The sequence below is a fragment of the Novosphingobium sp. genome (genome assembly GCF_030696665.1).
In the GTDB taxonomy this organism is placed as follows: Bacteria; Pseudomonadota; Alphaproteobacteria; order Sphingomonadales; family Sphingomonadaceae; genus Novosphingobium.
In genome coordinates, this window is sequence record NZ_JAUYRV010000032.1 from 1 (window position 1) to 55851 (window position 55851).

General features: G+C 62.8%; 54 protein-coding genes and 1 tRNA gene (1 of these 55 only partly in view). 20 read left to right on the plus strand and 35 right to left on the minus strand.

Annotated elements, in window-relative coordinates; translation table 11 throughout:
- A partial coding sequence (locus Q8R81_RS08300) for an EAL domain-containing protein (protein ID WP_305616960.1) occupies window positions 1-2141 on the minus strand: 2141 nt, incomplete at its 3' end.
- A 2-nt stretch (window positions 2142-2143) separates the two neighbouring features.
- Window positions 2144-2719 (minus strand): methylamine utilization protein, encoded by a 576-nt coding sequence (locus Q8R81_RS08305; RefSeq protein WP_305616961.1) that lies wholly within the window; start codon window positions 2717-2719, stop codon window positions 2144-2146.
- 204 nt (window positions 2720-2923) lie between these two features.
- On the opposite strand from Q8R81_RS08305, the gene Q8R81_RS08310 reads away from it, so the two are divergent.
- Window positions 2924-3808: a DUF3034 family protein gene (locus tag Q8R81_RS08310; RefSeq protein ID WP_305616962.1), complete on the plus strand. Its 885-nt coding sequence runs from the start codon at window positions 2924-2926 to the stop codon at window positions 3806-3808.
- Between the two features lie 12 nt (window positions 3809-3820).
- Window positions 3821-4384: a group 1 truncated hemoglobin gene (locus Q8R81_RS08315; RefSeq protein ID WP_305616963.1), complete on the plus strand. Its 564-nt coding sequence runs from the start codon at window positions 3821-3823 to the stop codon at window positions 4382-4384.
- A gap of 4 nt (window positions 4385-4388) precedes the next feature.
- On the opposite strand, the gene mutM is transcribed toward Q8R81_RS08315, so the two are convergent.
- Window positions 4389-5201 carry a bifunctional DNA-formamidopyrimidine glycosylase/DNA-(apurinic or apyrimidinic site) lyase gene (mutM, locus tag Q8R81_RS08320; protein ID WP_305616964.1) on the minus strand — a complete coding sequence of 271 codons (813 nt, stop codon included), beginning with the start codon at window positions 5199-5201 and terminating at the stop codon, window positions 4389-4391.
- Window positions 5202-5261: 60 nt separating this feature from the next.
- Here mutM and Q8R81_RS08325 point away from each other — a divergent pair, with 60 nt between their 5' ends.
- The 3 genes from Q8R81_RS08325 to Q8R81_RS08335 all read left to right on the plus strand — a co-directional run bounded on the left by Q8R81_RS08325 (window position 5262) and on the right by Q8R81_RS08335 (window position 9001).
- The gene (locus Q8R81_RS08325; RefSeq protein ID WP_305616965.1) at window positions 5262-5999 is read left to right on the plus strand and encodes a class I SAM-dependent methyltransferase; all 738 of its coding nucleotides are present in this window, start codon (window positions 5262-5264) and stop codon (window positions 5997-5999) included.
- 166 nt (window positions 6000-6165) lie between these two features.
- Window positions 6166-7731, plus strand: coding sequence for a 2-polyprenylphenol 6-hydroxylase (gene ubiB / locus Q8R81_RS08330; protein WP_305616966.1), 1566 nt, complete (start codon window positions 6166-6168; stop codon window positions 7729-7731).
- Between the two features lie 169 nt (window positions 7732-7900).
- Window positions 7901-9001, plus strand: a complete 1101-nt coding sequence (locus tag Q8R81_RS08335) for an acyltransferase (protein WP_305616967.1) — start codon at window positions 7901-7903, stop codon at window positions 8999-9001.
- 2 nt (window positions 9002-9003) lie between these two features.
- Here the strand turns inward: Q8R81_RS08335 and Q8R81_RS08340 are convergent, their stop codons facing one another.
- A complete protein-coding gene (locus Q8R81_RS08340) occupies window positions 9004-9714 on the minus strand; it encodes a 2OG-Fe(II) oxygenase family protein (protein ID WP_305616968.1) in 711 nt (236 codons plus the stop codon).
- 18 nt (window positions 9715-9732) lie between these two features.
- Window positions 9733-10257 (minus strand): hypothetical protein, encoded by a 525-nt coding sequence (locus Q8R81_RS08345; RefSeq protein WP_305616969.1) that lies wholly within the window; start codon window positions 10255-10257, stop codon window positions 9733-9735.
- Between Q8R81_RS08345 and coaBC the strand changes: the two genes are divergently transcribed.
- Window positions 10232-11422 carry a bifunctional phosphopantothenoylcysteine decarboxylase/phosphopantothenate--cysteine ligase CoaBC gene (coaBC, locus tag Q8R81_RS08350; protein WP_305616970.1) on the plus strand — a complete coding sequence of 397 codons (1191 nt, stop codon included), beginning with the start codon at window positions 10232-10234 and terminating at the stop codon, window positions 11420-11422. The genes Q8R81_RS08345 and coaBC overlap by 26 nt on opposite strands.
- Window positions 11409-11876, plus strand: coding sequence for a dUTP diphosphatase (dut, locus tag Q8R81_RS08355; protein WP_305616971.1), 468 nt, complete (start codon window positions 11409-11411; stop codon window positions 11874-11876). The genes coaBC and dut overlap by 14 nt, the downstream gene beginning before the upstream one ends.
- A 119-nt stretch (window positions 11877-11995) precedes the next feature.
- On the opposite strand, the gene Q8R81_RS08360 is transcribed toward dut, so the two are convergent.
- The 6 genes from Q8R81_RS08360 to Q8R81_RS08385 form a co-directional block, all read right to left on the minus strand.
- Window positions 11996-13201 (minus strand): ABC transporter permease, encoded by a 1206-nt coding sequence (locus tag Q8R81_RS08360; RefSeq protein WP_305616972.1) that lies wholly within the window; start codon window positions 13199-13201, stop codon window positions 11996-11998.
- Window positions 13198-13854 (minus strand): ABC transporter ATP-binding protein, encoded by a 657-nt coding sequence (locus Q8R81_RS08365; protein WP_305616973.1) that lies wholly within the window; start codon window positions 13852-13854, stop codon window positions 13198-13200. Before Q8R81_RS08365 ends, Q8R81_RS08360 begins: the two co-directional genes overlap by 4 nt.
- A 34-nt stretch (window positions 13855-13888) precedes the next feature.
- Window positions 13889-14197: a hypothetical protein gene (locus Q8R81_RS08370; RefSeq protein ID WP_305616974.1), complete on the minus strand. Its 309-nt coding sequence runs from the start codon at window positions 14195-14197 to the stop codon at window positions 13889-13891.
- Between the two features lie 22 nt (window positions 14198-14219).
- Complete coding sequence (locus Q8R81_RS08375; RefSeq protein WP_305616975.1) at window positions 14220-14732, minus strand: DUF3299 domain-containing protein; 513 nt, start codon at window positions 14730-14732, stop codon at window positions 14220-14222.
- A gap of 111 nt (window positions 14733-14843) precedes the next feature.
- Window positions 14844-16427, minus strand: coding sequence for an amidohydrolase (locus tag Q8R81_RS08380; RefSeq protein ID WP_305617033.1), 1584 nt, complete (start codon window positions 16425-16427; stop codon window positions 14844-14846).
- Window positions 16428-16508: 81 nt separating this feature from the next.
- A complete protein-coding gene (locus Q8R81_RS08385) occupies window positions 16509-19412 on the minus strand; it encodes a TonB-dependent siderophore receptor (protein WP_305616976.1) in 2904 nt (967 codons plus the stop codon).
- Between the two features lie 394 nt (window positions 19413-19806).
- Between Q8R81_RS08385 and Q8R81_RS08390 the strand changes: the two genes are divergently transcribed.
- Window positions 19807-20322, plus strand: coding sequence for an Lrp/AsnC family transcriptional regulator (locus Q8R81_RS08390; RefSeq protein ID WP_305616977.1), 516 nt, complete (start codon window positions 19807-19809; stop codon window positions 20320-20322).
- 15 nt (window positions 20323-20337) lie between these two features.
- Here the strand turns inward: Q8R81_RS08390 and Q8R81_RS08395 are convergent, their stop codons facing one another.
- The gene (locus tag Q8R81_RS08395) at window positions 20338-20487 is read right to left on the minus strand and encodes a hypothetical protein (RefSeq protein ID WP_305616978.1); all 150 of its coding nucleotides are present in this window, start codon (window positions 20485-20487) and stop codon (window positions 20338-20340) included.
- Between Q8R81_RS08395 and Q8R81_RS08400 the strand changes: the two genes are divergently transcribed.
- A complete protein-coding gene (locus tag Q8R81_RS08400) occupies window positions 20486-22834 on the plus strand; it encodes a zinc-dependent metalloprotease (RefSeq protein ID WP_305616979.1) in 2349 nt (782 codons plus the stop codon). The genes Q8R81_RS08395 and Q8R81_RS08400 overlap by 2 nt on opposite strands.
- Window positions 22835-22868: 34 nt before the next feature.
- Here Q8R81_RS08400 and Q8R81_RS08405 read toward each other — a convergent pair whose 3' ends face one another.
- From Q8R81_RS08405 to Q8R81_RS08420, 4 genes are all read right to left on the minus strand, one after another.
- Entirely contained in the window at window positions 22869-26105 is a 3237-nt protein-coding gene (locus Q8R81_RS08405) for an error-prone DNA polymerase (protein ID WP_305616980.1), read from the minus strand.
- Window positions 26102-27688, minus strand: coding sequence for a DNA polymerase Y family protein (locus Q8R81_RS08410; protein ID WP_305616981.1), 1587 nt, complete (start codon window positions 27686-27688; stop codon window positions 26102-26104). The genes Q8R81_RS08405 and Q8R81_RS08410 overlap by 4 nt, the downstream gene beginning before the upstream one ends.
- The gene (locus Q8R81_RS08415; RefSeq protein WP_305616982.1) at window positions 27570-28343 is read right to left on the minus strand and encodes an ImuA family protein; all 774 of its coding nucleotides are present in this window, start codon (window positions 28341-28343) and stop codon (window positions 27570-27572) included. Before Q8R81_RS08415 ends, Q8R81_RS08410 begins: the two co-directional genes overlap by 119 nt.
- A gap of 271 nt (window positions 28344-28614) precedes the next feature.
- A tRNA-Arg gene (locus Q8R81_RS08420) sits at window positions 28615-28691 on the minus strand.
- A 128-nt stretch (window positions 28692-28819) separates the two neighbouring features.
- On the opposite strand from Q8R81_RS08420, the gene Q8R81_RS08425 reads away from it, so the two are divergent.
- Window positions 28820-29248, plus strand: coding sequence for a hypothetical protein (locus tag Q8R81_RS08425; RefSeq protein ID WP_305616983.1), 429 nt, complete (start codon window positions 28820-28822; stop codon window positions 29246-29248).
- Between the two features lie 3 nt (window positions 29249-29251).
- On the opposite strand, the gene Q8R81_RS08430 is transcribed toward Q8R81_RS08425, so the two are convergent.
- Together Q8R81_RS08430 and Q8R81_RS08435 are read right to left on the minus strand one after the other, a co-directional pair.
- On the minus strand, window positions 29252-29740 hold the full coding sequence (locus Q8R81_RS08430) for an MmcB family DNA repair protein (RefSeq protein WP_305616984.1): 489 nt from the start codon (window positions 29738-29740) through the stop codon (window positions 29252-29254).
- A gap of 39 nt (window positions 29741-29779) precedes the next feature.
- Window positions 29780-30358, minus strand: coding sequence for a TMEM165/GDT1 family protein (locus Q8R81_RS08435; RefSeq protein WP_305616985.1), 579 nt, complete (start codon window positions 30356-30358; stop codon window positions 29780-29782).
- Window positions 30359-30642: 284 nt separating this feature from the next.
- Between Q8R81_RS08435 and Q8R81_RS08440 the strand changes: the two genes are divergently transcribed.
- Window positions 30643-31893, plus strand: coding sequence for an alginate export family protein (locus tag Q8R81_RS08440; protein WP_305616986.1), 1251 nt, complete (start codon window positions 30643-30645; stop codon window positions 31891-31893).
- 58 nt (window positions 31894-31951) lie between these two features.
- Here Q8R81_RS08440 and Q8R81_RS08445 read toward each other — a convergent pair whose 3' ends face one another.
- Together Q8R81_RS08445 and Q8R81_RS08450 are read right to left on the minus strand one after the other, a co-directional pair.
- Window positions 31952-32203 (minus strand): DUF1289 domain-containing protein, encoded by a 252-nt coding sequence (locus Q8R81_RS08445; RefSeq protein WP_371135338.1) that lies wholly within the window; start codon window positions 32201-32203, stop codon window positions 31952-31954.
- Window positions 32137-33447, minus strand: a complete 1311-nt coding sequence (locus Q8R81_RS08450; RefSeq protein WP_305616988.1) for a M20/M25/M40 family metallo-hydrolase — start codon at window positions 33445-33447, stop codon at window positions 32137-32139. Before Q8R81_RS08450 ends, Q8R81_RS08445 begins: the two co-directional genes overlap by 67 nt.
- 328 nt (window positions 33448-33775) lie before the next feature.
- Between Q8R81_RS08450 and Q8R81_RS08455 the strand changes: the two genes are divergently transcribed.
- Window positions 33776-35293 (plus strand): DEAD/DEAH box helicase, encoded by a 1518-nt coding sequence (locus tag Q8R81_RS08455; protein WP_305616989.1) that lies wholly within the window; start codon window positions 33776-33778, stop codon window positions 35291-35293.
- A gap of 66 nt (window positions 35294-35359) precedes the next feature.
- Here Q8R81_RS08455 and Q8R81_RS08460 read toward each other — a convergent pair whose 3' ends face one another.
- Genes Q8R81_RS08460 through dapB form a run of 3 tightly spaced genes read right to left on the minus strand, consistent with a single transcriptional unit; the run spans window position 35360 to window position 37192 of the window.
- A complete protein-coding gene (locus tag Q8R81_RS08460) occupies window positions 35360-35764 on the minus strand; it encodes a hypothetical protein (protein WP_305616990.1) in 405 nt (134 codons plus the stop codon).
- Window positions 35761-36462 carry an endonuclease III gene (gene nth / locus Q8R81_RS08465; protein WP_305616991.1) on the minus strand — a complete coding sequence of 234 codons (702 nt, stop codon included), beginning with the start codon at window positions 36460-36462 and terminating at the stop codon, window positions 35761-35763. Before nth ends, Q8R81_RS08460 begins: the two co-directional genes overlap by 4 nt.
- 1 nt (window position 36463) lies before the next feature.
- The gene (gene dapB, locus Q8R81_RS08470) at window positions 36464-37192 is read right to left on the minus strand and encodes a 4-hydroxy-tetrahydrodipicolinate reductase (RefSeq protein WP_305616992.1); all 729 of its coding nucleotides are present in this window, start codon (window positions 37190-37192) and stop codon (window positions 36464-36466) included.
- A gap of 35 nt (window positions 37193-37227) precedes the next feature.
- Here dapB and Q8R81_RS08475 point away from each other — a divergent pair, with 35 nt between their 5' ends.
- The 3 genes from Q8R81_RS08475 to Q8R81_RS08485 all read left to right on the plus strand — a co-directional run bounded on the left by Q8R81_RS08475 (window position 37228) and on the right by Q8R81_RS08485 (window position 38795).
- The gene (locus Q8R81_RS08475; protein WP_305616993.1) at window positions 37228-37941 is read left to right on the plus strand and encodes an NAD-dependent deacylase; all 714 of its coding nucleotides are present in this window, start codon (window positions 37228-37230) and stop codon (window positions 37939-37941) included.
- 71 nt (window positions 37942-38012) lie between these two features.
- Window positions 38013-38420 carry a thioesterase family protein gene (locus Q8R81_RS08480; RefSeq protein ID WP_305616994.1) on the plus strand — a complete coding sequence of 136 codons (408 nt, stop codon included), beginning with the start codon at window positions 38013-38015 and terminating at the stop codon, window positions 38418-38420.
- A 57-nt stretch (window positions 38421-38477) separates the two neighbouring features.
- Window positions 38478-38795 carry a DUF1294 domain-containing protein gene (locus Q8R81_RS08485; protein WP_305616995.1) on the plus strand — a complete coding sequence of 106 codons (318 nt, stop codon included), beginning with the start codon at window positions 38478-38480 and terminating at the stop codon, window positions 38793-38795.
- A 3-nt stretch (window positions 38796-38798) separates the two neighbouring features.
- Here the strand turns inward: Q8R81_RS08485 and Q8R81_RS08490 are convergent, their stop codons facing one another.
- Together Q8R81_RS08490 and ubiG are read right to left on the minus strand one after the other, a co-directional pair.
- The gene (locus Q8R81_RS08490) at window positions 38799-38981 is read right to left on the minus strand and encodes a hypothetical protein (protein ID WP_292624279.1); all 183 of its coding nucleotides are present in this window, start codon (window positions 38979-38981) and stop codon (window positions 38799-38801) included.
- 11 nt (window positions 38982-38992) lie between these two features.
- Complete coding sequence (gene ubiG / locus Q8R81_RS08495; RefSeq protein WP_305616996.1) at window positions 38993-39727, minus strand: bifunctional 2-polyprenyl-6-hydroxyphenol methylase/3-demethylubiquinol 3-O-methyltransferase UbiG; 735 nt, start codon at window positions 39725-39727, stop codon at window positions 38993-38995.
- Between the two features lie 99 nt (window positions 39728-39826).
- On the opposite strand from ubiG, the gene Q8R81_RS08500 reads away from it, so the two are divergent.
- A complete protein-coding gene (locus Q8R81_RS08500; protein WP_305617034.1) occupies window positions 39827-41068 on the plus strand; it encodes an aspartate kinase in 1242 nt (413 codons plus the stop codon).
- A gap of 68 nt (window positions 41069-41136) precedes the next feature.
- On the opposite strand, the gene Q8R81_RS08505 is transcribed toward Q8R81_RS08500, so the two are convergent.
- Both Q8R81_RS08505 and Q8R81_RS08510 read right to left on the minus strand, forming a co-directional pair.
- Window positions 41137-42729 (minus strand): hypothetical protein, encoded by a 1593-nt coding sequence (locus Q8R81_RS08505; protein WP_305616997.1) that lies wholly within the window; start codon window positions 42727-42729, stop codon window positions 41137-41139.
- A gap of 22 nt (window positions 42730-42751) precedes the next feature.
- Window positions 42752-43441: a pentapeptide repeat-containing protein gene (locus Q8R81_RS08510; protein WP_305616998.1), complete on the minus strand. Its 690-nt coding sequence runs from the start codon at window positions 43439-43441 to the stop codon at window positions 42752-42754.
- Window positions 43442-43747: 306 nt separating this feature from the next.
- On the opposite strand from Q8R81_RS08510, the gene Q8R81_RS08515 reads away from it, so the two are divergent.
- Both Q8R81_RS08515 and Q8R81_RS08520 read left to right on the plus strand, forming a co-directional pair.
- Window positions 43748-44758, plus strand: coding sequence for a nitronate monooxygenase family protein (locus Q8R81_RS08515; RefSeq protein WP_305616999.1), 1011 nt, complete (start codon window positions 43748-43750; stop codon window positions 44756-44758).
- Between the two features lie 22 nt (window positions 44759-44780).
- On the plus strand, window positions 44781-46013 hold the full coding sequence (locus tag Q8R81_RS08520; RefSeq protein WP_305617000.1) for an MFS transporter: 1233 nt from the start codon (window positions 44781-44783) through the stop codon (window positions 46011-46013).
- Window positions 46014-46017: 4 nt separating this feature from the next.
- Here the strand turns inward: Q8R81_RS08520 and Q8R81_RS08525 are convergent, their stop codons facing one another.
- The 3 genes from Q8R81_RS08525 to Q8R81_RS08535 all read right to left on the minus strand — a co-directional run bounded on the left by Q8R81_RS08525 (window position 46018) and on the right by Q8R81_RS08535 (window position 49776).
- Window positions 46018-46653 carry an HNH endonuclease gene (locus Q8R81_RS08525; RefSeq protein WP_371135340.1) on the minus strand — a complete coding sequence of 212 codons (636 nt, stop codon included), beginning with the start codon at window positions 46651-46653 and terminating at the stop codon, window positions 46018-46020.
- A 169-nt stretch (window positions 46654-46822) separates the two neighbouring features.
- Window positions 46823-48256: a M20/M25/M40 family metallo-hydrolase gene (locus Q8R81_RS08530; RefSeq protein WP_305617001.1), complete on the minus strand. Its 1434-nt coding sequence runs from the start codon at window positions 48254-48256 to the stop codon at window positions 46823-46825.
- Between the two features lie 89 nt (window positions 48257-48345).
- Window positions 48346-49776 carry a M20/M25/M40 family metallo-hydrolase gene (locus Q8R81_RS08535; RefSeq protein WP_305617002.1) on the minus strand — a complete coding sequence of 477 codons (1431 nt, stop codon included), beginning with the start codon at window positions 49774-49776 and terminating at the stop codon, window positions 48346-48348.
- Between the two features lie 196 nt (window positions 49777-49972).
- Between Q8R81_RS08535 and gyrB the strand changes: the two genes are divergently transcribed.
- Both gyrB and Q8R81_RS08545 read left to right on the plus strand, forming a co-directional pair.
- Entirely contained in the window at window positions 49973-52495 is a 2523-nt protein-coding gene (gyrB, locus tag Q8R81_RS08540; RefSeq protein ID WP_305617003.1) for a DNA topoisomerase (ATP-hydrolyzing) subunit B, read from the plus strand.
- Window positions 52496-52536: 41 nt separating this feature from the next.
- Window positions 52537-52788: a hypothetical protein gene (locus Q8R81_RS08545; RefSeq protein WP_305617004.1), complete on the plus strand. Its 252-nt coding sequence runs from the start codon at window positions 52537-52539 to the stop codon at window positions 52786-52788.
- A 12-nt stretch (window positions 52789-52800) separates the two neighbouring features.
- Here Q8R81_RS08545 and Q8R81_RS08550 read toward each other — a convergent pair whose 3' ends face one another.
- The 5 genes from Q8R81_RS08550 to Q8R81_RS08570 all read right to left on the minus strand — a co-directional run.
- Entirely contained in the window at window positions 52801-53553 is a 753-nt protein-coding gene (locus Q8R81_RS08550) for a ribonuclease T2 (RefSeq protein ID WP_305617005.1), read from the minus strand.
- Window positions 53505-53906, minus strand: a complete 402-nt coding sequence (locus Q8R81_RS08555; protein WP_305617006.1) for a hypothetical protein — start codon at window positions 53904-53906, stop codon at window positions 53505-53507. Before Q8R81_RS08555 ends, Q8R81_RS08550 begins: the two co-directional genes overlap by 49 nt.
- A gap of 12 nt (window positions 53907-53918) precedes the next feature.
- Window positions 53919-54785 carry a carboxylating nicotinate-nucleotide diphosphorylase gene (gene nadC, locus Q8R81_RS08560; RefSeq protein WP_305617007.1) on the minus strand — a complete coding sequence of 289 codons (867 nt, stop codon included), beginning with the start codon at window positions 54783-54785 and terminating at the stop codon, window positions 53919-53921.
- Window positions 54786-54828: 43 nt separating this feature from the next.
- Window positions 54829-55626, minus strand: coding sequence for a LytTR family DNA-binding domain-containing protein (locus Q8R81_RS08565; RefSeq protein ID WP_305617008.1), 798 nt, complete (start codon window positions 55624-55626; stop codon window positions 54829-54831).
- Window positions 55627-55735: 109 nt separating this feature from the next.
- A protein-coding gene (locus Q8R81_RS08570) for a sensor histidine kinase (protein WP_305617009.1) crosses the window boundary here: on the minus strand, window positions 55736-55851 show its 3' portion. Its footprint extends 1030 nt past the window's final position; the window shows 116 of its 1146 coding nt (coding positions 1031-1146); the start codon falls outside the window, past its right edge; its stop codon occupies window positions 55736-55738.

Genomic DNA, 55851 nt, shown 5'->3' on the forward strand with positions numbered 1-55851 from the left:
CGCACGATGGCATGGGCGCTGCCGCCGTCTTCCAGCGCGCGGACAAAGCTTTGATCAATCTTGATCTTGTCGAACGGGAATGACCGCAAATAGCTGAGCGAGGAATAGCCGGTGCCGAAATCGTCCAGCGCCACCCGCACGCCCAGCAGTTGCAGCGAATGCAGGATTTTCAGCGTCCGGTCGACATTGCCGATAAACACGCTCTCGGTGATTTCCAGTTCCAGCCGCGATGCCGGAAGGCCGGTCTGCGCCAGCGCTTGCGCGATGCAGGTGGCAAGCCCGTCCGCCACCAACTGGCGGGGCGAGATGTTGACAGCCACCGATATGTCACCGGGCCACTGTGCTGCCTGACGGCAAGCCTCGCGCACCGCCCATTCGCCAAGCTGCACGATCATGCCCGATTCCTCGGCAATCGGGATGAAGGTTGCCGGGCTGATCATCCCGTGCTCCTTGTGCGGCCAGCGCATCAGCGCTTCAAAGCCCTTGACCCGGTTTTCCGAGATCGAGAACAGCGGCTGGAAATAGAGTTCGAAATCGCCATCCCGGATCGCACGGCGCAAGTCGATTTCCATGCGGCGGCGGCGGCTCGCCTCAGCGTCCAGTTCTGGCTCGAAGAAGTGATAGGCGCCTTTGCCATCGCTTTTTGCACGATAGAGCGCAAGATCGGCGCTTTTCAGCAGGCTATCGGCGCTGTCACCGTCCTGCGGGCCAATGGCAATGCCCACGCTGGCAGACAGCAGAATGCCGCGCCCGTCGATAGTGGCCTCGCGGTTGAGCGTGGCTTCCAGCATGCGGGCAATCGCGGTGCAATCCTCCGCCGGATCAAGCCCGGTCAGCAGCAGCCCGAACTCATCCCCGCCAAACCGCGCAACCATCGCATCGGGAAAGCGGTCCTGCAGCGATTGCGCAACGGTGCGCAGCAATTCGTCACCCACGGGGTGCCCCATCGCATCGTTGATCGCCTTGAAATCGTCCACATCGATGAATGCCACAAAAGTGCGGTGAATTTCGGTTTGCCGAGACACCGCACGGTCGAGCTTTTCGATAAAGAATCGCCGGTTGGGCAGGTCGGTCAACGCATCATGCAGCGATGCATGCATGATCTGCTGCTCACGCTCATCCACTGCATCGACCATCGCGTTGAAACTGTCAGCCAGCGAACGGACCTCGATCGCGCCCTGCACTTTTACTTTGGCCACCGCGCCGCCGCCATAGGCACGCGCCGCTTCGGCCAGCAATTGCAAGGGTTTGGCAATCCCGCGCGAAAGACGGATCGCCGCCCAACCTCCTGCCAGCACGCCGATGACGCTGATCATCAGCAGAACGATCCTCAGGCCGTTGTATTGCGCCAGTGCTGCGTCGAGCGAATGCGCCAGAACTAGGCGCGGCTCGCGTCCATCCTGCAAGCTGGCTATTGCCGAAACACGCACCAGCCGTTCGCCGTCATCGCCCTCAACTTCGGCAATCTCGCCCAGCGATACCCCCGCCAGCCGAGGCGAAAGCTTGGCGCGATCCAGGACTTTAGCCTCCACGGGTACGGCCGAAAGCCGCACAAGCTGGCCCATGTCGTCAGGGCCAAGAGTGTTCACCAGCACCAGCCATCCGGCAAGATCGGGCATCTCGATCGGAACGGCAGCTGCCAGTGCATCTGCCTTGCCAAAAGTCACAACGCCGCGATCTTGCCCGCCCTCCAGTCGGCCGATCATGGCTGCACCATCAATCGTGTTACCGGGGCCTGATGCAATCACGCTGCCATCAAGCTGGACGATCGCCGCCTCGCTTACCCGCGCCCTGTCGCGCAGGCTTTGCAGCGCCGATGCCAAGGTGGCAGCATCGCCCGTGGCAAATGCTTCGCGAAATCCAAAATCGCGCGCAACCACTTCGCCCGCATCGGCCATTTGCCGCTGACGCGTGGCGATGATCTGATCAAAAACGCGCGCATTCGCGGCCAGATCCCGCTCTGCGTTATCGCGCGCGAACAGGCTGATGCCTGAACTGGCGACCATAATCGTCACCGCCATGACGGTTGCCAGCAGCACGACGTAAAGCAGCGCGATCCGGCTGCCGAGCGTCCGCGCCTTGCGGCCCACCAACGCCATCGAACGCCGCGCCAGCCAGCGCGGATGCAACGCTCTTGGCATTGTCATTTGCTGCTGCCCGCTCGCACAGCCACGGCAATGCGGCTGCGCTTGCCCGGCTCCATCACCAGCTTGCCGCGCCATTCGCCGCCCGCTCCGCGCAGGCGAGGATGCCAGACCACCACTTCATAGCTGCCCCGGCCCAATCCTTCGATATTGGCCAGCCCGTTCAGATCGCTGCGCGCGGCATAGGGCGTATCGGTGACCCGGATATAGCCCTGCATCTTGTCGTGGATGTTGCAGCCCAGCGAGATCGTGCCCGCGACCTTGAACTGCTGCGTGCGGGTCTGGTCCTTCCCGTAAAGGTCGATCTTGAACGGACCCGGTTTGGAAAAACTGTAAATTGAATGACGCACGGCGTCGAAGTTGGGAAAAGCCACCACTGCGCCTTTCGGGACGATCAGCGTGCCCGGCAGAAAGGCCAGATTCTTTTGCGCGATGGCATTGCGCCAGCCGAAAGCCGGGCGGCGCGTATCCCCTGCACGCGGCACAATCTCGATCACCGCGTCACGCAACGGCACGCCAGCCTGGTCCACCACTTGCACCGGCAAAAACGCCGGCGGCGCAGCAGACAGCAGCATGGGCGCGGTGGCCCCGACGGACATGGTCGCGGCCAGGCGAAGTGCAGAGAATCGGGACTGACGTTGAAAGAGGTCTCGCATGAAATCAGGATGCGGGAAATTTCCTAACAAATTCAGAAACAACCGGTATGGCCGTTTTAGAACTCCCTAACGCTTTTTGAATAGAGACCACCAAACTGTTTCGATAATGGCGCGAATCCCCCCATGCCCAAGCTATCCTTTAAGCTCAATATCTTGGCCGGCCTCGGCCTGTCCCTCCTCACCGCGCCCGCCGCTTACGCTGATCCGCTGCTTGATGGCGGGAAGCTGGTGTTGACCAACGGCATCAGCTCGATCGAAGGGGCCAGCGGCGGCGGTCTTGCCAGCTGGGCCACCATCGCAGGCATGGAAACCGACCGCGGCGTGGGCGTATCGGCGCACGTCACCGGCATCGAACTATCCGACTACGGCTGGCAAAGCCACGGCATATCCGTCGGTATCAAGGACCGGCTGGAACTCTCCTACGCCCGCCAGAACTTCGACACGCGCAAGGTGGGCGCGGCACTCGGCCTTGGCGAAGGCTACCGCTTCAATCAGGACATTTTCGCAGCCAAGGTCCGCCTCATGGGCGATACCGTCTACGGCTCGCCGCTGCTCCCGCAGATCAGCGTCGGCGTTCAGCACAAGCGCAGCCTCGATGCCGCCATCGTCAAGGCGGTGGGCGCAGCTGCTTCGGAAGGCACCGATTTCACCGCCAGCGCAACCAAGTTGTTCCTGTCCAAAAGCGTGCTGGTAAACGCCACCGCGCGCCTGACCAACGCCAACCAGTTCGGCCTGCTGGGCTTCGGCGGTGCCAATCAGACCGACCGCACGCTGCAGTTCGAAGGCTCGGTCGCCTACATGCTCACCCCCCGCCTCGTTGTCGGCGGAGAATACCGCACGCGCCCCAGCAACCTTGCCATCGCGCGCGAGGACGATGCGCATGACCTGTTCGTCGCATGGGCGGTAACCCGCAACGCCACCGTAACCGCCGCCTATGCCGATGTAGGCTCGGTTGCCACGTTCGATGGCCAGCGCGGTGGCCTCGTCTCGCTCCAGTTCGCTTTTTAAGGAGGCCCAAGCATGACCTTCGCCCTCGCATTCGCCCTGCTCGCCGCCCAGCCCGTCACCGCTGAACCCCAACACGCCGCCCCGCAGGAAGACCTGTCCAGCGTCGATTGGGAAAAGGAATTCGGCGTTGAAAAGAAAGTCGTCGATCCCGTCACCGGCGAACTGCCGGTCGATCCCTACACGCAAGACCCCGCCAACGCAGGCGCAACGCCCTTCGCTGGCGACGGCATGGCCAAGGCCTTCGGCGGGCAGGAAGGCATCCGCAAGATCGTGGGCCGCCTCGTAGACCTGAGCGAGAGCGACCCACGCATCGCCGAGATCTTCAAGAATCAGGATCTCGTCCGCCTGCGCCGCACCCTGTTTGAACAGGTCTGCTACATCCTCGACGCTGGCTGCACCTACACCGGGCGCGACATGAAGACCGCACACAAGGATCTGGGCACCACCCGCGCCGATCTCAACGCCTTGGTCGAAAACCTGCAGCAGGCCATGCGCGAAGCCAAAGTCCCCTTCGCCGCGCAAAACCGCCTGCTCGCCAAGCTGGCACCAATGGACAAGGACGTGGTCGAGCGCTGACGCCCTACTTCTGGCACTTCGCGCAGAAGAAGCTCGACCGCCCACCCTGCGCGATCCGCAGGACCGTGCCGCCACACATGCAAGCCTCACCCTCGCGCCCGTAGACACGCCAGTCCTTGGCGAAATAGCCCAGTTCGCCATCGGGCTGCACATAATCGCGCAAGGTTGATCCCCCCGCCGCAATCGCCTCGCCCAGCACCTCACGGATCAGCGGCACCAGCCGGTCGAGCGCTTTGCGGCTGACTTTCCCACCCGCTCTCTCAGGGTGAATCCCGGCGCGGTTCAGCGCCTCGCACACATAGATGTTGCCCAGCCCCGCCACGATCCGCTGATCCAGCAGCAGCAGCTTCACCGCCGCAATCCGGTCCTTGAACGCGGCAGCCAGATGCTTGGGCGTAAGCCCCTCACCCAAAGGCTCAGGCCCCAGCGCCGCAAACGGCCCCCAGGCATCAAGCGCATCGCTGTCCACCAGATCGACCGCCCCGAACCGCCGCGCATCATTCAGCGCCAGCACACGCCCTTGTGCCGTCTCCAGCACCAGATGGTCATGCTTGCCGATGTCTTCAGGATCGATTCGCCAGCGGCCTGACATGCCCAGATGAAACACCATCGTCCGCGCGCGATCGGTGTGGATCAGCCCATACTTCGCCCGCCGCCCCATGCCCGTCACCCGCGCACCGGTCAGCGCCTGCGCCAGATCGACCGGGAATGGCCGCCGCAGATCGGCCCGGTTCATCTGCACACGGGCAATGACCTGCCCGTCAAGCACGGTTGCAAGTCCACGGACGGTCGTTTCTACTTCGGGCAATTCGGGCATAACCCCATCACCCCTAACAGGCTTTGCCGTCCGGGCAATTCCCCACTAAAGGGCCTAGGCATGAGCACATCTGAAACCGCATCGTTCGGCTACGAAGACATCCCGGCAGACCAGAAGGAAGACCGCGTCGGCGCGATCTTCTCGGGCGTCGCGCGCAAGTACGACGTGATGAACGATGCCATGTCGGTCGGCATGCACCGGTTGTGGAAGGACAAGTTCGTCCGCCGCGTGCGTCCGCAAAGCGGCGAGACGATCCTCGACATGGCAGGCGGCACGGGCGACATCGCCTTCCGCATGGCCCCCTCGGGCGCGGCCATCACCGTGTCGGACATCAATCAGGACATGCTCGACGTCGGCATCGAACGCGCTGCCAAGCGCGGCATCGAACACCTCGAATGGTCCCGCCAGAACGCCGAGGAACTCGGCTTCCCAGACCGCGTGTTCGACGCCTACACCATCGCTTTCGGCATCCGCAACGTGACCCACATCGACCGCGCCCTTGCCGAAGCGCACCGCGTGCTGAAATTCGGCGGCCGCTTCTTCTGCCTCGAATTCTCGACCACCGAATGGCCCGGCTTCTCCGAAATCTACGACGCCTATTCGCACAAGCTGGTGCCAAAACTCGGCCAGATGATCGCAGGCGATGCCGAATCCTACCGTTACCTGATCGAATCGATCCGCCGCTTCCCGCCCATGCCCGAATTTGAAGCCATGATTCGCACCGCCGGGTTCAAACGCACGAAGGTCGAACCGATCCTCGGAGGCCTCGTCGCGATCCATTCGGGATGGAAAGTGTGACAATGCCTTCCGCGCAGCAGGAAGTCTCCTTTCCCCCCTCCCGCCTGCGGGAGGGGTCGGGGGAGGGCCTGTTCGCCAGCCTCGCTATAACATGCCCTCCCCCAGCCCCTCCCGCCTGCGGGAGGGGAGAAAATAGGGCCGCTTCACAGGTTTGCGGCAGCGTTTCATGACCCTTCCCGCCACGCATATCCGCCGCCTGCTCGGCTGGGGCATCACGCTTGCCCGCCACGGCGCGCTGGTCGGCATCGAGAATGACCGCAACACGCCCGCCCCGGTGCGGCGGCTGGTCAAACTCGCCCGCTGGATCGCGCTCACCGGCAAGGGCCGCAAACCAGACTATGCCGGCGCTTTCCGCGCCATCGGTCCTGCCGCGATCAAGCTGGGCCAGACGCTCGCCACCCGCCCCGATCTGGTGGGCGATGAAGCCGCGCACAACCTGCTCGAACTGCAGGACAAACTCCCCCCGGTCGATTTCGCGCTGATCCGGGCCGAGATCGAGGGTACGTTCGGCAAACCGCTCGAAAGCCTCTACGCCTCGTTCGATCCAGACCCCATCGGCGCAGCCTCGGTCGCGCAGGTCCACAGCGCCACCACCATCGAAGGCCGCAAGGTCGCGGTAAAGATCCTGCGTCCCGGCGTGCGCGAAAAGTTCGCCCGCGATATCGAGACCTACGAATGGGCCGCCGCCCATCTCGAAGCGTTCGGCGGGGAAGCCGCGCGCCTGCGCCCGCGCATGATCATCGCCAATTTCAAACGCTGGACCGTGCGCGAACTCGATCTGCGCCGCGAAGCCGCTTCGGCCTCGGAACTTGCCGATACGATGCGCGCCCACACCGGTTACCGCATTCCCGCCATCGACTGGGATCGCACGAACGGCCGCGTGATGACGCTCGACTGGATTGATGGCGTAAAGATCAGCGATGTCGCCGCGCTCGACCTCGCAGGCGTTGATCGGCGTGACCTTGCCCAGCGGCTCGTCCTCGCCTTCCTCACGCAGGCCATCAACGGCGGCTATTTCCACGCAGACATGCATCAGGGCAACCTGTTCGTCGAAGCGGACGGCACCATCGTCGCCATCGATTTCGGCATCATGGGCCGGATTGATCGGCGCGCCCGCCAGTGGCTGGCCGAAATCCTCTATGGCCTGACCACCGGCAATTACCGCCGCGTTGCCGAAATCCATTTCGAGGCACAATATGTGCCGAGCTATCACTCGGTCGATGAATTCGCCACGGCCCTGCGCGCCGTGGGTGAACCGATGCGCGGCAAGCCGGTGAGCGAACTCTCCGTCGGCCAGATGCTCGATGGCCTCTTCGCCATCACGCGCGATTTCGACATGCAGACCCAGCCGCACCTGCTGCTGCTGCAAAAAACGATGGTCATGGTCGAAGGCATCGCCACCCAGCTCGATCCCCAGATCAACATGTGGGAAACCGCCGCGCCCTTCGTCCGCAACTGGGTGCGCGATGAACTCGGCCCCGAAGCCGCCATATCGGACCGCATCCGCGAAGACACGCAAACGCTGCTACGCATCCCCGACCTGATCCGCCGCATCGAAGACCGCTTCCCGGCCAAGGGCGGCGCACCCGAAGCCGCACCCCTGCCCAAAGTAGACCTGATGTGGCAGCGCAAACGCAACAAGCGCAGCCCGGGCCTCGCCGGCCAGATCCTCACCTTCCTGGCAGGCGGCGCAGCTGTGATCGGCACCCACGCGCTCGGCTGGTGGGGCTGAAGTGCCGAAAGTCGTGTTCTTCTCAAAACCCCATCGTCACCCTGAACTCGTTTCAGGGTCCATCTCTCCCCACAGACTGAAGCTCTGTTCGGCGACATGGATGCTGAAACAAGTTCAGCATGACGGTTCTGTGTTTTGAACGTCTGATCTGAACAACCGACCGATCCCGGTGGCCCACAACCTCTCACACCTGCGCGTAACCAAGCGCCATTTCCACGCGCTCGATCTGTCGCGCCTGCTGGCGGCGATCATGGTGCTGTTCTGGCACTATCAGCACATCTTCGTGCCGCCCGTGCCCTACCATGTGAACGTGGATCGCGCGATCCAGCCGTGGTACGAAACGCTCTCATGGTTCTACAACCACGGCCACACCGCCGTGCAGTATTTCTGGGCGGTCTCGGGCTTCGTCTTCGCCCACGTCTATCTGGCGGACACGCACTACAAGGCCCGCTTCTGGCCCGCCCGCATCGCCCGCCTATGGCCGCTGCACCTGCTGACGCTGGGCCTCATGGCCATCCTGCAAAGTCTTTACTTCGCCCGCAGCGGCACCGAATTCATCTACCATACCAACGATATCAAGCACTTCCTGCTCTCGATTCCGCTGATGCACTATTGGGGATGGCAGGATAACCAGTCGTTCAACGGCCCCTCATGGTCGCTATCGACCGAAATCCTCGCCTATCTCGCGTTCTTCGTGATGCTCCCCGCCCTGCGCCGCGCCCCGCTGGTGCTGGCGGCAGCCTTGGGCGCACTGCTCCTGTGGATCATGCTCATCGATGGCCCGAACAAAGACGTCCTGTCCTGCCTCGGCTACTTCTTCCTCGGCTGCGCCGCCTATGGCGCGCTGCTCAAAGGCTGGCTCCGCCCCGCCAGCCTGCTGCCGCTGGGCCTCGCCCTGCTGGTCGGCGCGTTCTGGCTGAAGGCCACTTACCGAGCAGGCGATGCCGCCACCATCGCAGGCACCTTCGCCGTCCTTTTCCTGATGCTCGCCGCAGACCTGTCAGACGCCAAGGGCCGCCTCACATTCGGCCAGAAACTGGGCGATGCCTCTTATGGCATCTACCTCTGGCACATCCCCCTGCAACTCGCACTGGTCCTGCTGATAGATTCCACCGGCAACAGCCGCGACATCGCGCGCGAACCGTGGTTCCTCGTGTTCTACGTTTCGCTGGCCATAGCCGCAGGCTTCATCAGCCACGCCAAGTTCGAACGCCCCGCCCAACGCGCGGTTTTTACGTTCTGGACCAAATGGAAAGCCCGCAAAGGCTGACCCTACCGCGCGCCGCTTCGCAACCACCCGGTAATCGAATAGCGCCGAAACGCCGCCGCCCGCGTCACTTCGCTCACGCTGTGCATCTGCGGCACCCGGAACAGGTTCAGCGTGTTGAACGCGGGAACAAACCCGCCCAGTTCCGGCTCATGAATCAGCAGCAACCCGCCCCACTCGGTCCGCCAAACCGGCGTCAGGCCAAAGACATAGGCCGCATGGCGATTCTTGCCCGCCACCGCATCATCATGCCCCGTCAGGAAATCGCCGGGCGAATAGGCCGTGCCCTGCGCATCGGCAAAAGCGATTTCCGGCGCGCCAACAACCTTCCGCAACAGGTCACGCGCATCACCGCCCGACATCCACTCCGCAAATGCCGCCAGCGGATCGCTACTCGCCCCCCGCGCCGTCGCCGCATCGGGCACGCGGATCGATTCATAGCGGTATTGAAAGCCCTGCCGCGCCTGCGCATAGATCGCGTTGTCCAGATCCGCCCGCGCCGCATCGCTCATCTGCGCGCGCGTTTCGCGCGAGAGTTCATAGACCTTGTCGGCAACGTTAAGCACCTGCACCCAATCGTCCCGGTCGCGCAGCATCAGGTGCAGCGCCTCGGCGGACTCCAGCTCCAGAAAATCCTTCACCTGCACCCGCCCGCACCGCATGAACTGCTCGGCCAAGGCGGCTGCATCAAGATCGGGATTCAGCGCAAATTGCATCGCAGCAGCCTTCATGGATCAACCGGCGATATCTTCAAGCCGGTGATGCGGCAGCATCCGCCAAGCTGCCAGCATCAGCAGCACGTGCCCCGCTTCAACCGCCATCGGCACCGGCCAGCCGGGATAGGCGCCGGTCACCGCCAGATTGATGGCCCGGCCCACAAACGATGTGCCAAACAGCAGCGCAGGCACCAGCAGCAGGTCGGCATTGCGCCGCCACGCGCCCCACATCATGCAGAACGCGGCCACGCCGAAGAATGAAGTGAAATCCGCCCGGATCGTTGAAATTCCGCCAATTCCGGTTGCCGCAATGCCAAACCCCATCCCCGCAGCCTCTGGCCCGGTCAAAAAGCCGATGGCCAGGAACAGGTCGAAGAGGCCCGCCAGAAACACCAGCGCCGTCAGGATCAATCGCATGGGCAAGTCCTCAAATTTCAGAATGTGGCCACCCTGCCCCAACCGCCCCGCACACGCAAAAGGATTGCGCGCAAGGCCGGGCCATTGCACAAGCGCGGCCATGAACGGTAAGCGCATCCTGCTCATCATCGGCGGCGGCATTGCGGCCTACAAGGCCTGCGAACTGGTGCGGCTGATCCGCAAGCAGGGGGGCGATGTCACCTGCGTTCTCACCGAAGGCGGCGCACATTTCGTCACTGCGATGACGCTGGCTGCGCTCAGCGAAAATCCCGTTCATACAACGCTGTGGGATCTCAAGAACGAGGTCGAGATGGGCCATATCCAGCTATCGCGGCAGGCCGATCTCGTCGTCGTCTGCCCCGCCACGGCAGACCTGATGGCGCGCATGGCGGGCGGTATAGCCAACGACCTTGCCACCACGCTGCTGCTCGCCACTGACAAGCCCGTGCTGGCAATCCCGGCGATGAACGTGCGCATGTGGCAGCACCCCGCTACCGTCCGCAACGTCGCCACGCTGCGCGGTGATGGCGTGGCTGTGATGCAGCCAGATGAAGGCGCGATGGCCTGTGGCGAATTCGGCCCCGGCAGACTGCCAGAACCTGTTGTGATCGCTGCGGAAATTGCGCGGATGCTGGGCACCGCAACCGGTCCGCTTTCCGGCAAACACGTGCTCATCACCGCAGGCCCAACCCACGAACCGATCGACCCGGTGCGCTACATCGCCAACCGGTCGAGCGGCAAGCAGGGCTTTGCCATCGCCGCCGCCGCCGCGCAGGCGGGCGCCAAGGTGACGCTCGTCGCTGGGCCAGTAAATCTCGATACGCCGCAAGGGGTTACTCGGATCAATGTAGAGACCGCGCGCCAAATGGCGGCAGCGGTGGACGCGGCGCTTCCCGCCGATGTCGCCATCATGGTCGCCGCCGTGGCGGACTGGCGCAGCGCAGGCGAAGCGGTGCAGAAGATCAAGAAGGATGGCAGCGGGCAAGTTCCGCCGCTGCAACTTGTTGAAAATCCGGACATTCTTGCAACGCTCTGCAAGTCTGATCGCCGCCCGCAGCTGGTCGTCGGCTTCGCGGCTGAAACCAACGACGTGCTGGACCACGCCCGCGCCAAACTTGCGCGCAAGGGGGCGGACTGGATCGTTGCCAACGATGTTGCCACCCACGCAATGGGCGGGGAAATCAATGGCTTGCACATCGTCAGCGCTGCTGGAGTGGAAAGCCTGCCCGAACTGCCCAAGGCCGCTGCCGCCGCCGCCCTGATCGAGAGAATCGCCAATGCACTCGCCTGAAGTCCCCGTCCTTGTAAAGCGCCTGCCCCACGGTGAGGGCCTGCCCCTGCCCGCCTATGCCACCGAGGGCGCTGCGGGGATGGACGTGGTTGCGGCTGAGGATCTGGACCTTGCTCCGGGCGCGCGCCATGCCGTTGCCACCGGGCTTTCCATCGCGATTCCAGCGGGTTACGAAATTCAGGTGCGCCCGCGCTCGGGCCTCGCGCTGAAGCACGGCGTCACCGTTCCCAACACGCCGGGCACCATCGACAGCGATTATCGCGGCGAGTTGAAAGTTATCATGATCAACCTCGGCGCAGAGAGCTTCACGATCCGCCGGGGGGACCGGGTGGCGCAGCTTGTCCTCGCGCCGGTCACGCGCGGAACGTGGTTGGAGGTCGAAGAACTCGATGCCACCGCACGCGGCGAAGGCGGGTTTGGATCGACCGGCGGGCTTGCCGCGCTGAAGGGCTGAAAACAGGGCCTCGCAATCTCGCAAGACTGCTCTGTGTGCGGTTAGGTGCGCTTAGGTGCATCTAGGTGCACTTCGGAAAATGTCGGCGCACGCGCGCTTCAGCCAGTGCAAGGCTCGCGCTAACCCGCTGACTTTCCAAGCATTGTGGCAAGGTTGGCCGTGAAAATGCGCATCGCGGGGACCAGTGCGGTCATCGCCCCGATGCCAACCACAATCGCAACGATTGCCGCCTCCCCACCATTCCACCGCCAAGGCTCTATCCCAAGCTGCGCCAGCGGCGATTGACCCGATGTGATCTGCGCGATGACAAGGTGCGCGGTCAGCAGGCCAGTCACGGCACCGATCAAGGCAGTCACGGTTCCCTCCAGCATAATCGTGCCGAAAACTTGCGCGCGCGTGGCGCCCATCACGCGCAGAAGGGCCAAATCACCCTCGCGCGCGCTGGCGGCGTTCAGCATGGTAACGAAAATCGACAGGCCGCCGATCAGCGCCAGCAGCCAGCCGAACAGCCGCGCGCCATCAATCCCCACGCCCAGCAGCGAGAGCAGGCGGTTGGTCTCAATCGCCGGTACCGCGGCCTGCATATTGGTCTGTCGGTTGATCATCAGCGGCAGCCGCACTGCCCCGGCAGCGTTGCGGTACGTTACCAGCAGGGCGGTGATTTCGGGATCGGCGGCGGCAGCATTGTCTTGGGAAGCCTCGATCCCGTGCATGTGCCAGATCGTGTCGATACTGGTGATGATCAGGCGATCCGCCACCGTGCCGGTCGGCTTGAGGATGGCGGTGACGGTGAAGGGATTCGCCTCATGCTCCGCCCCTAAACCGCCATCATCCTCACCCATGCCGTGCCCACCGATGAACCGCTGCCCCACTGTCAGCCCCAGTGCGCGCGCAGCCTCAGCGCCGATCACGCAATCGCCCTCGCCCGCAAACATGCGCCCGGCTGCGATTTCCGCCTTGTAGAGCGACAGGTATCCCGGCTCTGTCCCGACGATGCGATAGCCGCGGAAGGCATCGCCCAAGGCCAGCGGAATGACCCGCGCCACACCGGGAGCACGGCGCAGGCTTTGCAAGCTGGAAAGCGGGATATTCCCGGTGGGGCGGTCCATCTGATAGATGCTCGACAGGATCAGTTGCAGCGGCGATCCCTTTGCGCCGACGACAAGATCAATCCCTTGGGAATTGCGTTCCAGCCGTTCACCAATCTGGGCAGAAGCGATCAGCAGCATGACCAGCGCCGCCACCGAAAGCGCCAGCAGCGCCACGTTGAGCAGTGTCGCAAGCACCCGTTCGCGCATGTAGGCAAAGGCAAGCTCTGCGATCATGCCGCAGCCCGTGCATCTTCGCCGAGGATCAGCCGGTGCCCGATGCGATCCATGATCCGCCGGTCGTGGGTGGCAACCAGCAGGCTGGTGCCCTGTGCCTGCGCCGTTTCGAGCAGCAGATCGATGGTATCCGCTGCATTGGCATCGTCGAGCGCGCTGGTCGGCTCGTCCGCCACCAGCAAGGCCGGGCGGCCGATCAGCGCGCGGGCAATGGCGGCGCGTTGCAACTGGCCTTGGCTCAATTGGCGCAGCGGTGCATCGGCGCGGTGCCGGATGCCCAGCCGGTCGAGCAGTGCGTCGATCTGTTCAGGCACCGACGTTCCCGTGGCGAGCCGCTGCGCAAGGTGCAGGTTGCGGCGCACGGTCAGTGCCGAGACGAGCCGGAGCGATTGAAACACCACGCCGATGCGGCGGCGGCGCAGATCGTCACGCTGGCGGCCACGCGCTCCGCTCATTGCCTCTCCGGCAACGTGGATTGTGCCGCTTTGGCAGGGAAGAATGCCGGTTATCAGGTTAATCAACGTGCTTTTGCCCGACCCGGACGGACCGAGCAGCAGCATGTGCGCGCCCTGATCGATGCGGAACGTGATGTCCTTCAACACGGCCTCACTGCCGAAGGCATGCGAGAGGCCGTTCACGTCAAGTGACGCCATCAGGCAGCCCGGCAATGGCGTGCCATCGCGTGCATTACTGCGAAGCGAGCTTCTGCTGCCCTGCGTTTTCCGGCGCGTTCTGTCCCTGCGGCGCAGGATCGACCTTGAAGCGCGCGGTGAATGCGGTTTTCGCCTGGCTCATCTTGCGCTGATGATAGGAGTCGATTGCACTTTGCCTTGCGGCAGCCTGCTGTTCATCATTCAGCCCGCGATAGTCGATATAGGCGAGGAAGCCGTAGAGTGCGTCATCCTCCTCGCACCCACCACAGGCCAGCGCGGCACTGCTCCAGACCATCTGGATTGCCGCAAGGCCAAGGCTGATTGTCTTCATCGAGCGCTTCATCGGACCTGCTCCTGTTGCCGCACTACAGTTCCCGCGATGTGTTGAGGCGGTAGAATATCCCGCTTTCATCCTGCCCGCCCAGCACCAACTGGCCTTCGAAGGACTGGACGCCGGCCTTCACCGAGATGGGAGCGGAAGTCCGCACTTCGATGAACTGCGTGGGCGCGGGATTGAGATGGTATGGGCAATCGGGCGGATAGGCCAGCAGCACAAAATGCGTCTGCCGCGCGCTGTTCTGCAACGGCATGACATAGCCGCTGACCTTGATCCGCTTTGCCGCCAGTGCTTTTACCTTGGGCGAAAAGGCGGGTTTGGACAGCGTAACGCCATCTTTCTGGCGCTGAATCTCGCGCGTGGATTCCAGCACGGCCCACGAAATGCCACCGGGAGGAGGCGATGCCGCCACCCAGACCTGTTCCGAAGGTTTGGGCCGCCCCGCGCTTTGGGCGCTGGCAGCCGATGGCAGCACGAGCAACGACAGGAGGATACCCGCAGCCACCAGCCCTGAACGCATCGTCTTGCCCGCATCGGCCATCGTCGGGAAACTCCAACCTCTGCCCGCACAGGCGGACAGAGGTGCATCATGGTTGTTATCAGGCCAAAACCCTACGCGCTATTTGGCGTATCTGTCCGCCTTATGGCCGGATCATTGGGCTGGTTTGAGCTGCGGATACTTGACGCCGAGCTGATCAAGATATGTGGGATACTTTGCCGGATCGTAGTTGAATTTCTTCAGCTCGGGCCGGATGCGCTCCATCAGATCCTTGTTGAGGTGGATGGCGGGCTGATCCTCGGGCGTCAGCACCGGATCGTATTTCTGGTCCTTGGTCTGCACCGTCTTGAAATAGGTCTTGGCATCGCTGACCAGCTTTGGCGTGGTCATCACGTCAAGCACGGTCAGCGCCACGGCCTTTGCCCCGGCCACCGCGCCCTTGTGCGCAACCGGCGTGGCCATCGCGATGGCCGAAGTCACGTTGTGGCCGATCATGCTGGGGATGTTGGACGGGAAGCGGATGGTGATGGTGGGCACGGTCCACATGATATCGCCAATATCGTCCGACCCGCCGCCCATCGAAGGCGTGCGCGTATCCGGGCTGGACAGCGCATCGACTTCGGTTTTCAGCGGTGCGATCTTGAACTTCAGCGATTCCTGCACCGCCTTGGTAAAGGCCTGATCGTCTGCCGACCATTTGGGCATGCCGACCAGCTTGATGTTTTCATACGCCGCTTCGGCCAGCGGCTTGTTGCCGTAATTGGGCGCGGCGTAACCAAGCACGCGCTTGCTCACCGTGGTGCCGGTAGCCTTGGCCGCGGCCTCGGCAATATCGGTGCCGGTTTCATAGAGCTTGCGGATGGAATCGAAGGTCTGTTCGCGGAAGTAATACCACACGGTCGCTTCGCCCGGCACGATGTTGGGCTGCCCGCCGCCGTTGGTGATGACATAGTGCGAACGCTGCGTCAGCGGCAGATGCTCGCGCCGCATGTTCCACGCGATGTTCATGAGTTCGACGCCATCCAGCGCGCTGCGTCCGGCCCAAGGCGCACCTGCGGCGTGGCTGGTGACGCCTTTGAAGTTGTATTCGACCGAGACCATGCCGTTGTTGCCGGAATCTCCGTAGCTGGTGCCAAAGCTGGAGGCGACGTGGGTGAAGATCGAAACGTCCACATCCTTGAACATGCCTGCGCGCACGTAATAGGCCTTGGTTGCCAGCAGTTCTTCGGCAACGCCGGGCCACAGCATCAGCTTGCCCTTGATGCCGTGCTTGATCATCACTTCCTTGGTGGCGAGCGCGGCCGCAACGATCAGCGGCATGCCCGAATTGTGCCCTTCGCCATGCCCCGGAGCGCCCGGAATCAGTGGCTTGATCTGCGGCACGCCCGGCGTTTGCGACAGGCCAAGCAGGCCGTCCACGTCAGAACCGAGCGCCACCACCGGGCCATCGCCATTGCCCCACGTGGCCGTCCACGCCGAAGGGATTCCGGCAACGCCCTTGGTGATGGTGAAGCCGTTCTTTTCAAGGATACCCGTCAGATAGTCGGCAGTCTGGAATTCCTGAAAGCCCGGTTCCTGAAAGCTGAAAACGGAATCGACCATTTCCTGCACCAGCTTGGCATTGCCATCGATCAGCGCCGATGCTTCGGTCTTGAGCGCTGCCGGGGCCTTGGCCTGAACGCTGAGCGGGGTGCTGGCCAGCAGGAGGGCCAGTGTCGATAGTGCCGCCTTCTTCATCATGGTATTTCGCTCCCTTGGGGGACTTTTTGAACTGCAAATGCCCCGAAATGTCGCGCAGGGACACTTCGGGGCCAAGGCTTACATCTTGATGCGCACGCCCATGCGGAACACGCGGCCCAGCACATCGTAAAGCGCGCGGTTGGTCTGCGGATAGGCAGGGGTGTTGTTGCCGGTGGGACCGTTGCCGACCAGCACCGGATCCTTGTTGGTGAGGTTGCGGACAGACAGGAACGCCTGTGTCTTCACGCCTGCCACTTCGAAGTTATAGCTTGCGTTCATGTCGAAGAAGAACGCGCCGGGGATCGAGTTCAGGTTGACCGTGCGGTTGTCTGCCGTGGAAAGCGGGCAATCGGTTGAGCACACGATGTAGTTGTTGTTGTAGACGCCGCCCGAAACCCCGCGCGCCACGCCCTGAATGCTGAAGCCGGAATTGAATTCGTAGGCCGCTGTGAAGCGGTAGGTCCAGCTTGGCAATGCGCCGGTATTCTGGCCCGCCGCGTTGGTATTCAATGTAACGCCGTTATCCGTCGTGAGTTCGATGGCATGGCTGGCCAGTGCGCGCAGCGTGAAGTTGCCGGGGCCGATCTCGCGGCGGTAGCTGGCTTCAAGGTCAAGCCCGCTGGTTTCGAGGCTGACGAAGTTGGTCGGCTTGATCTCGATGCTCGTCACCGCAAGGCCCGGCGTGGTTACGCCGCGTCCGCCGGTGGTGGAAATGGCGGTACAGGCCGTGGCGATCTGCTGGAGATAGCACTGGTCGGTCAGGGTCTGTGCGGTGAGTGAATCGATCGATCCGGTCAGGTCGATTTTGTAGTAATCGACTGACATCGCAAAGCCCGGAATGAACTCTGGCGTAACGACAAAGCCGAAACCGAGCGTCTTGGCGACTTCCGGCTTGAGATCGGGGTTGCCCACAGTTGATTCGTTGAACTGGTTGGCGGCAATGCTGCCATTAGGCTGCGGCACGTTGACCGTGTTGGTGCGCCCTGTTCCCGGCGCGAACAGTTCCGAAAGGTTCGGCGCACGGATATCGCGCGATACGGTGCTGCGGAACTTCACATCATCGGTGATCTGCCAGGTGAGGCCTGCCTTCCACGTCGTGACTGTACCCGACGTGGAATAGTCGGTCACACGGACAGCCCCGTTGAAATCCATGCCCGACATGATCGGGATGATGGTTTCGATGTAGCCTTCCTTCACATCATAAGCGCCCACCGTTGGCAGGTAGTTGCCATAGATCCAGGTGCCAGTCGTCACCCCGTTGGCTACACGCGGGCGGAACAGATCATCGACCGAGCCGGTGACCGATTCCTTGCGATATTCACCGCCGAACGCGAGCGAGACTGGACCGGCCCAGGTATTGAACAGGTCATTGGTCGAGAAGTTGAACGCAGCAACTTCCTGCTTCAGCTCCTGTTTGCGCAGTGGTTGCAGGCCATTGTAGAGGACGTAGTCGATGGCCGCCTGCGACGCACCGTTGGTGCCAATGCGGTTGAGCGGAACGCAGGCGCTGTCGTTGTTGGTGGCGTTGGTATCCACGTTGATCCGGCAGACGATGGTGCCCGCCGCATATCCGCCTACGTTGCCCGCCTGTGCCACCACAGCGTCGGTCGCATTTGCCATGCGCGCAATGTTCCAGGCGTTGGTGAGCAGTTCGCTGGTCTTGGTCTTGCCCAGTTGGTAGTAGGCGTCCCACTTCCATTCCTTGCCCATGATGCCGAATTCGCCGTTGGCACCTGCGACATAGCGGAACACTTCGCGCGTGTTGTCGCTGCCCTGCGGCGGCAGGAAGATGTTGCTGGTGCCGATCTGGATGGAGCTGAGGTTGTTGGTCACCATCGCCGCGCGCACCGAATCCGGCAGGAAAGCGTTATCGCGCTGGATCGTCACGCCGGTGGTCGGCGTCTGCTGGTAGAAGCTTTCGCCGTTGTACTTGCTATAGGCGAACTGGCCGAACAGTTCGAACGCGGGCGAAAACTCATAGCTTAGACGGCCAAAGGCGGACGTGCGCTTTTCCGAGGGCAGGAGCGTGGCGCTGCCGCTATGGCCTTCGGTGGTGATATCCAGATCGCCGCCGACCATCCACTGGCCGCTGGTGGTGCCGAAGTTCAGCTGGTTGACGGTGGCCTTGCCCGTGGCCGGGTTGACCGATCCGAAGTAGGTGCCGCGCAAGGGGCCGGTGCTGACCAAGCCACCCGGCGTGAATTGTCCGGTGCCGATGCCCGAACCGATCAGGAATTCATTCACGCACAGTGTCGATGCCAGCGTATCTCGGCACGCCGCAGCGCTGTAGGCCGGGTTGTTGGCAAGGAAATAGCCGCTGTCGTTCCAGTCACGATCGATCGACTGGATGCCCTCCTGCGTGAAGTGTTCGACCGAGGCGATGATGTGGCCGCGCCCTTCGGCAAACGGCTTGCCCACGGTGCCCGAAAACTTGTGGTTCGGACCATCGCCATAGGTTGTCACGCCATATTCGTATTCGGCGGCAAACCCGGTGAATTCCTTGTTGAGAATGAAGTTGACCACGCCCGATACAGCGTCCGAGCCGTAGGCCGACGACGCACCGCCGGTCACCACTTCAACGCGCTGGATCAGCGCCTGCGGGAAGGTGTTGACGTCAACCGAGCCGGTCGTGGTCGAGGCGACCGAGCGTTGGCCATCGAACAATACGAGCGTGCGCGCTGCACCAAGGGCGCGCAAGTTCACGCTGTTGATGCCCGCCGCGCCGTTCGAAAGCGAACCGTTGGTACTGGCCGCCGTGGTCGATCCGCGCACGGCGGGCAGGGTGTTGACGAAGTCGGAGATATTGGCCGGTGCCTCGGCCTTCAGTTCCTTGGTGCTGACCACGCTGACCGGCGTTGGCGCATCGTAACCGTCGCGCACGATGCGCGATCCGGTGACTGTGATCAGTTCGGCCGCAGCGCCATCGACGGCAGCCTCATCAAGTGCCTGAGGAGCGGCTTCAACCGATTGGGCGGATGCCATCGCAGGCATTGCCATGCAAGCCAGCGACGCGCTGCAAAGAAGCATTCTCGAATAGGTCAAATTGCCACGACCCGTCCTATGCGAAAAATCCTTCATAATTCCCCCTGTTTTAAATAAACCTCCCTTTTAGGTATCCTCATTATTATATTTATTGTTGATTTGTTCGAAAATTGGTGAAATCTGCTGTCACCATCATGGCTATTTAAAAAATTCAGCGATGGCAAAACCCTTTTTGAGAAGGGTGGATTTTGACGTTGACAGTGCGGGCCTTTCGCTGGCCTCATGCGTTCTTGCAGCAGGTTGATATGCCGTGCCCATCAATTGAATTTCCCAGAGAGGCCGCTGTATTTCGGCGCGCCTTCTTTGAAATCAGAATGTGAATCGAGCTTTGTTGATGAATTCCCCAACAGTCGATCTCGACGATGTAGATTTGCGAATCCTCAAAGCCCTGTCGGTCGACGGGCGCAGCACCGATGTCGCACTCGGCGAGCAACTGGGCCTTTCCAGCACCGCCATCGCACGGCGGCGGCGAATCATGGAGGAAAGCGGGATCATCACCGGATACCGGGCGCATCTTTCGATGGAGGCGCTGGGCTTTTCAGGGGTCGTGATCGTGATGATCGAATTGCGCTCTCAGGCAGAGCAGACTTTGAACGAATTTGAACGCGAAGTGATCAAATGCCCGTCGATGTCGTACTGCGGGTTCATTTCAGGCGATACGGACTTCATCCTGATCGTCCACGTCAGTTCGCTGGATGAATACGATACGATCTACCGGAAGGAGCTTTCGAACCTTCCTCATGTCGCCAAGATCCGCAGCAGCTTCATCCTGAGAGAAGTTGCCCAGCGGTCCAACATCCCGATCATTTTCGAACGCGGACGCGCCGGAAAGCCCCGGCGCGCGCGTTGAAGCCAGCGGAGCACACTACGCCATGATCCATTCCCAAGCGCGCAAGACCCGCAGCAGGTTCTGGCTACCTTCCATCACCGCGCTTGCGCTGTGCGCCTTGTCGGCAACGCCCGCCGTTGCGCAAGCTGCAAAACCTGCCGCGGCTTCTGCGGCAACCACGCGCATGGATGGCTTCGTGGCGCTGCTGTGGGACGGGGCAAAGGGCCGCGTGCTGATCGAAGTGCCTGCCTTCGATACCGACATTCTATACTACGTTTCCGCGGCCAGTGGCGGCGGTTCGGTGGAACTGCCGCTCGATCGCGGAATCATGGACAGTTCGGTGATCCGCTTCCAGCGTGCAGGGCCGCGCGTGCTGGTGGTGAAGGTAAACACCAGCTACCGCGCCACGGCGGGCACGGCGCAGACGGCTGACGGCGTGGTCGATTCCTTCCCCACTTCGGTGCTTGCCAGTCTGTCGGTGGAATCATCAGCGGGTGGCAAGGTGGTGGTCGATGCAACCGCCCTGTTCATGCGCGATGCCGCCGGGGTTGAGGCCATGCTCAAACGCGCCAATCAGGGCACCTACAAGCTTGATACGGCCCGCAGCGCCTTTCACATGCCTGCAACCAAGGCGTTCCCTGAAAACTCCGAGATCGAGACCATCGTCACGTTCGCAGGCGATGCCCCCGGCGCACTGGTCCGCAATGTCACGCCCGATGCGCGCAGCCTGACCATGCGCGTTCATCACAGCTTTCTGAAAGCGCCCACCGGCTACGTCCCGCGCCTGGGCGATCCGCGCATCGGTGTGAGCGAACTCAAATTTCGGGATTATTCCAAGGACTTCAGCGAACCGACCGAGACCGCATGGGTCACCCGCTGGCGGCTGGAGAAGAAAGACCCCGGCGCTGCGATGAGCGAGCCGGTGAAGCCGATCACCTTCTATTTCGATCCCGCCATCCCCGCGCCCATCCGCACCGCGATGAAGCAGGGCACGCTGTGGTGGAACAAGGCGTTCGAGCAGGCCGGCTTCATCAACGCCGTCCGCGCAGAAGATGCCCCGGTCGACATGGACCCGATGGACATTCGCTATGCCTATGTCCTGTGGATCAACCGCGACGAACGCGGCTTTTCCAGCGGCGGCACCTACCGCGATCCGCGCACCGGCGAGATCATCGGATCGAAAACGCGGATGGATACCCACCGCATCCGCACCATCGCCAACTATTGGGACGCCTATAGCGCGGCCTTGCCCGCCGATGGCGGCGGCGTGACCGTGGCCGATCCAGCCCTGCTCATGCCGGGCACCTTTGCAGCAATGCCTGCGGGCCAGCGCGACATGGTGCTGCTGCGTCAGGCCCTGCTGACCGCGCATGAGCTGGGCCATGCCATCGGCTTCCAGCACAATTTCTCGTCCAGCCTTGATGATCGCCAATCCGTGATGGAATACCCCACACCGCGCGTGAAAGTGGTGGGTGACCGCATCGATCTGTCCGAATCCTTCCAGAAGGAGATCGGCGCCTATGATTCCATGATGGTCCGCTATGGCTATTCGGTGTTCGCGCCGAACGCCGAGAAAGCGGGCCTCGACAAGGTCATTGCCGACATGCGCGGGCAAGGTCTGCACTACGTGCCCGAAAGCGATCCGCGCTGGACGTGGTATGATGATCGCGCAACGCCGACCGAATACCTCAAGGAAACGCTGGCCGCGCGGGCCATTCTGCTCAAGACTTATGGGCAGGCGGCGCTCACCCCCGGCGAAGCGGTTGGCGCGCTGCGCGATGCACGGCTGTGGATGGTCTATCTGCACCACCGCTATGCGATTGAAAGCGGAGCGAAATACATCGGCGGACAGTATCAGAACCATGTGGTGAAGGGCGATACCATCGCGCCCACCGAATTCATTCCTGCCACACTGCAACGCGAAGTGCTGGGCCTGCTGCTCGATGCGGTCCAGCCATCGGCGCTGGCCATGCCCGAAGCCCTGCTGGCGCAACTCACGCCTTCGCCGGGATCGAACAAGGAAGACCTGTCGGGCGATCCGGCGTTCGATCAGTTGCAGGCTGCCCGCATCGCCACAGCGCTGGTGCTGGAACCCCTCACCGATGGTGCGCGGGCCAGCAGAATGCTTGCGCTTGGCGCGCGCCAGCCAGATCCGCTGACATTTTCAGCGATGATCGACGAAATCATGGCACGCACTTTCAACGCGCCGCGCGAAACGACACCGGGGGGCCGCGCTTTGCAGGGGGTGGTGCAATCGGTCACGCTTGATGCGCTGATGATGCTCGGCGCAAATCCGGAAACTGCGCCAGAGGCGCGCAGTTATGTGCTTGAGACTTTGCGGACCCTTTCGGCAACGCTTGCCAAGCGCCGCAACGCTGACAAACTGGTCGCGGCATGGGACAGCCGCGCTTCAGCCGACATCACCGCCTATCTTGAAAATCCAGCCGAACACGCGCCAAAGAAGCTGGGACCGGACTGGGGCGAAGGCCCGCGCTCGCGCTTCCCCATGCCGCCGGGACCGCCGCTGGGATGATGGGAAGCCCGCGTTGCGTTGGACTGCCGGGACATCAGTGGAAATCCCGTGATTTCGGGAGAATTCTGACGTCGCGTGGATGGCCGTGCCCGCGTGGGCGTTGGGGGTGGTGAATCTCGTCTCCGCGCGAGATGGGGGGCCTGAGATGCTCCTGATCCGTCAACCGGTCCAGAAGATCGGTGCCGTCCACGATCCTTGCGGCCATCAGGTGGACCACGCCTTCCTTGCTTTTCTGAATCTCGCCATCAATCAGCATCAGGCGTGCGGCCATGACGGCACGGCGCTGCTTGTCCAGATCGCGTGACCAGAGCAGCGCGTTGACCACGCCGGTCTCGTCCTCGATCGTGATGAACACCGCGTTGCCCTTGCCCGGACGCTGGCGGGTGAGAACCACGCCTGCGACGCGGACCTTGCGGCCATCGGGCGCGGCATTGGCATCGGCGCAGGCAAGCACGCCTTTGCGGGTCAGGGCATCACGCAGAAACTGCATGGGATGGCCCTTCAGCGACAGCCGTGTGGTCTGGTAATCGGCCACCACTTCTTCAGGAAGCGGCATCGCAGGAAGGCGCGCATCGGGTTCCTGCCGAAGTTCGGGGGCATCGGCAAAGGCGAATAGCGGCAACTGGGTGGGCGGCGTGCGGCGGACATCCCACAGGGCATCCCGGCGTGAGGATGCCAACGCTCCAAAAGCGTCTGCATCGGCCAGCTTGCGCAAAGCCGCAGAGGGCAGCGACGCGCGGCGAGCAAGATCTTCGATGGAGGCGAACAGGCCATCCTTGCGGACTTCCACCACGCCATCGGCCCAGCTTTTTCGGAAGCCGTCGATCCGCGAAAAGCCAAGCCGCAGCGCAAACGGACCGCCTGCCGCCCCTTCCAGCGCACAATCCCAATCGCTGCCGTTCACGTCCACCGCGCGAACTTCGACGCCGTGCTCCTGTGCGTCTCGGACCAGCTGTGCGGGGGCGTAAAACCCCATCGGCTGGCTGTTGAGCAGTGCGCAGGTGAACGCCGCCGGGTGGTGGCATTTGAGCCATGACGAGACATAGGCCAGCCACGCAAAAGCCTGTGCGTGACTTTCGGGAAAGCCGTATTCGCCGAACCCCCTGATCTGTTGATAGCAGCGTTCGGCGAATTCACGTTCATAGCCGCGCGCCACCATGCCATCGACCAACAGGTCTTCGTAATTGTGTACGGTTCCGTGGTTGCGGAATGTTGCCATTGCGCGCCGCAGGCCATCAGCCTGTGCCGGGGTAAAACTGGCGGCCACGATGGCCAGCTTCATCGCCTGTTCCTGAAACAGCGGAACACCCAGCGTCTTGCCCAGCACCTCGCGCAATTCATGCGGATCGTGGGGTGGCGCAGGACTAGGAAAGATCGCCGTTTCCTCGCCATTGCGCCGCCGCAGATAGGGGTGGACCATGCCGCCCTGAATCGGGCCGGGGCGGACAATCGCCACCTGAATGACCAGATCGTAAAGGCAATCGGGCTTCATGCGGGGCAGCATGGCAATCTGCGCGCGGCTTTCGACCTGAAAGGTGCCGATGCTGTCACCGCGTTTGAGCATCGCATAAGTAGCCCTGTCCTCACGCGGGACGGAAGCCAGCGTGAGGTCGTCCACGCCGTGCGTGCGCAGCAGGTCAAAGCTCTTGCGGATCGCGGTGAGCATGCCCAGCGCCAGAATATCGACCTTCATCAGCCCCAGCGCGTCGATGTCGTCCTTGTCCCATTCGATGAAGGTCCGGTCGGGCATGGCGGCATTGTGGATCGGCACCAGTTCATCAAGCCGCGACTCCGTCAGCACGAAACCGCCGACGTGCTGCGAGAGGTGGCGGGGGAAGGTCAGCAATTGATCGACCAGCGCCTTCAGCCGCGCGATCATGGGGTTGGCAATGTCCAGTCCGGCTTCCTCGACCCGACTTTCGGGCACATCATCGCCCCAGTTGCCCCATATGGTGGAGGCGAGCCGGGCGGTCACATCCTCAGTCAGCCCCAGCACCTTGCCCACTTCGCGGATGGCACTGCGCGGGCGGTAATGGATCACGGTGGCCGCAATGCCTGCCCGCTCGCGGCCAAAGCGGGCATAGATATACTGCATGATCTCCTCGCGGCGCTCATGCTCGAAATCCACGTCGATATCGGGCGGCTCGTCCCGCTGTTCGGACAGGAAGCGCGAGAACAGCAGCTTTTCACGCACCGGGTCTATGGGGGTGATGCCCAGAAAATAGCAGACCAGCGAATTGGCCGCACTGCCCCGGCCCTGGCACAGGATCGGCGGATCGAGGCTGCGGGCATGGCGCACGATATCGTGCACGGTAAGGAAGTAAGGCGCGTAATTCTTCTGGCAGATCAGGCTGAACTCCTCGTCCAGCACCGCCTGATAGGCTGGAGGCAAGCCTTCGGGAAACCACGCGGCTCCCCCTTGCCGCACCAGATGTTCCAGCCATTCCTGTGGCTTCCAGCCATCGGGCACCGGTTCGTGCGGATATTCGTAGTGCAAATCGTCGAGCGTGAAGGCGATGCGTGACAGGATGTCGATGCTCGCCGCCAGAGCTTCTGGATGATGGCGAAACAGGCGGGCCATTTCGGCAGGACGCTTGAGGTGTCTTTCGGCATTGGCAAGAAGGCGCCGCCCGGCCTCGACAAGGGCCACGCCCTCGCGGATGCAGGTCAGGACATCGTGCAGAGGGCGCTCATCGGGATGAGCGTAAAGCGCATCGCAGGTGGCAAGCAGCGGTACGCCGCAGGCCGTACCCAGCGCTTGTGCCTCGGCCAATCGCCGCGCATCGGCACCGCCGCGCTGCATTGTCACCGCCAGCCACACCGCGCCGGGGCGCGCCTCGGCCAGTTGTTCCAGCACGGCCCGATCATGGCCCGTGGCGATCAGCAACAGGTCGTCTGGCTGGTCCAGCAGGTCGGCCAGGAAAAGCGTGCAATCGCCTTTCTCCGCCCGCCGATTGCCCAGCGTCAGCAGGCGCGTCAGCCGGCTCCAGCCATGAAGCGTGGCAGGGTAGGCCACCACGTCGGGCGTTCCGTCAGCAAAGACCAGCCTTGCCCCCACCGCCAACCGGAAACCGCCGGCCAGCCCTCCGACCTCCCTCCAGGCCACGTGCGCGCGCACCACCCCGGCCACGGTATTGCGATCAGCCACGCCCAGCCCCGCCATGCCCAGATGATGTGCCCGCGCGACCATCTGCGCCGGATGGGATGCACCGCGCAGGAAGCTGTAGTTCGTTGCAGAAACCAGTTCGGCAAAAGGCTGGGGCGCGCTCATGCGAACAAACCGTGCAGATACCACTTCGGTCCCTGACGAGGATCGGGCTTCTCTTCATAAAGCCCGTGGCGGAAGATCCAGTAGCGCCGCCCGCGCACATCCTCGATCCGATAATAGTCGCGCGTCAGCCCGCCCTTGCCGGGCGCTTCGCCACCCTTGCGACGCCACCATTCCGATGCGATCCGCTCTGGCCCTTCATAAAGCCGCACCTCGTGCAACTTGCGCCGCCAGCGAAAGCGGTGGGGCGGCCCATCGGGCACTTCGGCAATCACCTCCACCGGCTGGGGCGGATCGAACAGGAACAGCGGACGCAGCGGCGGTTCGCCCTCGGGCGGCGCGGGCCAGTGGGCGGGGGACCGCGCATGGATTGCAGGCAGGGCAAGCTGGGCCTGTTCGGGAATGTGGCTGTCCTGCGGCATGAGGCGACACAGGCTGTCCGGACCCAACCGCGTGCTCAACCGGTCGATCAGATCGGCCAGTGCAGCCGTGTCCTGCCCACTTCCATCAAGCGTCGGCTGGCTGGCAGCAAGCGGCTCGGTGATGGGCAGGAACAGCGTGATGCGGTCATAGCCGAAGCCGGGATCGAGCGGATCGGCCAGCGCGCCAATACGTTCATCGAACAGGCGCAGCACCGGTGCGGGATCGCGCGTGGGCAGGCCCGTCTCAATCGCCAAGCGGTGGCGCGCACCATCGCTGCGGAACAGCGTCAGCACAAAGCGCCGCCCGCCAAGACCGCGCTCCTCCAGTGCGCGTGCAGCATCGCGCAGCAGGTCAAGAAAGCAGGCGGCGATGCTCGCCTGAAGCGCAACCGGTTCGGCAAAGCGGCGCTCGAAATGCAGGGGTTCGGGTTGCACAAGTGGGTCAATCGGCGCGTGTTCCTCACCCAGCAGGCGGCGCAGCGCGGTTACCGCGTCCGCGCCAAAGCGTGCAGCGATGCTGGCCGCCGGGCGGACGGCGACATCGCCGATGGTCTTCAACCCCGCGCGAGCCAACGCGAGCGTGGCGTCCTCGCCCAGCCTCAGTGCCGCCACCGGCAATCCACGCAGCGCCTGCCGTTCGTCCACGACAGGCTGGCGCGCATGACGTGCCAGAGCCTGCGCGCCTTGCGCGGTTGAGGCCACTGCCATGCGCACGCTCATCCCGATGGCGGCAAAGGTCTCCTCGGCCTGCGCGGCCAGACCTGCCTCACCGCCGAACAGATGTTCGCTTCCCGCAATGTCCACGACGATGCCATCGGGCGGCATGGTGGCAACGCGCGGTGACCAGCCGATGCAATGTTCGGCCAGCCGCTGCAGCCAGTGCCGGTCGGCGGCATCGTCCATGTCTGCCACGATCAGTCCGGGATGCAGCGCACGCGCATCAGCCAGCGTCATGCCGGGGACAATACCGAGCGCCCGCGCATTCCCATCGGCAGCGCTCAGCCGCAACGCCCCCCTGACCTTGGCGGTCAGCGCCAGCGCAGCATCAGGCGGCCCGCTTGTCGTTCTGGCAGCCGCCCCCTCCTGTATCCGCAGCCGGTCGGTGGGCAGGAGTGGAAACCACAGCGCCAGATAGCGCCGCTTCACAGAACATACGTCGGTCACGATCCCACTCCAGCCGCCAGTCCAGACCACAGGGACCTGAACGCTGGCGCAGCAAGGTCACATCGAAAGTCGGCCCACCCGGCGCGTTGCCCGGCAAGGAGTGCGAAGGGGCAGCGGCCACCTGCCAGCGGGTCTGCGCCGCGCTGGGCACGGGCGTTGCGTCATGTCGAAGCAACAACAGCGGCACACCTGATTTTTCCGCAGCCAAGGCAAGACGGCGGCTGGCGGTCAGGTCCAGTTCGCGCATCGCACCCAGACCTTCCACAATCACTGCGCCCAGCGCGGCGCAGCGCAAGGCGTCGACGCCAGCACGCAGCAAGGCTTTGGTATCAGGCACGACAGCCACCAGTCCCTGCCCTGCCGCGCCGCCAAGTTCGGCCCAGCCATGAGCCTGCAAGACTCCACCTTGGCGGGCGCTCCGCTGCACGCGCAACCATAATACCGTCCCTTTGGAATCGGTCATGCCCGTAGCTACGCCTACGGCAAACCCCGCAGCACTGGCCAGATCATCGCCTTCGGCCGCATAGACCTCATGGATACGCCCCCGCGCCAAACCGCCCCCTAGCGCGGCATCGAGCGAAGCAATGCCGAACGGGTATCGCCCCCCCTCCAACGGCTTTGCGCTCTTGGGCAAAAGGGCAGGAACGATTCTCATATGTTCCTATTATGTTCCAATCCTGAAGGAGATCAAGTGGTCGTTTTGACCTTTCCCCGGTGGTCATCCTGACCGGTGAAGACAGCATCATGGGGCGGTCAACGCCACGGCAAGCATGGCGAGGAGAGCGCCAACCGTGAGCACAACAATCGCCGCGCATGGCCAAAGCCTCGCAGGGGCAATGGAATCGATGCTCAAGCTCCGAAGCCTCAATCCGCGCCTCAGCGAGAGCATCGCCAAAATGCTGGTTTTCCGACGATTTTGGAAAAGCTGGTGCACCCGACAGGATTCGAACCTGTGACCCCTGCCTTCGGAGGGCAGTACTCTATCCAGCTGAGCTACGGGTGCCTGAGCCGTGGGGCCACCTAGCAGCGCCGGAGCGGGCTTGCCAGTGATTTTGTGCGCTTTGTCGAAGCTCCCAACCAATCTGGCTGTTTAGGACTTTGGTAGCCAGCGGCAGGGTATCGCCTCAATCCATGCAGGAACCCAGTTTATCCGGAAGCGATTCGCGCAATGTGCCGCATGGCACGGCCAAGGCCGGGGTGCAGCGCACCGAGTTTGGCCAGGGTTCGGGGAATGCCATGTCGATGAAATGGTCGGCGCTGCATGATGCTTCATCGGTGGTCTGCCAACTGGCCGGCTTACAGCCCGAAATGCGCAAGCCCGAAGTGCGCAACTTTCCTGCAATCATGCGCGATACCGGTGGCTGGCGCTATGAACTGGCCAGACAAGGCGTTGACGATCTGGCCGCGTTCATGGAGCCGGGACTGGCAGCGCTGCTGGCGGTATCGGCACGGGGTCACTCTCCTGCTCCGGCTGCATGCGCACTGTGGCATGAATTCGTGTCGGCGCGCACTGCATTGCTGGCATTGATCCCACCGCTGGGCATCAAGCGCAGACCATAACGCCTATCCGCCCCAAGCCGCACAATGCGGATCGAGGCTGACCAGTTGGCGGCGTAGCGAGGCGCGGGCAAGTCGCTCCACCTCTGCCTTGCGCCGCGCGGCAGCCAGCGGGATGGTGGGCGCTGGCCGCAGAATTTCAGCGTCATAGCCATCGGCCACGATCACTCCGCAGGCGTGTGGCAAAAATTCCTCGGTTTCCAGCACGGACCGGTCCAGATGCGGAGCGAGTCCCCAATAATACCGATCGCAATGGTCGAGGTAATCGGTCCACTTGGCATCGCCGAGCAAGTCTGCGCGCGAAACCTTGATCTCCACGATCACCACCTGCCCTTTGGCATCAATACCCATGAGGTCTGCCCGGCGGCCCGAACGCAGCGGCATTTCGGGCAGGCACCAGATATCGTTGCGCGCAAACAGGCGGCAGATCCCGCGCGCGACCGCCCGGGCCTCACGCTCGATAGTATCCTGACTGACGGGAAGCGATTCGATCATGCCCGCAGCGTAAGAACAAATGCCGAACAGGTAAAGGGCCTACCAGAGACCTATCGTCTGCACGAACAACCACACGCCAGTTGCCACCAGCAGCGCCGCCGCAATCATCCGCACCACATCGAGCGGCACACGCTTGATCAGTTCATTCCCGAACACCACCGCAGGCACATTGGCAATCATCATGCCCAGCGTGGTGCCCGCCGTAACCATCAGCGCATCGTTGAAGCGCGCGCCAAGGGCGATCGTGGCGATCTGCGTCTTGTCGCCCATCTCGACCACAAAGAAAGCGACGAGCGTGGTGAGGAAAGCCCCATAGCGTGAAGGCTTGGGCGCCTCGTCTTCGTCCAGCTTGTCGGGCACCAGTGTCCACAGGCCCATGCCCACGAAGCCGACGGCGATGGCAATGCGGAACCATTGCCCATCGAGAAATGCTGCGGCTGTGGCCCCCAGCAGCGCGGCGAGGAAATGGTTGGCAAGCGTGGCGGCAAGAATGCCAAGCACAATCGGCATCGGGCGCTTGAACCGCGCCGCCAGCAATATGGCGAGAAGTTGTGTCTTGTCGCCGATCTCGGCCAGCGCGACGATGGCGGCAGAAGTGGTAAAAGCTTCGAAGATCATGGCATTTCCGGGGCCGGGCGGAGCGATCTGGCCAACGACAGCGTGCCCCTCCACCCGGCCCGGATGGAAAGCGCGCTGTCATTGGTCTCGCCCGGAGGACTGCAATAGTCCCGCCGCCTGCGCCACGGCCTCTCGACCGAGCATGTTGACGCTGAGGGCCGCTGCAAAAGCGGTGGCTACTCCCCAAGTGACGTGGCAGCGCGTTAGCCTCCTATGGCCAAGCCTGCAAGTGCGGGTTAGGGGAAACGGACCGTTGCCCCACGGGGGAGCGCAGGAGGGATCACTTGAGGAAGACAGCTGCCCTTGTCGGCATCGCACTGGCTGCTGGCGTGCCGACTGCGCGCGCAGCAGGCGAAGCTGGCGACCCCTTCACGGTATCGGCCTCTTCAAGACTGCGGCTGGAATCAATTGACGGGCAGTTCCGCCCGGCACCTGTGCCGCAAACCGATACGATGGTATCGCTGCGCACCGAAATTGCGGCAAGCTACGATGCGGGACCGGTGCGTTTCTCGGCCGAAGTTTGGGACGCGCGCGCTTGGGGGCAGGATGCGCGATCATCGGCCAATACCAGCGAGGTGAACGCCTTCGAATTCGTCCAAGTCAATGCGCAGGTGGCGCTCGGAGGCAAAAGCACACTGACGCTGGGGCGCTACACGCTTGACCTTGGCAACCGGCGCATGGTGGCACGGCAGCGCTTTCGCAACACCACCAATGCGTTCACCGGCGCGCATCTGGCGCTGGATGGCGGAGCGGGGCGCAAGCTGGACCTGATGTTCGCCCTGCCGCACCAGCGCCTGCCCGACGATGTGGACGGCATCCGCAGCGACCGTGTGAAGTGGGACCGCGAGAATTTCGACGTGATGTTCTTTGGTGCGCACGGCACTTTGCCTGATGTGCTGGGCGGAACGCTGCAACCCTATGCCTTTGGCCTCATAGAGCGGGACGGCGCGAACCTTGCCACTGCCAACCGGCGCATCGGTACGTTGGGCGCGCGCCATTTCGTGAAGGCCAAGGCAGGGCTGTGGGATCACGAATTCGAAGGCGCGGTGCAGTTCGGCAAGGCACGGCGCACGTCCGCCGTTGCAGATCGCACCGATCTCAGTGTCTTTGCGTGGTTTGCTCACGCCGAGCTTGGCCATACCCTGGCTGGCGGCTGGACCCCGCGTGTGGCCGCGATGATCGATGCGGCCAGCGGCGATGGCGGCAAGCCGGGCAAGTTTACCCGCTTCGACACGCTCTATTCCGCGCGGCGCTTCGAATTTGGGCCGAACGGGCTTTACGGACCGTTCCGGCGCAGCAACATGGTTTCGCCCTCGCTGCGGCTGGAAGTCACCCCTTCGAAACGGACAGACGCGTTCGTCGCCTGGCGCACCGCATGGGCCGAGAACAAGCGCGACCAGTTTGCCGCAACCGGTGTGTGGGTGATGCCAGTGGGGCGTCTGGCGCCCTCGGCGGACACCAGATCGAAGGGCGCGTGCGCCACTGGATCATGCCGGGATTGCTACAGATCGAAGGAGGGGCGGCACTTCTGCTGAAGCGCGGGTTGCTGCGCGATGCGCCCAATGCACCGAACAGCGGCAATACCCATTATGGCTATATAGACCTGACACTTTCACTTTGACGCCGGGCAACTTCGGCCAAGATGGCGCGCTTGCGCGCCGCGCTGGCCGAGGACCATGCGGCAATTTCATCAAGCGTGCGCAGGCAGCCCCGGCACAGATCGCGGACAGGATTGATAGTGCAGATGCCAGTACAAGGGCTGGTCGGCTCGCTTTCCCTCACTTCGCAGATTTCTCGGCCGTCAGTCGGGTCATGAGCAGCGCAGCGCGCTTGGCCTGCGTCCACAGGCTGGGCACATCCACAGTTTCACCCGGCGCGTGGTCACCGGTGGAATGCGGGCCGAGGCCAACCAGACCGTCGATATGTTCTGCCACAAAGCTGATATCGCCTGCACCGCGCTTCATCGGATCGAGCGGTTGCATTTCGGGCAAGCCCAGCGTGGCATTGACGCCATTGAGCTTTGCCAGCAGCGCCTTGTTGGCCTCGGTAGGAGCCATCGGCGGGTAGCCTTCGCTGAATTCGATCCTGGCGGATGTGACGCCGGGAAACTTGCGCGCGACGATGGCTTCCATCTTGCGCATGGCATTGCGGTTCTGTGCAAGGCTGAGCGTGCGCAGATCGCCCCGCGCGACGACCTTTCCGGCGATGATGTTGGTCTTGCCCTGTGCTGATACGTGGGCGTTGTCTTCCGCTACATCAGCCTCTGCCCCGCCTGCGATCAGGCCAACATTGAGCGTGAGGTAGGGTTCGGGCAGTTCCTCGCGCAGGGCCGTGATTATCTTCGCTGCCGCATAGATCGCGCCATCGCCTGCCTTCTCGCTCCAAACCCCGCTTGAATGGCCAGACCGGGCCTCAATGGTCATGGTCCAGCTCTGTGATGAGCGGCGGGCAATGGAACCCATGTCTTTGCCGTCTTCGCGGCTGAGGCCTTCGAAATCGAGGGCGACGTCTGCAGCCTTGGCTGCGGCGATAAGATCGGCGCGGGCGACTTCGGTGGGAGAGCCGGCCTCTTCCTCGTCGCCGGTCAGGAAGACTTCGATATTGGCGTTCTTCAGCGTGCCCGCCGCCTGCATCGCCCGCACAGCCGCCAGGATCGCCGCGATGCCGCCCTTGTCGTCACCTACACCGGGGCCAGTGGCCTTATCGCCCTTCAACACATACATCTGGAACGGCGAGTCCGGCTCGAACACCGTATCAAGGTGGCCAATCAGCAGCAGCTTCTTTGCGCCCTTGCGCCCTTTGTGCGTGAGAACGAGATGCCCCGCCCGACCGATCTGCTCCATTGGTATCCAACGAGGCATAAAGCCCAGTGCCGTGAATTCCGGAATCACGATGTCACGCACCTTGCGCACACCATCAAGGTTGCGGCTGCCTGAGTTCTGGTTGACCATCGCCTCAAGGAATTTGAGTGTGCGCGCCTGTTCGGCATCGATAGTGGCCACCATCTTTGCCTCAGGACCGGCAGGCGCGGCCAGTGCAGAAGCCCCTGCCAGTACGAAACCTATGATAGTGCTGGCGACCAGACGCATGCCTTGCTCCTTCGACCCGCAAGGTGGCCGCGCACAAGGCCTCGTGCAACCTCCTTTTCCGCGAATTTCCTTGCTTTATCGAATGCCCGCTCCTATGTGCACCGCAGCAAGACCGGCGGCGGATGATTCCGCTGCAATCCGGGTGCTGGCGTGAGAGCCCGCTGTGAAGCGAAGGTTCCGCCCCGGACGAACGGTTATTGCCCCGCCCGCTTCCCCTTTCACGCACGGGTCGCATGATCGACCCCGCATGCGCCTGTCCGGCGCTTGCGCAACGCGAACTCCCTTTGCACGTCGGCTTTTGGCCGATGGCATTCTCGAAAGCATACCTATGTCATTTTTTGCTGAACTCGGCCTTGCCGAACCAATCCTCCGCGCCCTCGAAGCCAAGGGCTACAACGATCCTACGCCGATCCAGCGTCAGGCGATTCCTGCGCTGCTCGAAGGCCGTGACCTGCTCGGCATCGCGCAGACCGGCACCGGCAAGACTGCTGCGTTCGCGCTGCCTTCTTTGCATCGCCTTGCCGCCAACCCGATCGATCGCAAGCCAGCCTCGTGCCGCATGCTGATCCTTTCGCCGACGCGCGAACTGGCTGCGCAGATCGCCGACAACATCGAGGGCTATGCCAAGTACCTCAACATCTCGGTTGCATGCGTGTTCGGCGGCGTCCCCGTCGGCAAGCAGGCACGCCGTCTTGTGTCCGGCGTCGACATTCTCGTCGCCACGCCCGGCCGCCTGCTTGATCTGATCGACCAGCGCGCGCTGACGCTCAGCCGCACGGAAATCTTCGTGCTCGACGAAGCCGACCAGATGATGGACCTCGGCTTTATCCATGCGCTGAAGCGCGTGGCCAACCTGCTGCCCAAGACGCGGCAGAGCCTGTTCTTCTCGGCCACGATGCCTAAGGCGATCGAGGATCTGGGCAAGCAGTTCATCGTGAACCCGGTCCGCGTCGAAGTCGCGCCGAACTCGACCACGGCCGAGCGCGTTGAACAGTACGTCACCTTCATCAATCAGGCTGAAAAGCAGGCGCTGCTGACGCTGCGCATCCGCACGCTGCTGGCGTCGAAGGAAATGGACCGCGCGCTGGTGTTTACCCGCACCAAGCACGGCGCTGACCGCGTGGTGCGTCACCTGTCCACCGCCGGGATCGATGCCCGCGCCATCCACGGCAACAAGAGCCAGGCCCAGCGCACCGCTGCACTGGAAGCCTTCCGTCAGGGTTCGTGCCCGGTGCTGGTGGCCACAGACATCGCCGCGCGCGGCATCGACGTTTCGGGCGTATCGCACGTCTTCAACTTCGAACTGCCCAACGTGCCTGAACAGTACGTCCACCGCATCGGCCGCACCGCGCGTGCTGGTGCAGATGGCATTGCGATGAGCTTCTGTGCGCCTGACGAGAAGCCTTATCTCAAGGACATCGAGAAGCTGACGCGCCTCAAGATCGACACGATGGCCCTGCCGGAAAACTTCCTGGCCGAAGCCGCGAAGCTGCCCGCCCCCAGCCGCAAGCCGGCCGAAGAAGAGCGTGATGCCCGTCATGATGCCCGCGCCCAGCGCGGCAACGGTGGCCGTGGTGGAAGCGGCCAGCCCAGAGGTGAGAACCGCGGAAACCAGAACTTTGGCGGCAAGGCCCAAGGCCGTGACGGTCGCCCTCGCGACACCTCGCCGCGTCAAGAACGTCGTGATGGTGGCGTGAATGATCGCGGACCGGTGCGCAATCCCGTGCTCGACGCAACCGTCAACGGCGGTGAGCGTGACGGCAACCAGCCGCGCACGTTCCGCCCGCGCGGCGGCGGCGCTCCGGGTGTTGGCGCGCACCGCAACAAGGTGCGCCGCGCAAGCTGATTGCCCAACACGGTAGTTCAAAAGCGCCATCCCGGCCTATGCCGGGGTGGCGCTTTGCCGTTTGGGCTACTTGGCCAGGTCTACCGGTGTGAACTCACCCAATCCGCATGATCCGCGGTTCATCGGACCCGGTCCGGCATTGTTCGCAATCACCGTGATGATATCCACGTTGCAAAGCCGTGAAAGCGACGTGGCGTAGGCGAACGCCCGCTCGGCCCCCAGCCCGTTGCAGCGGCGGGGCAGGCTGTTGCGATACCAGGTATTTGCGCCTGTGCGGAAATCGATGGTCCAGTCGTCGCGCACGATGCTTTCACGGATCGACTGGATTGGCAGGCAGGTAACAGCCTTGCCGGTGATCGTTGCCTTGGGAATATCGCTGCGATGGCCGTCGTTGCCTTTGTTTTCTCCAGCGGCACAGCCCGCCAAAGCCAGTGACAAGCTTGCAATAAGGATCGGAGTCGTGCGCTTCATGCCATGCTCTCCTTGCGTTTCCGCGCGGCAGGCTTTTGCACTGCCGTTGCGGGTTTCGCCCCCTTCTCCAGAACCTTGCCCTTGAACGCGCAAAGGTCAACCAGTCCGCAGTGCCAACATTCCGGCGTGCGGGCTTTGCAGATGTAACGTCCATGCAGGATCAGCCAGTGGTGGGCACCCACGCGGAAGGGTTGGGGGACGTGTTTTTCCAGCCCCTTCTCAACGGCGAGCGGCGTCTTTCCCTTCGCAAGGCCGGTGCGATTGCCCACGCGGAAGATGTGCGTGTCGACAGCGAACGTTTCTGCCCCGAAAGCACAATTCATCACCACGTTGGCGGTCTTGCGGCCAACACCGGGCAGTTCGGTCAGCAGATCGCGGTCTGCGGGAACCTCTCCGCCGTGCTGGCGGACAAGGATTTCGGCCATTGCCATCACGTTCTTGGCCTTGGAATTGAACAGGCCGATGGTCTTGATGTGCTGCTTTAGCCCCTCTTCGCCCAGATCCAGCATGTCCTGCGGCGTCTTTACGGTGGCGAACAGTTTGCGTGTTGCCTTGTTCACGCCAACGTCAGTCGCCTGCGCAGAGAGCGTCACCGCCACCAGCAACTGGTAGGTATTGCCGTATTCCAGCTCGGTTTCGGGCGAGGGATTGGCCTCGGCGAGACGGCGGAAGAATTCGAAAACATCCGCCTTTTTCATCTTACAGGCCCAGCACTTCGGGCATGGTATAGCGGCCCGGCTTCTGGCCCAGCAACCATTCCGCCGCGCGCACCGCGCCTTTGGCAAAGATCGCGCGGTTTTCGGCGAGGTGCGAGAACGTCAGCCGTTCGTTGTCCGCCAGGAAATGCACCGAATGGTCACCCGCCACCGATCCACCACGCAATGATGCAAAGCCGATGGTTCCGGCCTGCCGTGTGCCGGTAATCCCGTCACGCCCGCGCACGGCTTCATCGGTGAGTGTGACGCCGCGTCCCTTGGCAGCCGCCTCGCCCAGCAGCAGTGCGGTGCCCGATGGCGCGTCCACTTTCATGCGGTGGTGCGTCTCGACAATCTCGATGTCCCAATCGTCGCCCAGCCTTTGCGCCGCTTCGCGCACCAGATGGGCGAGCAGCGTAACGCCGAGCGAGGTATTGCCAGTCTGCAGCACCGGAATGCTTACGGCAGCCGCATCGATCAGCCAGTGGTGGCGCTCTTCAAGGCCGGTGGTGCCAATCACGACAGGGATGCCCGCATGGATCGCTGCGTCCAGATTGAACTCCAGCGCAGCGGGAGCGGAGAAATCGACCAGCACATCGCTTATCTTGGCCAGCGCGAGTGCGTCGCCGCCCTTATCGATGCCGCCGGCAAAGTCGTGCCCCGCAGCCGCTACTGCTGCCTGCAGCGCATTGCCCATTCGTCCAGCGCTGCCGATAATCCCGATTCTGGTCATTGCTTACCCCTTGCGTGGCGTGCTTCATGGTCGGGATGAGCAAGCCGCGCAATATCGTGATCCTCACCGGGGCGGGAATTTCCGCAGAATCCGGCATTGATACCTTCCGGAGTGAAGGCGGAATGTGGGAGCAACACCGGGTGGAGGACGTCGCCACGCCCGAAGCTTTCGAGCGCGATCCTGACCTCGTCCTGCGATTCTACGACATGCGGCGTGAGGCGATCCAGACAAAACAGCCCAACGCTGCCCACGTGGCGCTGGCCCGGCTGGACCGTGAATGGCCAAAGCGCGCAGGCGGGGATGTGCTGATCGTGACGCAGAACGTGGATGACCTGCACGAGAGAGGCGGCGCGCTCAACGTTTTGCACATGCATGGTGAACACCTCAACGCGTGGTGCACCGCCTGCGATACGCGCCACCGCTGGACCGGGCAGATGATCCATCGTCCCCCGTGCCCGGCGTGTGGATCGCCCGCCTTGCGCCCCGATGTCGTGTGGTTCGGCGAAGTGCCCTATCGCATGGAGGAAATTTACGCGGCGGTTTCCGCTGCTGACCTGTTCGTCTCGATCGGTACGTCTGGCGCGGTCTATCCGGCCGCAGGTCTTGTTCGCACAGCGCGCGATCTGGGAGCGCAGACGCTCGAACTTAATCTCGAGCGGTCAAAAGGGTCCGCATGGTTTCACGAAACCCGCCTTGGCCCGGCGTCGCAGATCGTGCCAGAATGGGTCGACGAAGTGCTTTCTTCATGAAGTGCTGCCGGGCTGAATAAGGTTGATCGCCGCCCTACCGGCCAGCCGCGAATCATGCTATCTACATCGGTGTGAACAACGCGATCCCCCACCTCGTCCCGATTTCCGTCGATCCCGCCGACATTGATTTCATGGGGCACGTCAACAACGCGTCCTACCTGAAGTGGGTGCAGGACGCGGTTATCGACCACTGGCGCGCAATTGCTCCTGCCGATGCGGTGGCGGCACACCTGTGGGTCGCGCTGAAACACGAGATCACCTACCGCCGCCCGACCTTTCTGGACGACGCGGTGATTGCCCACGTGATCCTCGAAAAAGTGCAGGGCGCGCGCGCATTCTACGAAACGATCATCAAGCGCGGCGAAGACGTGCTGGCCGAAGTCAAATCGAGCTGGTGCTGCCTTGATGCCGAAACGCTCCGCCCGGCGCGGTTGGCGCGCGATCTGGTAGAGAAGTTCCTGCCTTCGTCAGCAGACTGAACCGTCCGGCAGACGCAATACACCAATCGTTGACCTTGCGCGGATAGTTCTGCGCAAATGATTGATTCGCTTGCCGCACTCCTGACGCCCGAAAAAATCATGATGGCGCTCGTCATCATGAACGCTATCGCCTTCGCGTCATTCGGCATCGACAAGTGGAAAGCCCGCAACGCGCGCTGGCGCATCAGCGAGGGAACCTTGCTTCAGCTCGCCCTACTTGGCGGGACGCCAGGGGCCTATCTTGGCCGCCGCGTGTTTCGCCACAAGACCCGCAAGCAGCCTTTTGTGCGCAATCTGCACACCATTGCGTTCCTGCAGGTCATGGGGATCGTGGGCTGGAACGCTTGGGATCTGGCCAACCAGTTCTGGAAGTAACGGTCAGCGCAACTTGGCAATGCTCAAGCTGTCGTTCTTGGCGCGCAGCTTCACCGATTCCTCACTGCGGGTAAGCGCCTTCGCGATGGCTTTGAGGGCCATGCCTTTCTTTGCCAGCGTATGCAGCTTCTGGATTTCATCGGCAGTCCATGCCTGCTTGTGGCGTTCAAAGCGTTCGGCGGCCATCGGTCTTCTCCCTAGCCGCGCGTCGCGGTGACAATGTAGTTGAGCGCAAGGTCGTCCGACAGGTGCAAGCCTCGCGATACGCTCCACGCAATGCCCAGCGGATTGCCCATCTTCAGCCCTGCTGAATCAAGCAGGTCATGCAGCTCCACCGGCGTAATGAAATCGTCCCAGTGGTGCGTACCCTTTGGCACCATGCCAAGGCCTTCGGCCCCTTCCACCAGCAGCAGGCGTGACCGCGTGGTGCGGTTGGGGGTGGAGAGGATCATCAGCCCGCCGGGTGCCAGTGCAGCTTCCAGTGCTCCAACGAACGCCGGCTTGTCGGCCACATGCTCGATCACTTCCATCGATGTGACCAGATCATATCCGGCAAGGCCCAGCTGGCCCACGTCACCGCAGCGGTAATCGATAGAAAGACCTGACCCTTGGGCATGAACACGCGCGGCGGCGATGTTCTCCTCTGCCGCATCAACCCCGGTTACCTCCGCGCCAAGCCGGGCCAGCGGCTCGCACAGCAGCCCTGCTCCACAACCCACGTCAAGCGCCTTGCGCCCTGCCAATGGCTTTACCCCGCGCGAATCGCTGCCGAAGTGCGCGTCAATCGCATCGCGGATGAAGCCAAGCCGCACCGGGTTCAGCTTGTGCAGCATGGCTGACGAACCCTTGGGATTCCACCAGTCCGCCGCCAGCTTGCCGAAGTGGGCGGCTTCATCTGGCCGAATGGTATGCGCAGAGGTTGCATTGCTCATAACCCGTCCCTAAAGCGCCCGCGCCGCATGGTCCACTGGCCTTGCGGGAAAGATTCTTTCGTAGACCAAGCTGGGAGCAATACCTTGGCCCGCATCGTGATGAAATTCGGCGGCACCTCGATGGCCGGAACCGAGCGCATCCGCCGCGTGGCGCGCATTGTGCAGCGCCAGCAGGCAGCGGGGCACGAAGTTGCGGTGGTCGTATCGGCGATGGCCGGGGAAACCGACCGCCTCGTCAACTTCTGCCGCGAAGCCAATCCGCTTTACGATCCTGCTGAGTACGACGTGGTCGTGGCGAGTGGCGAGCAAGTAACCTCGGGCCTTTTGGCCATGCATCTGCAGGCCTTGGGCTGCAAGGCGCGCTCGTGGCTTGGCTGGCAAGTGCCGATCAAGACCGATGACGCCCACGCCAAGGCGCGCATTGAGGATATCGACGCCGATGCGCTGATGGCCAGCATGGCTTCGGGCGAGATTGCGGTGATCCCCGGTTTTCAGGGCGTTGCCCCCACCGGGCGCGTAACCACGCTGGGCCGTGGCGGGTCCGATACTTCGGCGGTGGCCGTGGCAGCGGCGGTGAAGGCTGATCGCTGCGACATCTACACCGATGTCGACGGCGTCTATACCACCGACCCGCGCATCGTCGCCAAGGCGCGCAAGCTGAAGAACGTGACTTACGAGGAAATGCTCGAACTGGCTTCGGTCGGCTCGAAAGTGTTGCAAACCCGCTCGGTCAGCCTTGCCATGAAGGAACGTGTGCGGGTGCAGGTGCTGTCCTCGTTCATCGACGACGATGCGCCTGCCGCCGATACGATTCCCGGTACTATGATCGTTTCCGACGAGGAACTTGAAGGACTTGATATGGAACGCCAGCTGATCACCGGCATCGCTGCCGACAAGAACGAAGCCAAGATCACCCTGACGCGCATCGCTGATCGTCCCGGCGCGGTCGCCGCGATCTTCGGGCCACTGGCTGCTGCCAACATCAACGTCGACATGATTATCCAGAATATCGCCAAGGATCGTGGCGAAACCGACGTGACGTTCACCGTGCCCATCTCAGACCTCGCTCGCACACAAGCGCTGCTGGAAGAGCGCAAGGACACCATCGGTTATTACCGGATGCTGGCCAACAGCAAGGTTGCAAAGATCACCGTCGTCGGCGTCGGCATGCGCAGCCATGCTGGCGTTGCCGCCACGATGTTCCGTGCGCTGGCCGATCGCGGCATCAACATTCAGGCGATCACCACCAGCGAGATCAAGGTTTCGGTGCTGATCGATGAGGACGAAACCGAGCTGGCCGTCCGCGTGCTGCATACTGCTTATGAGATGGATGGCGAGTAAGCCTCTTCCAAGCGGAAAGTGAAGGAAACCCCGGCTGAACGGCCGGGGTTTTCGCGTTCAGGGCGCCACTACTCCGGCTTCAGCGTGAACGCCGCAATCTGGCGGACAGGCAGATTGGGCCGGGCTTCGGCATACCAGACGAACCAGTGCGCTTCGAGGCGTGCAGGGTCTCCACCGTTCGCCGCAACGGCCTTGCGCATGCTGTCTTCGACCCTTGCTGGGGAATAGCCGCGCACATCGGCGGTGACGGCGAGGACCGGACAGGAATCGTTCCCGGCTATCCGGGCCGCAACCAGTGCGCGCGGCGCAAAGTCTGGCGCGTAGCGGCCTTGGATCAGCGGGAATGCAATGAAGCGATGGCGCGCCTGCGGATCGTAGTAACCAAACCGCTCTTGCAACAGCACGCGAACGCCTTCGCCGGTGGCCAACTCGATCCGCCCCGCTGAGGGCGCATCGCGCAGTACCGGAATCACAGCGCTCCGGCAGCCGGGGAGAGTGGCGAGATGCCGAGCAAGGCCGCGAAAATCGGCCCGGCTTGGCAAAGGTGTCAGGCCCTGCCAGCTCAACAGCCACGCGGCGGAAAGTGCGACGGCGGCCAACAGCCCGGCGGACACCAAGCGCGGAAAATCGCGCAGGGCGCGGTCCAGCAGCCCGACTAGCCCACACCAGCCAAGCACCAGCCCGACTTGCGGCCCGCGATAGTTGAGACTCGGCACGATCAGCGTGACGGCAACACCCGCCAGCGTCACCATCAGCGGCCCCGCCAATAGCGCAGCATCGTGCAGCAGGGTCCGTCTATCCGAAGCGTTGGTTGCACCGCGGCGCAGCGCGTATGCGATGGCCGCGCCCGCAACCAACAGTGCAGGCCCCAGCAACAGAGGTAAACCGGCAGACCGCAACCCGATCATCACATGGTTGCGCAGGAAACCCGGTTGAGGATCGAACAGCAGGCCGGACGATTCAAAATCGTGGAACAGCAGAACCTGCGCCAGATAGGCCGCCCCGGCCATCGCAACACCAGCCAGCGCGGCGAATGCGACCTTCCAGCGATCAGGCCGGATCAGCGCCAGCGCGAGGCACAGCCACGATGCTGCATAGAGCGCAAACAGGTGCATGGCGGCAGCAATCGTGGCCGACAGGAAGAACAGCAGCGGCCAGCCGCCCCATTCTTTCCGCTCAGGCGCTTGCGCAACCAGCCGCGAAGAGGCGAACGCCGCAAGCGCCAGCATCAGCGCAACCACGGCATAGGACCGCACCTCGCCCGCATGCTCGGTCCAGAAGCGGCTGGACACCAGCAGCATGACGACGAACAGGCGCGGCAGCAGCGCGGTTCCTTTGCGCGGGAGCAGGACGAGTGCAGCCAGCAATCCGAGCGAGCATAACGCAGGCAGCAAGCGCGCCGCCACTTCGCCAAAGCCGAACAGGTGCGTCCAGCCCCACAGCAGCGCATAAAACGTGGGCGGATGTGTGTCCCAAGCAGCCGTCGCCAGCATCGTACCGAACTCCGGCATCCGCGCGAGGTTCATCGAGAACAGTTCGTCCTGCCAGAAGCTGTTGATCGCAAGGCTTGCCCAAAGCCGCCACAGCGCAAGGGCGATAACGAACAGCGCAACGGCGCAAGCCACGCGAGGGATCAGGCGCTGCAGTTGCATCTTGTCCACGCGGCCCCTCGGCTTGCTCCGCTCACCGTATGAGCAAGCCCCAGCCCGAAAGCAATTGCTCGGCCTGTTCGCGCGAGATTACCGCGCCGCGAAAGACGCGGGCGTCTTCGAGTTGCAGCCCGCCCAGATCGGCCCCACGCAAGTCCGCGCCCATGAACTGCGCGCCGTCCAGATTGGCTTCACGCAAGCTGCAGCCTTCCAGCACCGCCCCGCGAAAATCACATTTGGTGAGGTCTGCCTGCGCCAGATCAAGCCGTTTCAGCACTTCCTTGCGGAAGGACAGGCCGGGCAGCCGCGCGCCGACGAGCAGTACTTCCTCAAACGCAAAGCCCATGCCCTTCGCCAGATGGAAGTCGGCCCCGGTCAGCCGGGTTGACGTGAAACGGGTCGATGCAATGTTGGCGCGCCGAAACGCTGCATTGTTGAAATCACAGGCAGAAATCTGCGCCTCACCAAGGTCGGCCCCGGTGAAGTTGGCAAACGGACCCTTGCATCCGCGCCATTGGGTGCCCCCGAGCTTCGTCCCGGTGAGGTCCGCGTGGCGCAAAGCACATCGTTCGAACGTCCAGCCCGACAGATCGAGCTTGGACAGATCAACCTCACCCACGTCGCAATCGATCAGGTGGTGAACGCCGTGGCTCGCCATATCGGCAATGTCCGGGCGGCCAAGCGTCTGGCCGGTCAGCGTGCGGGCAGGAGAAACTTCGTTCATGGCCATGCCCTAGGGCAACCACACCGCCAACCAAAGCGAAACCCCGCCTCCCGGTCCGATCCGGAACCGAAAGGCGGGGTGCGACCCGGGGCCTGCCCGATGAGGGGGAGATTGAGCATTTCGGCCCGGGAGCCGTGGCGGCGTTTCGCCTGCCTGTCATCGCAATAGGCCCGCCCATGTGATTGGCAAAACGAGTTAAAGCGGACACTGTGATCGCCCAGGGCTATCAAGGCGCAAGTCATGCCTTGTTGCCGACACGAACCGGCCCTAAAGCGCGGCGAAATTTCCGGACGGGAACCAAGACTTATGACTTCCAGCCCCAAGACTTCTGCAATGATGCGTCGCGGCGCGGAGTTCCTCGGAACCGAACATGCCATACTGTGCGGGGCGATGAGCTGGGTTTCCGAGCGCAATCTGGTGTCGGCCATCAGCAACGCGGGCGGCTTTGGCGTGATAGCCTGTGGGGCGATGACGCCTGATCTGCTGGATACCGAAATCGCGGCGACCAAAGCGCTGACCGACAAGCCGTTTGGCGTGAACCTCATCACCATGCACCCGATGATGTTCGATCTGATCGCGGTCTGTGCCAAGCACAAGGTCGGCCACGTGGTGCTGGCGGGCGGCATTCCGCCCAAGGGCAGCGTCGAGGCGATCAAGGCATTCGGCGCCAAGGTGTTGGTCTTCGCGCCTACGCTCGCACTGGCCAAGAAGCTGCTGCGCTCCGGCGCGGACGCCTTGGTCATCGAAGGTTCGGAAGCAGGCGGCCACATCGGGCCGGTTTCCACCTCTGTCCTCGCGCAGGAATTCCTGCCGTCGCTGGCAGAAGACCACGTCGTGTTTGTCGCAGGTGGCATCGGCCGGGGCGAGATGATCGCCAGCTATCTGGAAATGGGTGCCAGCGGCGTTCAACTCGGCACGCGCTTTGCCTGCGCCACCGAATCCATCGCGCATCCGGCATTCAAGGCCGCATTTTTCCGAGGTAATGCGCGCGATGCGATTGCATCGGTGCAAGTCGATCCGCGCCTCCCAGTGATCCCGGTGCGTGCGCTGAAGAACAAGGGCACCGAGGAATTCACCGCCAAGCAGGTGGAAGTGGCCAAGCGGCTGGACGAAGGCCTGATCGACATGGGCGAGGCCCAGCTTGAGATCGAGCACTTCTGGGCAGGCGCACTGCGCCGCGCGGTGATTGATGGTGATGTTGAGCGCGGTTCGGTCATGGCCGGGCAATCGGTCGGGATGGTCAACAAGGAAGAGCCGGTGGCCGAAATCATCGCGCAACTCATGGCTGAAAGCGAGATAGCGCTCTCGCGGCGCTGATCGCGATGGCGCGTTAATCGAGATGGCAAAGGGCCGGGCAGCTTCAAGCGCATCCTTCGGGGTCGTCTTTGCAATCGTGCTGATCGACATGCTCGGCTTCGGCATCGTATCGCCCGTGCTGCCGGGGCTGATCATGGATCTGACCCGTGTCGATATCGGCACGGCGGCAGGCTACGCCGGGTGGCTGGGCGCGGGCTATGCTGTCATGCAGTTCGTGTTTGCCCCGGTAATCGGCAACCTGTCGGACCGGTTCGGGCGCAGGCCCGTGCTGCTGGCGGCGGTATTGATGCTGGGCCTGAACTACCTGCTGCAGGCGCTGGCACCCAATTTCGGTTGGCTCATCATCGGGCGGCTGCTCGCAGGTGTTACCGGGGCGAGCTTTTCAGCCGCCTATGCCTATATCGCTGACGTTACCCCGCCGGAAAAGCGTGCCGCCGCCTTTGGCACAATGGGGCTGGCGTTCGGCATCGGCTTTGTCGTCGGCCCGGCGCTGGGCGGATTGCTCGGATCGGTCGATGCGCGCCTGCCGTTCTATACAGCAGCGGCGCTGGCCCTTGCGAACGCGGCGTTCGGGTATTTCTTCCTTCAGGAATCGCTTATCCCTGCAAACCGTCGCCCTTTCCTGTGGCGGCGGGCCAATGCCTTTGCAGCGTTGCAAGCGTTGAAGGGACAAAGCCCGACAGTGCTGTGGTTCGTGGCCGCGCTGGGCATGTGGCAGCTGGCACACATCGTCTACCCCGCAGTCTGGCCCTATTTCGCCATTGCCGCTTATGGCTTCACCACTGCACAAGTGGGGCTGGCTTTGGCAATGGTCGGGCTTGGCAGCGCTTTGGTGCAGGGTTTGGGGTTGCGCCTGCTTCTGCCGGTGCTGGGTGAACGGCGCGCGGTAATGCTGGGCGTTGGCGGAGTCTGCGCATCGGCAGTGCTTTATATGCTCGCAGTCGAAACGTGGCAGGTCTACGTGGCGATTGCGGTGGGATCGTTGCAGGGCTTCGTGCAATCGCCGATCCTTGCGTTCAACAGCCGCGCGGTGGACGCGCGCAGCCAGGGCGAATTGCAGGGCGCAGTCCAATCCATCGGGAGCATCGCCGCGATCATCGGCCCGCCGGTCTATGCACAGGCGCTGGAGCGGTTCAGCGGCCCGGACGCGGCGGTCCAGCTGCCGGCGATGCCGCTGCTGATTGCGGCGGGCGTTACCGTGGTGGTGCTGCTGCTGTTCCTGAAAGGCGCGTCCTTGCTGGACCGCAAGGCTTGAGGCCTCAGCTTTCCAGTTCGACATCCCAGTAAAGCCAATCGCGCCACGTTTCGTGCAGGTAATTCGGCGGAAATGCGCGTCCGCGTTCCTGCAACTGCCATGTCGTGGGCCGGATCGCGCGGTTCATCAGGCGCATCCTTGCCTGCTCCGGTGTGCGCCCACCCTTGCGCAAATTGCATGGCGCACAAGCCGCAGCCACGTTTTCCCATGACGTGCGTCCGCCCAACCGGCGCGGCACGATATGGTCAAACGTCAGGTTCTCGTGCGTGCCGCAATACTGACAACTGAAGCTGTCACGCAGGAACAGATTGAAGCGGGTAAAGGCCGGATATTCGCTGGGCCGCACATACTGGCGCAACGCGATCACCGAAGGCAGTTTCATGCCAAAGCCGGGGCTGTGAACCTCGCGGTCATAGGTTTCGATGATGTCCACCCGCTCAAGGAACACAGCCTTGATCGCTGTCTGCCACGGCCAAAGGCTGAGCGGATAGTAGCTGAGCGGGGTGTAATCGGCGTTCAGAACCAGCGCAGGGCAATTGGCAAGGTGCCTGTCGTTCTGCAAAACGTCGTTTATAGCGGCTTGATCGCCGCTGTGGGGCTTGGCCGAAGCCGCCCGTTCGATCAGCGCCTTATGAAGCACGCCCTGAACCGATCCCTGAACGCGGGGGCGGGATCGCCACCGCAGGGGCAGTCATGGCTTAGCCTCGTGACCGCTGTGTTACGCATAGGTTCAACAGACACTTGTGCCGGTCCTCCGTCAAGAGGGAGCAGGCTGCACTTTCCACAGCCTGCCCCCTTTGCCGTGCTGCTTATCCGGCCAGAGCCTTGACCAGATCGGTCAGGTAATCGCGCGCCCTATAGAGCGACTGGACTTCTATGCGCTCGTTCAATCCATGTACGCCGTTGCCATCGGGATCACCCCATGCCCCCGGCACGCCATAGGTGGGGATACCCTTCAGATAGACCGCATCGGTCGCGCCTGTCAGCATGGTGGGCAGCACCAACACGCCGGGATAATGCTTTGCCGCCAGCTGTTCCATCGGGCCAACGATGGCCGGGTCCATCGGCGGAACCACAGCAATCGGCTTGCCCAGCACTTTGGGCACGAGCTTCAGCGCGGGGTTGTCGACAACCTTTTCCAGCGTGGCCAGCGTTTCCTCGGTCGTCCGGCCGGGGAACATGCGGCAGTTCACATTGGCGGTGGCGCGCTGCGGCAGGGCGTTTTGGGCATGGCCTGCGTTGACCAGCGTGGCGACGCAACTGGTGTGCAGCATCGAATTGAGCTGCTTGTCCTGCCGCAGCACGGCCAGTGCCGCGCCGTCTGCCGGATTGGCAACGATGGCCAGCATGGCCTTGCCTACCTCACCGCCGCGCGCCGCGCCCGCGCGGGTAAAGAACGCGCGCGTGGTGTCGCTGAACTCCACGGGGAATTCGAACGCGCGGATTTTCAGCAGCGCTTCGGAAAGCTCGTAAATCGCATTCTCACGCACGGGCTGAGAGCTATGGCCGCCGGGGTTTGTCGCTGTCAGCGTGAAGTCCTGATAGGCCTTTTCGCCCACCTGCAGCGTCTGCACTTCCAGCTTGCCACCCTTCGAAACTGGCGTGCCATTGGTGCGTCCACCGCCGCCTTCGTTCAGCGCAAAAGCCGCGTCGATCAGATCCTTGCGGTTGTTCGCCAGCCATTCTGCGCCGTTGAACGCGCCCGATGTTTCCTCACCGCAAGTCAGCGCCAGCTTGATCGTGCGTTTGGGCTTGTAGCCTTGGCTGGCAAAGCGGACGAAGATGTCGGTCCAGATCGCGGCCTGGGCCTTGTCGTCCACCGTGCCGCGCCCGTAGAAATAGCCGTCTTCCTCGATCAGCTTGAACGGATCGCGGGTCCAATCCTCGCGCTTGGCCTCTACCACATCGATGTGCGCGATCAGCAGCATCGGCTTCAGCGCCTTCGAGGTGCCGGGGATCATCGCCACGACACCGCCATCCTTGGGATGTTCAGGCACCGAGAACGGCACGATCTGGCTGTCGGGCAGGCCCGCCGCCTTAAGGCGCGTTGCCATCTTCGCCGCCGCTTCGGTGCAGCTGCCGTTGTTGACCGTAGTGTTGGTCTCGATCAGTTCACGGTACAGGTCGCGGAACGCGGCAAGGTCGGGGCTGAGCGGCTGGTCCGCCGCCAGCGCAGGCGTAGCGGCAAGGGTGGCTGAAAGGGCAAGGCCCGCACAAAGCGCAGCCTTTAGCGTTGATCGCATGGATTTTCCCTCATTGGCAGATGCGGCGCGATGCCGCTGCTGACACGCAGTTCAGCAGATGTTGCAAGGCTTTGAAAGCGGCGACTTCTTCAAAACGCGTAAGCGCGGACCAGGTCGGTCAGCAGATCGCGCGCGGTATAGACCGCCTTGGTCGAGATATGCTCGTTCAGGCCATGCGCGCCCGATCCATCGGGGTCGCTGAACAGACCGGGCGGGCCGTAGGAGGGAATCCCCACTGCCGCGACGAACACGCCATCGGTGGCACCCGGTGACATGACCGGCACCAGCGGCACGCCCGGATAATACTTCGCCACCAGCTTTTCCGCCGGGCCGACAATTTTGGGATCAAGCGGTGGCGGCACCGCATCCGGGCCACGGAAGCTGGTGCGGGTCACCTTCATCGCGGGGTTGCCAATCACCTGCTCCAGCGTCTTGCGCACTTCCTCGGCCGCAATGCCGGGGAAGATGCGGCAGTTCACGTTGGCCCCGGCGCGCTGCGGCAGGGCGTTGGAAGCGTGCCCGCCATCCAGCAGTGTGGCAACGCAGGTGGTGCGCAGCATCGAATGGAAGCTGCGATCGGTGTTGAGCAGCGCTTCGGCCTGCTTGTCCTGCGGATTGGCGACGATGGCAACCATCGCCTTGCCCATGTCATCGCTGCGCACCGCACCGGATTTGCCGAAATAGGCGCGCGTCGTATCCGTCATCATCAGCGGAAATTCATAGGCCGCGATCTTGTCCAGCGCCCGCGCCAGATCGTATATCGCGTTGTCCTTCACCGGGATGGAACTGTGTCCGCCGCGATTGGTCGCCTCGATGCGGAAATCCACCGGGGTCTTCTCACCCACGTGGATGTTCTGGACCACAACCTTGCCGCCATCTTCCAGCGCCTTGTCGGTGCGCCCGCCACCGCCTTCGTTCAGGGCAAATTCCGCATCGATCAGCTCGCGCCGGTTCTTGGAAAGCCACTCCGCGCCGTTGAACGCACCTGCGGTTTCCTCGCCGCAGGTCAGTGCCAGCTTGATCGTGCGCTTGGGCTTTTCGCCCGCCTTGCGAAAGCGGATCAGCATGTCGGTCCAGATCGCGTCCATCGCCTTCATATCGGCGGTGCCGCGACCATAGAAGTAGCCGCCCTCCTCGATCAGGGTGTAGGGATCGCGGGTCCAATCCTCACGCCGGGCAACAACCACGTCGAGATGCCCCAGCAGCAGGATCGGCTTGGCGGTTTTCGATGTGCCGGGAAGGATGGCCACAATCCCACCCTCCTTGGGAAATTCCGGCACGGCAAACCGATGCAGTTCTCCTTCGGTAAAGCCCGCTGCGCGAAGGTGCTTCTCGATCTTGTCGGCCAGCAGGGTGCAACTGCCGGTGGTGATCGACGTGTCGGTTTCCACCATCTCCTTGTAAAGCGCGCGGTATGCGGCCTGATCGGGCCGCAGCGGCACTTCTGCGGCAAGCGCAGAGGTGGACAGGAGCGTTGCAGCAAAGGTGGCCGCGATGGTGCGTGCGCGTGTGACGTTCATCAAAAGATGGCCCCGGAAATATTGGCCGCAAAGGGCCGTTGTACGCACAATTCACCACGTTTTGCCGGGGGTTCAAAGCGCCTTGTTCGCTCCTGCAAATCCAGCCTTCTCCACGATGGAGCATATTGCGCCCGCCCCTGTGTAAAACAGGCCGGATTCGCTTGGGTTTTTGCCCTTTCGTGCCTATGTGCAAGGCATGGCCAGTACGAATGAAAACATCCCCAACGCCAACGAATATGGCGCCGATTCCATCAAGGTTCTGAAGGGGCTTGATGCAGTGCGAAAGCGCCCCGGCATGTACATCGGTGATACCGACGATGGATCGGGCTTGCACCACATGGTGTTCGAAGTTTCGGACAACGCGATTGACGAAGCGTTGGCCGGGCATTGCGATCTCGTTCTGATCGAACTGAACGCCGATGGCTCTGTCTCGGTGGAAGACAACGGTCGCGGTATCCCAACCGGCATCCACGCCGAAGAGGGCGTTTCTGCCGCCGAAGTGATCATGACCCAGCTCCACGCGGGCGGGAAGTTCGAGAACACGTCTGACGACAACGCCTACAAGGTTTCAGGAGGCCTCCACGGCGTCGGCGTCTCTGTGGTCAACGCCCTGTCCGAATGGCTGGAATTGACGATCTGGCGCGATGGGCAGGAACACTGGATGAAGTTCGCTCACGGCGATGCCGTGTCGCCGCTGATCGTGCGCGGCCCCGCGCCTGATAACGGCAAGGGCGGCGTCAAGAAGGGCACGCGCGTAACCTTCGTTGCCAGCACCGACACGTTCAAGAACGTGCTCGAGTTTGATTTCGACAAGCTTGAGCACCGCTACCGCGAACTGGCCTTCCTCAACTCCGGCGTGCGTATCCTGTTGCGTGACAAGCGCCATGAAGAGGTCAAGGAGCATGACCTCTATTACGAAGGCGGGATTGCCGCTTTCGTGAAGTACCTTGATCGCAACAAAGCGGCGTTGATGCCTGAACCGGTGGCGATTTCGGCCGAACGCGATGGCGTGGGCATCGAAGTCGCGCTCGAATGGAACGACAGCTACTACGAAAACGTGCTGTGTTTCACCAACAACATCCCGCAGCGCGATGGCGGCACGCACCTTGCTGCGTTCCGCGCCGCGCTCACCCGCACGCTGAACGGTTATGCCGAACGCTCGGGCATGTTGAAGAAGGAAAAGGTGTCGCTGACCGGCGATGACATGCGCGAAGGCCTGACCGCCATCGTCTCGGTCAAACTGCCTGATCCCAAGTTCTCCTCGCAGACCAAGGACAAGCTGGTCTCCTCCGAAGTACGCCAGCCGCTCGAAAGCCTGATGGCTGACAAGATGTCGGAATGGCTCGAGGAAAACCCCGGCCACGCCAAATCAATCATCCAGAAGGTGATCGATGCCGCCGCCGCACGCGAAGCCGCCAAGCGCGCGCGTGAACTCACCCGCCGCAAGGGCGCAATGGACATCGCCTCGCTCCCCGGCAAGCTCGCCGATTGTCAGGAACGCGATCCTGCCAAGTGCGAACTGTTCCTGGTCGAGGGTGACTCGGCAGGCGGCAGTGCCAAGCAGGGCCGTGACCGCAAGACGCAGGCGATCCTGCCGCTCAAGGGCAAGATCCTCAATGTCGAGCGCGCGCGGTTTGACCGGATCATTTCGTCCAAGGAAGTGGGCACGCTGATTCAGGCAATGGGCACCGGCTTGCGCGATGAATTCAACATCGAAAAGCTGCGCTATCACAAGATCGTGATTATGACCGACGCCGACGTTGACGGCGCGCCTATCCGCACGCTGTTGCTCACATTCTTCCATCGCCAGATGCCTGAAATCATCAAGGCCGGGCACCTCTTCATCGCCCAGCCCCCGCTCTACAAGGTCGCCAAGGGCCGCAGCGAAGTCTATCTCAAGGACAACGCCGCGCTTGACCGCTATCTGGTTGAAGCGGGGCTTGCTGGCCGCGTGCTGGAAACCACCGGTGGCGCGCGCAGCGGGCCTGATCTTGAAGCGCTAGTCGAACATGCGCTGCGCCTGCGCAGCCTGATGGGCTTTGTAACGCGCCGCTATAACCCCACGATCATCGAAGCGCTGGCCCTGTCCGGCTCGCTCGAACAGGCGATGCCCGCCGCCACGCGCGATGCAGCGCTGGCTCGCGCGGCGGACTGGCTGGGCCGGGGCGATCTCGAAGCACGCTGGAGCGTGGAAGTATCAGAAGAAGGCGGTTATCACGTGAAACGCGTGTGGCGCGGGGTAACAGATCACCACATGATCGAAGCAGGCTTCCTGATGAGCGCCGAGGCGCGCAAGATGGCCAAGCTCGCTGCCGAAAACGCCGACGTCTATGCCGGGATGGCCCGCTTGGTCCGCGCCAGCACCGCAGCGCCCGAGCCTGAACCTGCGGTTGTTGCCGAGGGTGAGGAAGAAGCCCCCGCAGCGCCTGCCGCCAAGGTCAAGGACGCCATCACCCGCCCGTCCGAACTGCTCGAAGCGGTGTTCGCAGGCGGCCGCAAGGGTCTTTCGATTCAACGCTACAAGGGCCTTGGTGAAATGAACGCGGACCAGTTGTGGGAAACCACGCTGAACCCCGACATCCGCTCATTGCTGCAGGTGAAGGTTGAAGACGCTGACGTAACCGACGAAATCTTCACCCGCCTGATGGGCGACATCGTCGAACCGCGCCGCGAATTCATTCAGGAAAACGCACTCAACGTGGCAAACTTGGACGTTTGATTTAAGGCGGCACCGGGCCGGTGCCGCAAAAAGGCAATTCGATGGCGTTTACAGACGAAATCCCGTGGGATCAGCCCGCCACCATGATCGACCTTGAAGGCCGCGCGCCGATCATCGGCACGGTGCGCGACTGCGCGATGCACTACAACCTCTACAAGCCTCACGCGCGCGACAACGCGCGCATGTTGCTCACCAAGCCGATCCACCGCGAAGGCCGGGCCACACGCACGTGGCTGCTTGATCCATCGGAAATCGCTGAACTGGCAGAGCGGGTAGCGCGCGAAACTAACTAAGCGCGCCAGCTCTCAGAACGAACGCCAGATCTTCACCGGCACCGTATTCGCCGGGCCGCTGCCCGTGGGGCAGCGCATGGGCTTGAACGTGCGCGAATAGCACACGTGAACTTCACGCAGCCAGCCGTTGCGGCCAACCAGCAAGCGGAACATCTCCGGCTTCAAGCGCGGATTGGCCAGAGCCATCGCTTGGCGAACCTTGCCCGCATCCAGCCCTTCTGTGCGCGAAAGGCGCGCCATGTCGGGGAACTGCAAGGTCTGGAACAGCGTGCGGCCCTTGTCGAAATAAGCGGCAGGATCAGCGCTCATGCAAGTGCCGTGCTTGACCCATTCGTGCATCATCAGATCGGCAGACGGCGTGGTGCAGAAGTTGCGGCGCAAGGTCTGCGCATCGGGCAAGCGGCGCGAGGGGCAGTACTGCGGATACTTGCCGTTCCGCCCATCGGGCCAAAGGCCATGCAGCACGAAGCCAAAGCGCCCCTGCTTGCCCGAACATTGCGTGGCATGGCGCGCATCAGCCTTGCGCGTCCGGCAGAACTCGGGCGACCAGCTGGCCGCTAGGGTATAGCCCGTAATCGGCGTGACACGCGGGGGCGCGTCCGGTTCGGGCAGCGCGGGCACGCTGATCTGCGGCGGCACTTCACATTGCCAGCCCTGCGCAATCGCAGGTGTGGCAAGGGTCAGGGCGAGGAAAGCGAGCGTGCGGCGCACCGGAATCAACCCGCCTTGCCCTGCTTCAGCCACGCGCTTGATGCAGGCAGCCACATCAGCACGCCCGCTACCAGCATCAGCAGGATCGCGAGCGCAGAAACGATGGCAAAGGGCATGCCGATCATGATGGCCACCACCGGAATGCCGCCAATGCCAATCACATCAAGCGCGATGATTGCCGAGATGAACCAGCGCCCTATAGGCTGGCGTCCGCGCGAAACGACAAGCGCGAGGCCAATAGCGACAAGTGCATTGGCGAACGGCCCGATCATCACCTGCAATGTGCTGATCTCTAACGCTATCGCCATCGCACCCATGTGCGCGCCGACATTGGCGATGCGCATAAGCTGGCTAAGGATAACACCGCCTTCAAACAGGCGGATGGTCATGGGGCGGTTGTCTGCCATGAAAGGGTTCTCTCAGCCCAACGGTGTGAAGTCTAGGCCGATGTCGGCGGCGGGTGCGCTCTGGGTCAGGCGGCCAACCGAAACGTAATCGACGCCCGATGCGGCAATGGCGCCGATAGTGTCCAGCCGAACGCCGCCGGAAGCTTCACAGGGCACGCGCCCCGCAACCAAGACCACGGCCTCTCGCAGCAGGTCCGGCCCCATGTTGTCGAGCAGCAGACGGGTGGCACCTGCGGCCAGCGCAGGTTCGATCTGGTCGATGTGATCCACTTCGCAGATCACGTCCTTCACGCCTGCCGAAAGCGCACGGCGCACGGCTTCGCCCACGCCGCCTGCAACAAGAACGTGGTTGTCCTTGATCATCGCCGCGTCCCAAAGACCCATGCGGTGATTGGTGCCACCGCCAGTGCGCACCGCGTACTTTTCGAGGTGGCGCAGGCCGGGGATGGTCTTGCGGGTGTCGAGCAAGCGGGCGTTGGTCACTCCCATCGCATCGACGTACTGCCGCGTCAGCGTTGCGACGCCCGACAGGTGCTGCACGGTGTTGAGCGCGCTGCGTTCTGCTGTGAGCATTGCCCGTGCATTGCCTTCCAGCCGCATAAGATCGGAACCGGGGGAAACACGCGCGCCCTCTTCCACCAGAATTTCGATGGTCATGGCAGGATCGAGCGCGCGGAAAAATGCAGCCGCGATGGGCAGCCCGCAAACGGCAATCGCATCACGGCTGTCCATCACGCCAGTAAAGCGGGCGTCTGCCGGGATCACGCTTTCGCAGGTAACGTCATGCCCTCCACCGGGGAGGCCTTCGCCCAAATCCTCGGCAAGCGTGGCGGCGACGAAGGCTTCGAGATCGAAGCCGGGGATGGAGAAGCTGGTCATGTGCAGCCCAATACCACCCCCGCCGTTCGTGTCGAGAAAAGTGTCAGTGAACGAAGCGCGCCACCACGTCGCGATAGGAGCGCGAAACTTTCACTTCCGCGCCGCTTTCCAGCACAAGGAAGCATTCCCCATTGGTATGTGGCTTCACTTGCCGGACCTGATCAAGATTGACGATCTTCGAACGGTGGACCCGCTGAAACACGCGCGGATCGAGGCGACGCTCAAGGTCTTTCATCGTTTCACGCAGGATCAACGAATTGTCGCCGGTGTAGATGCACATGTAATCGCCCGCAGCTTCGATGCGTTCGATGGTGTCGACATCGACACGGAAGATCTTGCCGCGATCCTTGATGTTGATGAGCTTTTCAAAGCGGCCTGCCACAGGCTCGCCCTCGTCCTCGATCTCGGGCATGGAATCCGGTGCGACTTCGGCCAAAACGATCTTGAGCTTGTCCGCCTCTTCGCGCCCGCGCTTTTCCGAAATGCGCGTGCGCGCACGGTCAAGCGCGTCGGCAAGGCGGTCTTCCTCCACCGGCTTGAGCAGGTAATCGACCGCGTTGGCTTCAAACGCCTTGATCGCGTGCTCGGAATAGGCGGTGACGAAGACGAACAGCGGCGGATCAATCTCCATCACGCCCTTCACCACGGAAAAGCCGTCAAATCCGGGCATCTGGATATCGCAGAACACCAGATCGGGCTTTTCGGTCTTGATCTTGCGGATCGCCTCGCGCCCGTTCGAACAGGTGTCGATCACCTCGACATCCGGGAAGGCCTGAAGGCGGAGCTGAAGGCCCTGAATGGCGAGTTTCTCGTCATCGACGAGGATGGTGCGGATGGTCATGCGAATCCTTTGTGCATCACGTTGCGCCCCCGTGACGGTTCCCCTGTTGGGAATATACTGATGGCAGGACGGTGCAGACGGCAGTCGGTTCCCAAAATCATGCGCCTGGTCATGCTGGCACTCCAATGGGCTTGCGCGCAGGAATGGCCACGGGCGCATCGGGCTTTGCTTCAAAAGGCAGTTCAAGCACGACCTGAAACCCACCTTCCGGACGGTCAGAAATGT

Excerpts from the sequence above, each read along its gene's own strand:
- Q8R81_RS08315 (WP_305616963.1), top strand. The coding sequence starts at position 3,821 with ATGACCTTCGCCCTCGCATTCGCCCTGCTCGCCGCCCAGCCCGTCACC.
- Q8R81_RS08375 (WP_305616975.1), bottom strand. The coding sequence starts at position 14,732 with ATGGCCGATGCGGGCAAGACGATGCGTTCAGGGCTGGTGGCTGCGGGT.
- Q8R81_RS08475 (WP_305616993.1), top strand. The coding sequence starts at position 37,228 with ATGAGCAAGCCGCGCAATATCGTGATCCTCACCGGGGCGGGAATTTCC.
- Q8R81_RS08535 (WP_305617002.1), bottom strand. The coding sequence starts at position 49,776 with ATGAACGTCACACGCGCACGCACCATCGCGGCCACCTTTGCTGCAACG.
- Q8R81_RS08565 (WP_305617008.1), bottom strand. The coding sequence starts at position 55,626 with ATGACCATCCGCACCATCCTCGTCGATGACGAGAAACTCGCCATTCAG.
- nadC (WP_305617007.1), bottom strand. The coding sequence starts at position 54,785 with ATGACCAGCTTCTCCATCCCCGGCTTCGATCTCGAAGCCTTCGTCGCC.
- Q8R81_RS08360 (WP_305616972.1), bottom strand. The coding sequence starts at position 13,201 with ATGATCGCAGAGCTTGCCTTTGCCTACATGCGCGAACGGGTGCTTGCG.
- Q8R81_RS08545 (WP_305617004.1), top strand. The coding sequence starts at position 52,537 with ATGGCGTTTACAGACGAAATCCCGTGGGATCAGCCCGCCACCATGATC.
- Q8R81_RS08555 (WP_305617006.1), bottom strand. The coding sequence starts at position 53,906 with ATGGCAGACAACCGCCCCATGACCATCCGCCTGTTTGAAGGCGGTGTT.
- Q8R81_RS08500 (WP_305617034.1), top strand. The coding sequence starts at position 39,827 with ATGAAATTCGGCGGCACCTCGATGGCCGGAACCGAGCGCATCCGCCGC.
- Q8R81_RS08430 (WP_305616984.1), bottom strand. The coding sequence starts at position 29,740 with ATGATCGAATCGCTTCCCGTCAGTCAGGATACTATCGAGCGTGAGGCC.
- Q8R81_RS08425 (WP_305616983.1), top strand. The coding sequence starts at position 28,820 with ATGCAGGAACCCAGTTTATCCGGAAGCGATTCGCGCAATGTGCCGCAT.
- Q8R81_RS08365 (WP_305616973.1), bottom strand. The coding sequence starts at position 13,854 with ATGGCGTCACTTGACGTGAACGGCCTCTCGCATGCCTTCGGCAGTGAG.
- Q8R81_RS08405 (WP_305616980.1), bottom strand. The coding sequence starts at position 26,105 with ATGAGCGCGCCCCAGCCTTTTGCCGAACTGGTTTCTGCAACGAACTAC.
- Q8R81_RS08415 (WP_305616982.1), bottom strand. The coding sequence starts at position 28,343 with ATGAGAATCGTTCCTGCCCTTTTGCCCAAGAGCGCAAAGCCGTTGGAG.
- nth (WP_305616991.1), bottom strand. The coding sequence starts at position 36,462 with ATGAAAAAGGCGGATGTTTTCGAATTCTTCCGCCGTCTCGCCGAGGCC.
- Q8R81_RS08305 (WP_305616961.1), bottom strand. The coding sequence starts at position 2,719 with ATGCTGCTGTCTGCTGCGCCGCCGGCGTTTTTGCCGGTGCAAGTGGTG.
- Q8R81_RS08345 (WP_305616969.1), bottom strand. The coding sequence starts at position 10,257 with ATGAGCAGGATGCGCTTACCGTTCATGGCCGCGCTTGTGCAATGGCCC.
- Q8R81_RS08340 (WP_305616968.1), bottom strand. The coding sequence starts at position 9,714 with ATGCAATTTGCGCTGAATCCCGATCTTGATGCAGCCGCCTTGGCCGAG.
- Q8R81_RS08435 (WP_305616985.1), bottom strand. The coding sequence starts at position 30,358 with ATGATCTTCGAAGCTTTTACCACTTCTGCCGCCATCGTCGCGCTGGCC.
- Q8R81_RS08485 (WP_305616995.1), top strand. The coding sequence starts at position 38,478 with ATGATTGATTCGCTTGCCGCACTCCTGACGCCCGAAAAAATCATGATG.
- Q8R81_RS08510 (WP_305616998.1), bottom strand. The coding sequence starts at position 43,441 with ATGAACGAAGTTTCTCCTGCCCGCACGCTGACCGGCCAGACGCTTGGC.
- Q8R81_RS08520 (WP_305617000.1), top strand. The coding sequence starts at position 44,781 with ATGGCAAAGGGCCGGGCAGCTTCAAGCGCATCCTTCGGGGTCGTCTTT.
- Q8R81_RS08395 (WP_305616978.1), bottom strand. The coding sequence starts at position 20,487 with ATGCGCGTGGTTGCCGCAGAAGCCGCGGCAGGTTTTGCAGCTTGCGCA.
- Q8R81_RS08460 (WP_305616990.1), bottom strand. The coding sequence starts at position 35,764 with ATGAAGCGCACGACTCCGATCCTTATTGCAAGCTTGTCACTGGCTTTG.
- mutM (WP_305616964.1), bottom strand. The coding sequence starts at position 5,201 with ATGCCCGAATTGCCCGAAGTAGAAACGACCGTCCGTGGACTTGCAACC.
- Q8R81_RS08380 (WP_305617033.1), bottom strand. The coding sequence starts at position 16,427 with ATGAAGAAGGCGGCACTATCGACACTGGCCCTCCTGCTGGCCAGCACC.
- dapB (WP_305616992.1), bottom strand. The coding sequence starts at position 37,192 with ATGACCAGAATCGGGATTATCGGCAGCGCTGGACGAATGGGCAATGCG.
- Q8R81_RS08310 (WP_305616962.1), top strand. The coding sequence starts at position 2,924 with ATGCCCAAGCTATCCTTTAAGCTCAATATCTTGGCCGGCCTCGGCCTG.
- Q8R81_RS08385 (WP_305616976.1), bottom strand. The coding sequence starts at position 19,412 with ATGGCATCCGCCCAATCGGTTGAAGCCGCTCCTCAGGCACTTGATGAG.
- Q8R81_RS08455 (WP_305616989.1), top strand. The coding sequence starts at position 33,776 with ATGTCATTTTTTGCTGAACTCGGCCTTGCCGAACCAATCCTCCGCGCC.
- Q8R81_RS08390 (WP_305616977.1), top strand. The coding sequence starts at position 19,807 with ATGAATTCCCCAACAGTCGATCTCGACGATGTAGATTTGCGAATCCTC.
- coaBC (WP_305616970.1), top strand. The coding sequence starts at position 10,232 with ATGAACGGTAAGCGCATCCTGCTCATCATCGGCGGCGGCATTGCGGCC.
- Q8R81_RS08490 (WP_292624279.1), bottom strand. The coding sequence starts at position 38,981 with ATGGCCGCCGAACGCTTTGAACGCCACAAGCAGGCATGGACTGCCGAT.
- Q8R81_RS08325 (WP_305616965.1), top strand. The coding sequence starts at position 5,262 with ATGAGCACATCTGAAACCGCATCGTTCGGCTACGAAGACATCCCGGCA.
- Q8R81_RS08370 (WP_305616974.1), bottom strand. The coding sequence starts at position 14,197 with ATGAAGCGCTCGATGAAGACAATCAGCCTTGGCCTTGCGGCAATCCAG.
- Q8R81_RS08400 (WP_305616979.1), top strand. The coding sequence starts at position 20,486 with ATGGATGGCTTCGTGGCGCTGCTGTGGGACGGGGCAAAGGGCCGCGTG.
- Q8R81_RS08530 (WP_305617001.1), bottom strand. The coding sequence starts at position 48,256 with ATGCGATCAACGCTAAAGGCTGCGCTTTGTGCGGGCCTTGCCCTTTCA.
- gyrB (WP_305617003.1), top strand. The coding sequence starts at position 49,973 with ATGGCCAGTACGAATGAAAACATCCCCAACGCCAACGAATATGGCGCC.
- ubiG (WP_305616996.1), bottom strand. The coding sequence starts at position 39,727 with ATGAGCAATGCAACCTCTGCGCATACCATTCGGCCAGATGAAGCCGCC.
- dut (WP_305616971.1), top strand. The coding sequence starts at position 11,409 with ATGCACTCGCCTGAAGTCCCCGTCCTTGTAAAGCGCCTGCCCCACGGT.
- Q8R81_RS08450 (WP_305616988.1), bottom strand. The coding sequence starts at position 33,447 with ATGCGTCTGGTCGCCAGCACTATCATAGGTTTCGTACTGGCAGGGGCT.
- Q8R81_RS08515 (WP_305616999.1), top strand. The coding sequence starts at position 43,748 with ATGACTTCCAGCCCCAAGACTTCTGCAATGATGCGTCGCGGCGCGGAG.
- ubiB (WP_305616966.1), top strand. The coding sequence starts at position 6,166 with ATGACCCTTCCCGCCACGCATATCCGCCGCCTGCTCGGCTGGGGCATC.